General features: G+C 37.9%; 57 protein-coding genes (1 of these 57 running past the window's edge). 30 read left to right on the plus strand and 27 right to left on the minus strand.

Features of this window, described 5'->3' with window-relative positions; genetic code table 11:
* Positions 1–302: 302 nt before the first annotated feature.
* The 9 genes from BLR60_RS21310 to BLR60_RS21350 all read right to left on the minus strand — a co-directional run bounded on the left by BLR60_RS21310 (position 303) and on the right by BLR60_RS21350 (position 8300).
* Entirely contained in the window at positions 303–1172 is an 870-nt protein-coding gene (locus BLR60_RS21310; protein ID WP_090502673.1) for a pirin family protein, read from the minus strand.
* A gap of 74 nt (positions 1173–1246) precedes the next feature.
* Complete coding sequence (locus BLR60_RS21315) at positions 1247–1777, minus strand: YceI family protein (protein ID WP_090502671.1); 531 nt, start codon at positions 1775–1777, stop codon at positions 1247–1249.
* A 197-nt stretch (positions 1778–1974) separates the two neighbouring features.
* Positions 1975–2562, minus strand: coding sequence for a Crp/Fnr family transcriptional regulator (locus BLR60_RS21320; RefSeq protein WP_090502669.1), 588 nt, complete (start codon positions 2560–2562; stop codon positions 1975–1977).
* Between the two features lie 13 nt (positions 2563–2575).
* On the minus strand, positions 2576–2734 hold the full coding sequence (locus BLR60_RS21325) for a FeoB-associated Cys-rich membrane protein (RefSeq protein WP_084153161.1): 159 nt from the start codon (positions 2732–2734) through the stop codon (positions 2576–2578).
* 235 nt (positions 2735–2969) lie between these two features.
* On the minus strand, positions 2970–4157 hold the full coding sequence (locus BLR60_RS21330) for an ATP-grasp domain-containing protein (RefSeq protein WP_090502667.1): 1188 nt from the start codon (positions 4155–4157) through the stop codon (positions 2970–2972).
* 196 nt (positions 4158–4353) lie between these two features.
* A complete protein-coding gene (locus tag BLR60_RS21335) occupies positions 4354–5196 on the minus strand; it encodes a type 1 glutamine amidotransferase (RefSeq protein ID WP_090502665.1) in 843 nt (280 codons plus the stop codon).
* A gap of 8 nt (positions 5197–5204) precedes the next feature.
* A complete protein-coding gene (locus BLR60_RS21340) occupies positions 5205–6305 on the minus strand; it encodes a carboxylate-amine ligase (protein ID WP_090502663.1) in 1101 nt (366 codons plus the stop codon).
* A gap of 29 nt (positions 6306–6334) precedes the next feature.
* A complete protein-coding gene (locus BLR60_RS21345; RefSeq protein WP_090502661.1) occupies positions 6335–7414 on the minus strand; it encodes an ATP-grasp domain-containing protein in 1080 nt (359 codons plus the stop codon).
* A 178-nt stretch (positions 7415–7592) separates the two neighbouring features.
* Positions 7593–8300: an esterase family protein gene (locus BLR60_RS21350; protein WP_090502659.1), complete on the minus strand. Its 708-nt coding sequence runs from the start codon at positions 8298–8300 to the stop codon at positions 7593–7595.
* 181 nt (positions 8301–8481) lie between these two features.
* On the opposite strand from BLR60_RS21350, the gene BLR60_RS21355 reads away from it, so the two are divergent.
* Positions 8482–9294, plus strand: a complete 813-nt coding sequence (locus BLR60_RS21355; RefSeq protein ID WP_090502657.1) for an alpha/beta hydrolase — start codon at positions 8482–8484, stop codon at positions 9292–9294.
* Between the two features lie 101 nt (positions 9295–9395).
* On the opposite strand, the gene BLR60_RS21360 is transcribed toward BLR60_RS21355, so the two are convergent.
* Positions 9396–10073, minus strand: coding sequence for a TIGR02117 family protein (locus BLR60_RS21360; protein WP_090502655.1), 678 nt, complete (start codon positions 10071–10073; stop codon positions 9396–9398).
* Positions 10074–10187: 114 nt separating this feature from the next.
* Here BLR60_RS21360 and BLR60_RS21365 point away from each other — a divergent pair, with 114 nt between their 5' ends.
* The gene (locus tag BLR60_RS21365) at positions 10188–10367 is read left to right on the plus strand and encodes a hypothetical protein (protein ID WP_244155702.1); all 180 of its coding nucleotides are present in this window, start codon (positions 10188–10190) and stop codon (positions 10365–10367) included.
* Between the two features lie 83 nt (positions 10368–10450).
* On the opposite strand, the gene BLR60_RS21370 is transcribed toward BLR60_RS21365, so the two are convergent.
* Positions 10451–10798, minus strand: coding sequence for a hypothetical protein (locus tag BLR60_RS21370; RefSeq protein WP_090502653.1), 348 nt, complete (start codon positions 10796–10798; stop codon positions 10451–10453).
* A gap of 279 nt (positions 10799–11077) precedes the next feature.
* On the opposite strand from BLR60_RS21370, the gene typA reads away from it, so the two are divergent.
* The 5 genes from typA (at position 11078) to BLR60_RS21395 (ending at position 17499) form a co-directional block, all read left to right on the plus strand.
* The gene (gene typA / locus BLR60_RS21375; protein WP_090502651.1) at positions 11078–12883 is read left to right on the plus strand and encodes a translational GTPase TypA; all 1806 of its coding nucleotides are present in this window, start codon (positions 11078–11080) and stop codon (positions 12881–12883) included.
* Positions 12884–13149: 266 nt separating this feature from the next.
* Positions 13150–14076: a lysophospholipid acyltransferase family protein gene (locus BLR60_RS21380; protein ID WP_090502649.1), complete on the plus strand. Its 927-nt coding sequence runs from the start codon at positions 13150–13152 to the stop codon at positions 14074–14076.
* Positions 14077–14166: 90 nt separating this feature from the next.
* Positions 14167–15042, plus strand: coding sequence for a lysophospholipid acyltransferase family protein (locus tag BLR60_RS21385; RefSeq protein WP_090502647.1), 876 nt, complete (start codon positions 14167–14169; stop codon positions 15040–15042).
* A gap of 77 nt (positions 15043–15119) precedes the next feature.
* Entirely contained in the window at positions 15120–16310 is a 1191-nt protein-coding gene (locus BLR60_RS21390) for a serine hydrolase domain-containing protein (RefSeq protein ID WP_090502645.1), read from the plus strand.
* A 145-nt stretch (positions 16311–16455) separates the two neighbouring features.
* Complete coding sequence (locus BLR60_RS21395; RefSeq protein ID WP_090502643.1) at positions 16456–17499, plus strand: hypothetical protein; 1044 nt, start codon at positions 16456–16458, stop codon at positions 17497–17499.
* Positions 17500–17650: 151 nt separating this feature from the next.
* Here the strand turns inward: BLR60_RS21395 and BLR60_RS21400 are convergent, their stop codons facing one another.
* The 4 genes from BLR60_RS21400 to BLR60_RS21415 all read right to left on the minus strand — a co-directional run bounded on the left by BLR60_RS21400 (position 17651) and on the right by BLR60_RS21415 (position 21674).
* Positions 17651–18211 carry a type 1 glutamine amidotransferase domain-containing protein gene (locus BLR60_RS21400; protein WP_090502641.1) on the minus strand — a complete coding sequence of 187 codons (561 nt, stop codon included), beginning with the start codon at positions 18209–18211 and terminating at the stop codon, positions 17651–17653.
* Between the two features lie 225 nt (positions 18212–18436).
* Positions 18437–19183 (minus strand): glycosyltransferase family 2 protein, encoded by a 747-nt coding sequence (locus BLR60_RS21405; RefSeq protein ID WP_090502640.1) that lies wholly within the window; start codon positions 19181–19183, stop codon positions 18437–18439.
* 2 nt (positions 19184–19185) lie between these two features.
* Complete coding sequence (locus tag BLR60_RS21410; protein ID WP_090502638.1) at positions 19186–20331, minus strand: PDDEXK nuclease domain-containing protein; 1146 nt, start codon at positions 20329–20331, stop codon at positions 19186–19188.
* A 62-nt stretch (positions 20332–20393) separates the two neighbouring features.
* Complete coding sequence (locus tag BLR60_RS21415) at positions 20394–21674, minus strand: glycosyltransferase (protein ID WP_090502636.1); 1281 nt, start codon at positions 21672–21674, stop codon at positions 20394–20396.
* Between the two features lie 126 nt (positions 21675–21800).
* Here BLR60_RS21415 and BLR60_RS21420 point away from each other — a divergent pair, with 126 nt between their 5' ends.
* From BLR60_RS21420 to BLR60_RS21430, 3 genes are all read left to right on the plus strand, one after another.
* Positions 21801–24995 carry a S41 family peptidase gene (locus BLR60_RS21420; protein WP_090502634.1) on the plus strand — a complete coding sequence of 1065 codons (3195 nt, stop codon included), beginning with the start codon at positions 21801–21803 and terminating at the stop codon, positions 24993–24995.
* A 180-nt stretch (positions 24996–25175) separates the two neighbouring features.
* The gene (locus tag BLR60_RS21425; RefSeq protein WP_090502632.1) at positions 25176–25925 is read left to right on the plus strand and encodes a class I SAM-dependent methyltransferase; all 750 of its coding nucleotides are present in this window, start codon (positions 25176–25178) and stop codon (positions 25923–25925) included.
* Positions 25926–25931: 6 nt separating this feature from the next.
* Positions 25932–27458: a rhomboid family intramembrane serine protease gene (locus tag BLR60_RS21430; RefSeq protein WP_090502630.1), complete on the plus strand. Its 1527-nt coding sequence runs from the start codon at positions 25932–25934 to the stop codon at positions 27456–27458.
* A gap of 6 nt (positions 27459–27464) precedes the next feature.
* Here the strand turns inward: BLR60_RS21430 and BLR60_RS21435 are convergent, their stop codons facing one another.
* Positions 27465–28916 carry an alpha-L-fucosidase gene (locus BLR60_RS21435; protein ID WP_090502628.1) on the minus strand — a complete coding sequence of 484 codons (1452 nt, stop codon included), beginning with the start codon at positions 28914–28916 and terminating at the stop codon, positions 27465–27467.
* A 165-nt stretch (positions 28917–29081) separates the two neighbouring features.
* Between BLR60_RS21435 and BLR60_RS21440 the strand changes: the two genes are divergently transcribed.
* Complete coding sequence (locus BLR60_RS21440) at positions 29082–29756, plus strand: hypothetical protein (RefSeq protein ID WP_090502626.1); 675 nt, start codon at positions 29082–29084, stop codon at positions 29754–29756.
* 67 nt (positions 29757–29823) lie between these two features.
* Here the strand turns inward: BLR60_RS21440 and BLR60_RS21445 are convergent, their stop codons facing one another.
* The 5 genes from BLR60_RS21445 to BLR60_RS21465 form a co-directional block, all read right to left on the minus strand.
* Positions 29824–30591: a ThuA domain-containing protein gene (locus tag BLR60_RS21445; RefSeq protein WP_090502688.1), complete on the minus strand. Its 768-nt coding sequence runs from the start codon at positions 30589–30591 to the stop codon at positions 29824–29826.
* A gap of 44 nt (positions 30592–30635) precedes the next feature.
* Positions 30636–31070, minus strand: a complete 435-nt coding sequence (locus BLR60_RS21450) for a low molecular weight protein-tyrosine-phosphatase (RefSeq protein WP_090502624.1) — start codon at positions 31068–31070, stop codon at positions 30636–30638.
* A gap of 2 nt (positions 31071–31072) precedes the next feature.
* Complete coding sequence (locus tag BLR60_RS21455; protein WP_090502622.1) at positions 31073–31495, minus strand: hypothetical protein; 423 nt, start codon at positions 31493–31495, stop codon at positions 31073–31075.
* A 120-nt stretch (positions 31496–31615) separates the two neighbouring features.
* The gene (locus BLR60_RS21460) at positions 31616–32422 is read right to left on the minus strand and encodes a S1/P1 nuclease (protein WP_090502620.1); all 807 of its coding nucleotides are present in this window, start codon (positions 32420–32422) and stop codon (positions 31616–31618) included.
* A gap of 2 nt (positions 32423–32424) precedes the next feature.
* Positions 32425–32940 (minus strand): fumarate hydratase, encoded by a 516-nt coding sequence (locus BLR60_RS21465; protein WP_090502618.1) that lies wholly within the window; start codon positions 32938–32940, stop codon positions 32425–32427.
* 242 nt (positions 32941–33182) lie between these two features.
* Here BLR60_RS21465 and BLR60_RS21475 point away from each other — a divergent pair, with 242 nt between their 5' ends.
* Positions 33183–33380, plus strand: coding sequence for a hypothetical protein (locus tag BLR60_RS21475; RefSeq protein ID WP_090502614.1), 198 nt, complete (start codon positions 33183–33185; stop codon positions 33378–33380).
* Between the two features lie 36 nt (positions 33381–33416).
* On the opposite strand, the gene fumC is transcribed toward BLR60_RS21475, so the two are convergent.
* Positions 33417–34814, minus strand: coding sequence for a class II fumarate hydratase (fumC, locus tag BLR60_RS21480; protein WP_057931668.1), 1398 nt, complete (start codon positions 34812–34814; stop codon positions 33417–33419).
* A gap of 198 nt (positions 34815–35012) precedes the next feature.
* Between fumC and rsgA the strand changes: the two genes are divergently transcribed.
* From rsgA to BLR60_RS21545, 13 genes are all read left to right on the plus strand, one after another.
* Entirely contained in the window at positions 35013–35933 is a 921-nt protein-coding gene (rsgA, locus tag BLR60_RS21485) for a ribosome small subunit-dependent GTPase A (RefSeq protein WP_090502612.1), read from the plus strand.
* 101 nt (positions 35934–36034) lie between these two features.
* Positions 36035–36988: a Smr/MutS family protein gene (locus BLR60_RS21490; RefSeq protein WP_090502687.1), complete on the plus strand. Its 954-nt coding sequence runs from the start codon at positions 36035–36037 to the stop codon at positions 36986–36988.
* Positions 36989–37177: 189 nt separating this feature from the next.
* Complete coding sequence (locus BLR60_RS21495) at positions 37178–37477, plus strand: hypothetical protein (RefSeq protein WP_090502610.1); 300 nt, start codon at positions 37178–37180, stop codon at positions 37475–37477.
* A 135-nt stretch (positions 37478–37612) separates the two neighbouring features.
* The gene (locus BLR60_RS25530; protein WP_090502608.1) at positions 37613–41089 is read left to right on the plus strand and encodes a preprotein translocase subunit SecA; all 3477 of its coding nucleotides are present in this window, start codon (positions 37613–37615) and stop codon (positions 41087–41089) included.
* A gap of 226 nt (positions 41090–41315) precedes the next feature.
* A complete protein-coding gene (locus BLR60_RS21505; RefSeq protein ID WP_143009109.1) occupies positions 41316–41693 on the plus strand; it encodes a PEGA domain-containing protein in 378 nt (125 codons plus the stop codon).
* Between the two features lie 112 nt (positions 41694–41805).
* The gene (locus tag BLR60_RS21510) at positions 41806–42018 is read left to right on the plus strand and encodes a hypothetical protein (protein WP_090502604.1); all 213 of its coding nucleotides are present in this window, start codon (positions 41806–41808) and stop codon (positions 42016–42018) included.
* 370 nt (positions 42019–42388) lie between these two features.
* Entirely contained in the window at positions 42389–42832 is a 444-nt protein-coding gene (locus BLR60_RS21515) for an SPOR domain-containing protein (RefSeq protein ID WP_090502602.1), read from the plus strand.
* Positions 42819–44003, plus strand: coding sequence for a M20 metallopeptidase family protein (locus tag BLR60_RS21520; RefSeq protein WP_090502600.1), 1185 nt, complete (start codon positions 42819–42821; stop codon positions 44001–44003). The genes BLR60_RS21515 and BLR60_RS21520 overlap by 14 nt, the downstream gene beginning before the upstream one ends.
* A gap of 118 nt (positions 44004–44121) precedes the next feature.
* Positions 44122–45063, plus strand: a complete 942-nt coding sequence (locus BLR60_RS21525) for a hypothetical protein (RefSeq protein WP_090502598.1) — start codon at positions 44122–44124, stop codon at positions 45061–45063.
* A 221-nt stretch (positions 45064–45284) separates the two neighbouring features.
* The gene (locus BLR60_RS21530) at positions 45285–45947 is read left to right on the plus strand and encodes an SGNH/GDSL hydrolase family protein (RefSeq protein WP_244155700.1); all 663 of its coding nucleotides are present in this window, start codon (positions 45285–45287) and stop codon (positions 45945–45947) included.
* A 159-nt stretch (positions 45948–46106) separates the two neighbouring features.
* Positions 46107–48086 carry a DNA primase gene (gene dnaG / locus BLR60_RS21535; protein WP_090502593.1) on the plus strand — a complete coding sequence of 660 codons (1980 nt, stop codon included), beginning with the start codon at positions 46107–46109 and terminating at the stop codon, positions 48084–48086.
* Positions 48087–48323: 237 nt separating this feature from the next.
* The gene (locus BLR60_RS21540) at positions 48324–48689 is read left to right on the plus strand and encodes a YraN family protein (RefSeq protein WP_090502591.1); all 366 of its coding nucleotides are present in this window, start codon (positions 48324–48326) and stop codon (positions 48687–48689) included.
* Positions 48667–49749, plus strand: a complete 1083-nt coding sequence (locus tag BLR60_RS21545; protein WP_090502589.1) for a glutaminyl-peptide cyclotransferase — start codon at positions 48667–48669, stop codon at positions 49747–49749. Before BLR60_RS21540 ends, BLR60_RS21545 begins: the two co-directional genes overlap by 23 nt.
* Before the next feature lie 216 nt (positions 49750–49965).
* Here BLR60_RS21545 and BLR60_RS21550 read toward each other — a convergent pair whose 3' ends face one another.
* The 3 genes from BLR60_RS21550 to BLR60_RS21560 form a co-directional block, all read right to left on the minus strand.
* On the minus strand, positions 49966–50496 hold the full coding sequence (locus BLR60_RS21550; RefSeq protein ID WP_090502587.1) for a DUF4251 domain-containing protein: 531 nt from the start codon (positions 50494–50496) through the stop codon (positions 49966–49968).
* Positions 50497–50603: 107 nt separating this feature from the next.
* Positions 50604–51224 (minus strand): carboxypeptidase regulatory-like domain-containing protein, encoded by a 621-nt coding sequence (locus tag BLR60_RS21555; RefSeq protein WP_090502586.1) that lies wholly within the window; start codon positions 51222–51224, stop codon positions 50604–50606.
* Positions 51225–51302: 78 nt separating this feature from the next.
* Entirely contained in the window at positions 51303–51644 is a 342-nt protein-coding gene (locus BLR60_RS21560) for a TfoX/Sxy family protein (RefSeq protein WP_090502584.1), read from the minus strand.
* Positions 51645–51730: 86 nt separating this feature from the next.
* Here BLR60_RS21560 and BLR60_RS21565 point away from each other — a divergent pair, with 86 nt between their 5' ends.
* The 5 genes from BLR60_RS21565 (at position 51731) to BLR60_RS21585 (ending at position 56729) form a co-directional block, all read left to right on the plus strand.
* Complete coding sequence (locus tag BLR60_RS21565) at positions 51731–52339, plus strand: ribonuclease HII (RefSeq protein WP_090502583.1); 609 nt, start codon at positions 51731–51733, stop codon at positions 52337–52339.
* Positions 52340–52361: 22 nt separating this feature from the next.
* Complete coding sequence (locus tag BLR60_RS21570; protein ID WP_090502581.1) at positions 52362–53564, plus strand: glycosyltransferase family 4 protein; 1203 nt, start codon at positions 52362–52364, stop codon at positions 53562–53564.
* A 258-nt stretch (positions 53565–53822) separates the two neighbouring features.
* The gene (gene gcvT, locus BLR60_RS21575; protein WP_090502579.1) at positions 53823–54902 is read left to right on the plus strand and encodes a glycine cleavage system aminomethyltransferase GcvT; all 1080 of its coding nucleotides are present in this window, start codon (positions 53823–53825) and stop codon (positions 54900–54902) included.
* A gap of 36 nt (positions 54903–54938) precedes the next feature.
* Positions 54939–56003, plus strand: coding sequence for a PDDEXK nuclease domain-containing protein (locus tag BLR60_RS21580; RefSeq protein WP_090502577.1), 1065 nt, complete (start codon positions 54939–54941; stop codon positions 56001–56003).
* Positions 56004–56012: 9 nt separating this feature from the next.
* A complete protein-coding gene (locus BLR60_RS21585; protein WP_090502575.1) occupies positions 56013–56729 on the plus strand; it encodes a 2-phosphosulfolactate phosphatase in 717 nt (238 codons plus the stop codon).
* Positions 56730–56840: 111 nt separating this feature from the next.
* Here the strand turns inward: BLR60_RS21585 and BLR60_RS21590 are convergent, their stop codons facing one another.
* Positions 56841–57611 carry a patatin-like phospholipase family protein gene (locus BLR60_RS21590; RefSeq protein ID WP_090502573.1) on the minus strand — a complete coding sequence of 257 codons (771 nt, stop codon included), beginning with the start codon at positions 57609–57611 and terminating at the stop codon, positions 56841–56843.
* 59 nt (positions 57612–57670) lie between these two features.
* Position 57671 carries a 1-nt sliver of a gliding motility lipoprotein GldB gene (gene gldB, locus BLR60_RS21595; RefSeq protein ID WP_090502571.1) on the minus strand. Its footprint extends 1034 nt past the window's final position, so a 1-nt sliver of its 1035-nt coding sequence is all that appears in the window; its start codon lies beyond the right edge, outside the window — the gene reads right to left on this strand; its stop codon straddles the right edge of the window (only 1 of its three bases is visible, at position 57671).

Genomic DNA, 57671 nt, shown 5'->3' on the forward strand with positions numbered 1-57671 from the left:
AACGGTAGCGGATTGCATCATTTCATAGGCATAAAAACCTTGACGAACTCTTAATGTGCCGCTACCGTTTTAGGTAATCTGATTTATAATTTAAGATAAAGTAAATGGTTTATTAACCTTAAATAAAATATCAAAACAAATCTAAATGACGACCGACTATTTAAATCTGTCATTGGTAACTTGCTTCAGTATTTATTTAGTTCTGTTTAGCAACTGAATGTCCTGAAATATAAAGCCACAAAAAAAACCGGCAATTTTATAAAAAAAAGTACCGGTTTTAACTCGTTTTAAAACAATAGGGTTTATTCTTCTAAATAACCAAATCTACCTTGATTGTAATCTTCAATGGCCTGATGAATCTCGGCTTCAGTATTCATTAAAAATGGACCATATTGTGCAATCGGTTCATCGATTGGTTCTCCGCTCAACACTAAAATCACACTATTTTCTAAGGCTTCAATTTTAATCGCTGTGCCTTTGTTGCTGAAATAGATAAAATGATCTGCAACTGCGGTTTCTGATTCATTTATATTAATTGAACCTTCAATCACCATCAATCCGGTGTTAAAATGTTCAGGAAAGTTAAAAGTGGCCTGGCCCCCCTTATTAAGCCGGGCATTATAGAGCTCTATCGGGCTAAACGTCTTGGCATTACCTTTTATGCCTTCATAATTGCCTGCTATAATTTCGATTTTTCCTCCGTTTTCAGGGATATCAAAACGGGCCATATCCGCTTGTTGCATAGCTTGATAGGCTGGTTTACCCATTTTATATTTGGCAGGTAAATTAACCCATAACTGTACCATTTGAAAAGGGCCTCCAGCTAAACTGTAGTTCGCTTCATGATACTCTTTATGCAGTATCCCACTTGCTGCCGTCATCCATTGTACATCACCCGGGTAAATCACTCCACTGTTTCCAGAGCTATCGTGATGTGCAACCGCACCATGATAGGCAATTGTTACCGTTTCAAAACCACGATGTGGATGGATGCCAACACCCCGTGGTTCTTTCCTTGCAGAAAATTCAATCTTTGAGCCATAATCCATCAGGAAAAAAGGACTCATATTAATTGGATAACCGCTTGGAAAAAAATTATGTACCCTAAACCCGTCGCCAACCATATGTGGCGCCGGAGCTTTAAGTACTTTTTCTATTTGTTTTGTTTCCATTACCTTCAAAATTTAAGGCATGGTGCATAGCGCAAGGAGCATTAACTGCCCCATGCACTTTGCTCTATGCTAGATTATGCTTGTTTCACAAACTGTAATTCGCCTAAAATGCGGACTTCTTCACTTACCATTACACCGCCAGTTTCTAGTGCCGCATTCCAGTTTAAACCGAAATCAGAACGGTTAATTTTTCCACTTAAGGTAAAACCAGCTTTAGTATTGCCCCATGGATCAGTAGCAATGCCACCAAATTCTGCGGTTAATTTTACTGGTTTAGTTTCGCCCTTAATAGTTAAATCACCTTTAACGATATAATCGCTACCATCTTTTTCTACTGAATTAGATTTAAATTCGATGTGAGCAAATTTTTCAGCATCGAAAAAATCGCCACTTTTTAAATGGTTGTCGCGGTCAGTATTTCCGGTATCGAGAGAAGCGATATCACCTTTGAAAGAAATCTCTGCATTTTCGAACTCATCACCTTCAGACAATAATTCTGCTGAAAAAGATTTTAAACTACCGGTTACAGTAGTAATCATTAAGTGTTTTACTTTAAATTGTAATTCGCTGTGGGTTGGATCTAATGTCCATTTCTGTTGTGCCATATCTTTTGTTTTTTGAGCTTTTTTAAATTAACAACACAAAAGTACAGCGCAGGTTTTTACTACCTATTGATGTATGGTAAGTAATTGGAAATGATTGAATGATAGATGGATTGGATGAGAGAATATTAAAATATTAGCGGTTGAAAAGTTGAAATGTTAGATTGAAGCATTCACTCATTCAAGATTCACTTATTCAATTAAGGTCTGAAGTGTTTGTTCGCCAGTTCTTTCCTTACGCGGCTTAACGATTCGGGCGTAATGCCAAGATAAGAAGCAATCATCCACTGTGGCACGCGAAGGGTGAGGTTAGGGTAAAGTTTAATAAAATCAAGATATCTTTCTTCCGCAGTTGCACTTAATAACATGTTAATTCTTTTCTGCATGAAGCGAATCGAATTGTTGAGCAGTTTAATTTGCATGGGCTGTAAACATGGTACTTTCCTGGCTGCTTCTTCCATAAAATTGTTAGGCATTAATACAGCTTCAGTTGCTTCTATCGCATCGATAAAGAATATTGAAGGCTCATTATTCATGTTATTACGGTCAGAAACCAACCAGTTTTCGGGGGCGAACTGAAGGATGTGTTCTTTGCCTTTTGCATCAATTGAATAGGCACGTAATAAACCTTTGCCTACAAAATACCCATGTTTAAAATTATCACCTGTATATTGAACAATTTCGTTTTTATCGAATTTTTTAATTTTTAAAACAGACGATATACTTTCGAACTGTTCATCAGTTATCTCTATTTTTTCCTGTAAGTATTTTTGAAACTGATGAATCATAAAAGGTGGAGTATTATTTTTTTATGGGCTTAATATCGGAAAAATCTACGCCACATTTACAATTGCCACCACATCCATCTTTTTTTACCTGTAAAGATTTAAAAACCAAACGGCCAACATATACCAGTGCTACCGCAAAAAGTAAAAAGACTAAAATCGTTTGAATATCCATAATACAAATATAAGTGGTTTTAAGAGGAAGGTGTTCAGTTTAATGTAAATATGTTGAGCACAAATCTTGTTTTACCACAGTGAAAAACGGAGCTTTACACAGAGGGCATAGCGCATGTGTTATTGGATCAGTTCATATATAAAAGGACTTTTAGTTTATTATAGAACTACGGAGTGTATGTCCTTGTCCCGCTGTGTCTTATCCTTAATGATCTCTGTAGTTAAGGAAACATAGTTTATTTCTCCATAAAACCTACTGTACCTCCAACCCAATCGAAATCGGCATTGTACCGTACGCCGATCATTTTACCACGGCTTAGCCGGGCAAGATTAATGCACAGTTGGGGTTCACCTCCGTCTGGCCATAAATACATCATCCTGATTTCGGCTTTTACACCACCATCGGGCGACTGTACTGCAGCTTCATAATTTACTTTCCGTTGTAAAATCCAGTTTTCAGGATCCTTTATATCGGTAATATCTTCTTCACTCACATCAATAATAACCCCCATTCCGGCGAAAGAAAATAAGGGTTTAAGCACATAGTTTTCTAAATCGGCGGGAAGTTTTTCTATCTCGTTTAAAAAACGTGTTTCAGGTACAAATTCACTTTTCAGAAAAGGCATGGTAAACTTACTGATCCGATAAAACCAGTTGGGATGTGTGACCCATTCCACGTCCAGTTCTTCACGCGGATCGAAACTGTTTTTAAAGATTTCGGTGTTATTAGCCACCTCATCAAAGATCAGGCGGTTATAAATTCTTTTAAGTTGAACCTTTCTACCATTTTCTTCGTAAAACAATTGGTTGCCTGCTTTTTTAATCTCTTCCAATGCCAAAATTTTAATACCCAGCATTTTTTTGGTTACAAAAAAATCAATGGCCGTTTTCTGATTTGGGGCATCCACATCCATCAAGGCCACTTCTTCAGGTTCATGTTGGCCGATAATAACTTCTTTAAGCAGCTTAATGTACGTTTCTTCGGTAAAGCTGTTCAAGAAATAATTCACCGAATCATCTATATCAAAACTGCTTTTAAAAGTTTTACCCAGATGATGTTGAAAGCCATATAAGGAAGGAAATCCCTGCATTTCGATTAACATCGGGCTAAGTTCTCCGGCTTGATTTCTACATATACCGAAATCGAAAGTTAAAAAGTGTGGCTGCCCGTTCTCATTAGGCACGTTCCAATCTGAAGGAATTGCTTTTTGGGTGAGTGCCTTAAAATTAGGTTGCTTAATCAGGTTTATAATTTCTTCTCCTGCTGCAACTAATTTTTCTTTTAAAGATTTGGGAACAAAAATAGGTGTTTCTGCAACACGAAAAGGGATCTCTGAATAACCGCTTTGCAGTTGATTAAGGAAGTTTTGGTACTTCTCTTCCGTAAATTGTTGGTTATATTTTTGGCGTTGAGCAGGTATCATAGGTTTTTGTATCTTATTTCTGTTGCCGAATACTTCATTACAAAAGAGTAATCGTCATTTCGACCGTAGTACCTGCCCTTACAGGTGGGGAGAAATCTATAGAAGGTATTTATACTTCTCCATTCCGCTGCGCTCCTGTCGAAATGACGGATATATGCGAGAAAGATTGCTTCACGCGTTCGCTCAATCCACTTCTTCAGTTCGCAATGACGACTGTTTTTTGCAAATTCCTAATTGCTTTTTGTAAGAAATTAGGTAAAATAACACTTTGTGTTAATACAATCCTTGCCGGATCATCTAAACTGTTAAGCATATCAAGGTACTTTTGTTCGCCATGCATGTCAACGATTGCTTTTTTCTTTTCTTCTTGAAGCAGGTACATTTTCATGCCAACCGGATCAGCTTCTGGGTGGAATTGCGTACCGATGATTTCGTCAGAAAAGCGGATCGACATCATGCAGCGTTCTAAATCTACATGTTTACGTTCTTTTTCAATGGCTAATAATTTTGCACCTTTTTTTTCAAAAGCAGCAAAATCTGGTTCTATAACCTGCCAGTCTCTGCTATCGACTGAAAAGAAGGGGTTCGTAATGCCATTAAAAATTTCGTCATTTTCTCCATCTTCAGTTAAGGTTATTGGGAAAATGCCAAAGGCATTCGAACGTCTTTCAGTTATATTACCCAGATCATATTTTCTACAAGCCAGTTGAAAGGAATGGCAGATCAGAAAAGCATACTTTTTTCTTTCTTTGTTTTGATGGTTAAAATCTTCTATCTGATCTAAAAGGTTAAAGAAATCATTTTCCCATTGTTCGCCTTTACTTTCAATTGGGCTGCCCGGGCCGCCGCTTGAAATATAAGCATCGTAATCAATGCCTGGTATTTCGCCTTTTTGCCTTAAATCAAAAATATCAAAACTTAAATCGATATGGTTTTCGTTTTTAAAACGGGATAAAATTTCCTGAATTCCCCGCATGCCCTGGTTAGGTGCGCCATTATTCATGTCAATAACAGCTACCTTTAAACTTCTTTTATCCATTTCTAAAATTACTTTGCGCCTATAAGTGTTTGATTAGTAATGTAATCTACCACCGCCTCAAAGTTACCAGTTTGTTGGTAAACGGCCAACTGCCGGTCTGCACCGGTACCATGTTCCAATATTTTATGCACGTAATTGATATCGTCGCGGCAACCCAAATCATCCACTACATCATCAACAAAATCCAATAACTCTAAAACCAGGTTACGGCAGTTTACTTCCATTTCTTTCCCAAAATCAATCAGGTTTCCATCAATTCCGTAACGTGCGGCGCGCCATTTGTTCTCGTTAATCAATGCTCTGGAATAACTGATAAACTCCATGTTCTGTAAACGCAATTTGTACAGTTTGGCACACAAAGATTGGAATAAGGCTGTCAGCGCCATGGTTTCATCAATCAGCATCGGACAATCACAAATGCGGAATTCTACGGTATCAAAAAATGGATGCACGCGGATATCCCACCAGATTTTTTTGGCGTTATCCATGCAATTGGTTTTGATGAGCAGTTTTACATAATTGTCATAATCTTCAATGCTGTTAAAAATATCTGGAATTCCCGTACGAGGAAATTTGTCGAAAATTTTGGTGCGGAAAGATTTGTAACCGGTATTGCGCGATTCCCAGAATGGAGAATTGGTTGATAAGGCAAAAACATGTGGTAAAAAATACCTTACCTGATTGGCGATGTGGATGGCCAGTTCGCGCGATTGAAAACCTACATGTACGTGCAGGCCAAAAATAAGATTAGAACGTGCGGCCTCCTGTAGCTCGTTTACAATTTCGTTATAACGCGGATGTTCGGTAATCAGCTGCTTCTCCCAGTGAGAAAACGGGTGTGTACCTGCAGCACCAATTCTTAAGCCCTGTTCTCCGGCCAGTTGAGAGACCGTATAACGCAATTGAGCAATTTCCTGACGGGCTTCGGTAGTCGTGCGGCAGATACCTGTACCCACCTCTACTACGGCCTGGTGCATTTCTGCCTTAACCTGGTCTTTGTGTATTTTTTGTGCGGCCTCTACAATTTTTTGATCGTGAGAAGTAAGTTCTCTGGTAACGGGATCAATTACCATGTATTCTTCTTCTATGCCCAGCGTAAACTCGTTCATCCTTTTATTGATTTAAAATTAAATCCCCATTATTTTTTTGCTGCAGCTTTTTTAGGTTTTGCAGGTGTTTTTTCTGTTGTTGCCGCTTTAGGTTTGTCGGTCGCATTAATTTTCTTCGGCGCGGCTGTTTTAGTAACTGTTGATCCAGCCTTAACGATTAAAGGTTTGCCCCCAACTGACGATTTAATGTATTCACCCCAGGTTAAATTATCTTGTCCGTCTTTTTGCGCGCGAGCTCTTTCTATGGCATAATTTGCAGTGGTTTCTACTACCCATTCAAAATTCTCCTGACCAACACTTTTAATGTCGGCATCAGGGGCAGGGTTACAGAAATCGATAGCAATAGGAACTCCATTACGCACAGCAAATTCAACCGTATTAAAATCGTATCCTAAATAATTGCATAGTCTTAAAGTGTACTCTTCTACTGTTTTAAGTAATTTTGGATCTGGAGCTTTACCTTCTGTTGCATAGCGTAAATGGTGTGGATTGCGTGGGTCGTACTGCATAATACGTACATGTTTGCCACCTATACAATAACACCTGAAATATTCTTCGAAAATAATTTCTTCCTGCAAAAGCATTACGAGCTGTTGGGTGCCGCTGTGTTTATCAAAAAAATCTTCTTTATCATGAAGTTTATAAACATCTCTCCAGCCCCCACCATCGTAAGGTTTCATATAGGCCGGAAAACCCACATACTCAAAAATAGCATCCCAATTTAATGGCATTTCGAGATTAGAAAATGATTCTGATGTTGTTCCTTTTGGGTGTTCTCTGGAAGGAATCAAGGCTGTTTTGGGAACGGGAACACCAATTTGCTCGGCCAGGGCATTGTTAAAAAACTTCTCGTCGGCACTCCACCAAAATGGATTATTGATTACGGCAGTTCCGGTAATGGCAGCGTTTTTTAAGGAGGCGCGGTAGAAGGGTACATCTTGCGAAATCCGGTCGATGATTACGGAATAACCTAATGGCACATTCTGAAATATTTTATCAATTTTCACAGCTTCGGCAGTAATGCCTTTTTCTGCTTTTTGGTTAATTCTTTCAATTACGGCTTCAGGAAAAGAGCGTTCCTGTCCAAATAAAATCCCTATTTTTTTCATAGTTTAATTGTCTTTCAAAGGTGATGAAGCGATCATGAGCCTTTTTGTTGGTTATGCTTGTTTGCTCATGATGGTTATATTGGTAATTTTGTTTAATTGTTAACTGGTTAATCGGCTAATTGTTTGATGCTTGTAACTAAATCAGCTAAAGACTTTGGACTCGAGACTAAGGACTAATCTATAACTGTGCAATATAATCCGGGAACATTTCTCTCCAGATTGGCCAATCATGATCTGCGTTTTGTCTGATATCCAGCCAGTGGTTGATGCCCTTCTTGTTTAAAATGTTTGATAAATTCTCGTTATCTGTCCTGCACATATCCCGGTCTGTGGTGCCTAGTACAATTTTCATATGATGCAGCTCAGGATTGCTGTTGTTCAACACGAAATCGACCGGGTTATTGAAGTAAACATCGTCGTTGTAAAAACCCTCTAGCTGACCTGAGATATCGAAAGCGCCACTCATACTGAACATATGGCTAACTAACCAGGGATGCCTGAAAGCGAAATTTGCAGCATGATAACCACCAAAACTGCAGCCGGCAGTAATAATTTTACTGTGTCCGGTTTCTTGTCTGGCCAGCGGGACCACCTCTTCTAATAAATACTTATCGTACCAGATGTGGTTTTTAACCCTGTCGGCTGGATGAATGCTTTTGTTGTACCAGCTTTGTTTGTCAACGCTATCTGGGCAATAAATTTTTATTTTTCCTTCATTGATAAATCCCTCAACAGAATCAATCAATTTGAAATCCTTATTCTCAAAATATCGACCCATACTTGTTGGGAACAGTAGGATAGGGATACCACCGTGACCAAAGATGAGCATGTCGATTTCGCCGCTTAAATTCGGGCTGTACCATTTCTTATGTTCTTCTTTAACCATAATACAAATTGAATGATTAAGGTATAAATTAAAATTTATAATAAGAATAGTATAAATGGTAAAAATGAATCAAATGAGGAGGATTTTGTAAAAATTAACCTATGATAATTAATAGTTTATGGAGATTTGTAACTTTGCACCCTAATTCTGAGGCGATAGCCATGTGATAGGGATCTTGATTATGAAGTACACCACAATTTTATCGGTAAAAGTTAATACCAGCAGCTTTACAATATCTTCAAATTATTTAAAGCGTGAGGTAGAGATAGATATTTATACACCTGAAGGCATTTTAGGAAATGAGAAAATAGAACTTCTTTTATTAAATGATGGGCAAGATGTGGCTAAAATGGATTTTAGCCGGATTTTGGAAGATGCCCACCATGCCAAAAGAAACCATAGGTTAATTGTTGTAGCCATTAAGGCTTCGGCAGACCGTTTAATGGAATACGGTGTTGCAGGTGCGCCCGATTTTAAAGGACGTGGGGCAAAAGCTAACCTATACACCGATTTTGTGATCAAAGAGCTTTTGCCTTTTGTTAAAAAGAAAATTGCAATGCCGATTACCGGCAAGGTGGGTTTTGCCGGATTTTCTCTCGGAGGTCTATCTGCTTTTGATATTGCCTGGAATAATCCTGCTACTTTTGATGTAGTTGGTGTTTTTTCAGGTGCATTTTGGTGGAGAAAAACAGATTTGAATGATGGCTATACCGATGCCGACCGCATTATGCATCAGCAATTGGAAAATACTTCTGGCAAGCCGGATATGAAATTCTGGTTGATGACCGGAACGGAAGATGAAAAGGCTGATCGCAATAAAAATTTGATTATCGATTCTATAGATGATACCATTGATGTGGTTAAGATCCTTCTGAATAAAGGTTATAAACGGCCTGATCATGTTTTTTACTATGAAAAAGTTGGTGGCAAACATGACGTGCCAACCTGGGAAGGTGTAATGCCTGCTTTTTTAAATTGGGCATTTGAGGTTTAGTTAGAGCTTCGTCAAATCCCAAGAGGTCGTCATTTCGAGCGGAGTGAAACGGGCATTCCACGCGTTTCAGTCAAGATGACGCGCGTTATAAAAAAAGTTATTTACTTATACTTCAAAAAAATACCGGTATCAAATATTGTCCACAAACAACTACGTTGTCCACAGCTTTTTAAAGCGGCATTAGCCCAGGTATTGCAGGTTTTCAAAATACTATAACTGCCCCTGGCTTCGTAAAAAGCATCGCCAATATCATAATGAATGTTTGATTTAACAGGGATTACATGTCCGCTCTCATCTCTTTGAAAACTGTTTAAAATATAATGCAACAGCTGCTGGTATTGTGTTTTGCTGACCATGACTTTTATACAGTTTGCATCTTCCCTTATATTTTTATAATACGTAGTGTGCATAGCCGATGTGCTCAGACCAGAGATTGCCCGAAGTCCGTTACTCAGTTTAAGGTCTGAAAATTCCGGGGTTTCCAGATAGAATTTTTTATCTCCCCAGCCCACCGCCAGGTATTGATAACTAGTGTCTGCTTCTAAAGTGTTCTGATAACGGATTTCTTTTGTCCAGTTTATTTCTTCGCTAAATGCTGGGACCACAATATCAGTGTGCACGCCATTCGTCATAATATATATGGCAACTTCTTTAGCATTTGTTGGGTTGGCATTGATTGTAATTCGCGAGCAGCAAAATGCAGTAAGGAAGTAAATTCCGATTAATGCAATAAAAACAATTAAAAATCTGCCTGTATACTTTAGAATTTTTTTGTTCATTCCATCTGTATTGTTTCCCTTAATACATCAACTGCAATTATGGTAACCCAATTTACAGAATAATGATGTTAATCGATTTTATTGATATTGATATCAAAAAACATGATTTTTTGCGTGTACAAGTTATCTCTACCTTGTCGTGAACCCATGGTTTTTGCCTGGATGCCTGCTGTGGCTATTTATTTTAATGATCCTGATGGACATGCACTGGAATTTATTGCCATTTTGGAAGGAGAGGCGAGACCAGAATTCGGCGTGATTTCTTATCAGTATTGGTTAAAGGTAAACTTATAATCGGCACTTATGAATGCTATATTAATGCCTTAATGGTTCTAATTAACTGGTGTAATTTTTGTAAAGTTTTAATAATTAATATTTTAAGTAATTTCTTTATCTTCAATCATAATGCTGCCACCTTCACAATGAATCAACACGGTACAATCATCCCGTCTATCTTTTACCAAAACTTTGGTATTGATTTTACAGAGGTTTTCTGCCAGTTCATCCTGAATTTCAGCCCACTCCTGGCTAAGGGTTTCCAGTTCCTGTTCTTTGCGTTCCCTTTCTATACAGGCAATAAGGTGTTCGTCGGCCTGTGGGGCGGTAATGTACTCTTCCTTTGATAAATCTGGTACTTCAGCCGCATCCATAGCCCTTTTTGCTGCTTCTACTTCAAGCGACTTTTCTTCATACTGATCAAATAATTCTTGTATTGATTTTTCCATTTACATAATACCCTCAAACTAATCATTTGTTTTGTTCATTTGAACTTGAAAGATTTTTTTAAACAGGCTTTGGTTTGTAAACCTGATGGAAACGGCAGCCCCGATTTTTTTATGAGGGCTAATTGTACAGCAGGGCCGATTAAACCGAAACGCTACTGCAATTGCTTTTCTAACTAAAAATGAGACCATTGCAACGTTATTAAAGCATTAAATAGTGAGCGATATAGTAGAAAATCCATTTCTAAACACTATCTTTGCGCCAAATTTGAGGCGCATTTTATGCAAAAGATTAGAAATATAGCTATTATAGCACACGTTGACCACGGTAAAACCACGTTGGTTGATAAGATTTTACACTCTTGTTCTATTTTTCGTGACAACGAACAAACAGGAGAGTTGATATTGGATAATAACGATTTAGAGCGTGAGCGTGGTATCACAATCGTATCTAAAAACGTATCAGTTCAATACAAAGATGTAAAAATTAACATTATCGATACACCTGGTCACGCGGATTTTGGCGGTGAAGTAGAGCGTGTTTTGAAAATGGCCGATGGGGTACTTTTACTTTGTGATGCTTTTGAAGGTGCAATGCCTCAAACGCGTTTCGTAACACAAAAAGCTTTGGCACTTGGTTTAAAACCAATTGTGGTAGTGAACAAAGTAGATAAAGAAAACTGTCGCCCTGAAGAGGTTTATGAGCAAATTTTCGAATTGTTCTTTAACCTTGAAGCTACTGAAGAGCAATTGGATTTTCCGGTTATTTACGGTTCATCTAAACAAGGATGGATGAGTACTGACTGGCAGAAACCAACTACTGATATTTTTGCTTTATTGGATGCTGTTGTGGCTAACATTCCACCAGCACCAATTAACGATGGTACTTTGCAGATGCAGATTACCTCTTTAGATTATTCATCTTTCGTAGGTCGTATCGCAATTGGCCGTGTTCACCGTGGTACCATTAAAGAAAACCAACCCGTTACTTTAATTAAACGCGATGGCAAAATTGTTAAAACAAGAGTTAAAGAACTTTATACTTTCGAAGGTTTAGGAAAAATCCGTACTCAAGAAGTAGGTTCTGGTGATATTTGTGCGGTTGTAGGTATTGATGGTTTTGATATTGGTGATACCATCGCTGATTTCGAGGCACCAGAGCAATTACCGGTAATTAGCATTGATGAGCCAACAATGAACATGTTGTTCACCATCAATAACTCGCCATTCTTCGGTAAAGAAGGTAAATTGGTTACTTCTCAACGGATCAAAGACCGTTTGATGAAGGAAATGGAGAAAAACTTAGCATTAAAAGTTGTTGAAACTCAGGGTGCAGATTCATGGTTGGTTTATGGCCGTGGTATTCTTCACTTATCTGTTTTGATCGAAACAATGCGTCGTGAAGGTTATGAATTGCAAGTTGGTCAGCCACAGGTAATTGTTAAGGAAATTGACGGTAAAAAACATGAGCCAATTGAAACTTTAATTGTAGATGTACCTGCTGAAGTTTCTGGTAAAGTAATCGAATTGGTAACCCAGCGTAAAGGTGAGTTATTGATTATGGAACCAAAAGGTGATTTACAACACTTAGAATTCGAAATCCCATCTCGTGGTATTATCGGTTTACGTAATAACGTTTTAACAGCTACTGCTGGTGAGGCAATTATGGCACACCGTTTCAAAGCTTATGAGCCTTGGAAAGGCACTATCCCTGGTCGTTTAAATGGCGTATTAATTTCGATGGATAAAGGTACTACTACTGCATATTCGATCGATAAATTACAGGATAGAGGCCGTTTCTTTGTAGATCCGGGAGTTGATATTTACGAAGGACAAATTTTAGGAGAGCATATCCGTGATAATGATTTAGTAATCAATATCGTAAAAGGTAAAGCTTTAACTAACATGCGTGCATCAGGTACTGATGATAATGCACGTATTGCACCGGCAATTAAATTTTCATTGGAAGAGGCTATGGAATACATCCAGGCTGATGAGTACATCGAAGTTACCCCGGTAAGCATGCGTTTACGTAAAATCTTCTTAACGGAGCAAGAACGTAAAGTTAAAGGAAAGCAATTCGCTTAAACCTTAAATCCCTGAAAAGGGAATAAAATATAGATCAAAAGCCTCGATATAAATCGGGGCTTTTTTGTGTAAAAACGGTTTTGGTGTTAAGCAGTTGGATAGTAAATGGAATTGCAATTAATTATTGCTTTCAATCAATAAGGCTATTTTCTGTCAGCTATTTTTCATAAAACCTGGGGGAATAAAAAGTTAACAATCGGATGGCAATCAGATTTCGGAGTACTTTTAATTTTGTGCTTTATCAAATAAACTAATTGTCCCTAATCGTGATTAATAAAGGATTATCTAAGGGGGGTATATTTTTATTGAATATGCTCTCTCAATTGCCACTATTTGTATTGTACAGGTTGGCAGATGCTTTTTATGTCATAATCTTTTATGTTTTCGGTTACCGAAGAAAAGTGGTTAAAGAAAACTTGCTCAACGCTTTTCCGGAAAAAGCCTCCGGTGAAATTGATACCATAGAAAAACGGTTCTACAAATTTTTGGCTTCACTTTTTATCGAAGTGATCAAAATGAAAAGCATTTCTCAAAAAGAATTAAACAAGCGGGTAAAATTTAAAAATACTGATCTTGTAGAAGCCTATCTAAAAAATAATGAAAGCGTGCTTTTCTGCTCATCACATTATGGTAATTATGAATGGGTGTGTATGGCTATTGGTTTAAACTTTTCGGGCGCACATTTTCCAATTTATAAACCTTTAAGCAGCGAAACTTTCGATAACTGGTTTCTAACGATGAGAAGCAAATTCGGCAATCATATGGTATCGATGCGTCAAACTTTAAGGGCCATACAGGCCAATAAACATCAGCCAACCATGTTTACCTTTGGCAGCGATCAGGCACCTTCAAAAGATGAATCGAATTATTGGACAACTTTTTTAAATCAGGAATCTTCTATACAGTTAGGGGTGGAAAAAATTGCGAGGAAAACCAACCGTCCGGTTTTTTATCTTAAAATCAATTATTTGAAAAGAGGATATTATGAAGTTGACTGTGTTCCGATCTGTTTAAATCCATCCGAAACAGCCGAGTTTGAAATTACCGAAATGCATACCCGTTTTTTAGAGGATATGATTAAAGAAGCACCTGCTTACTGGTTATGGAGCCATAGGAGGTGGAAATATAAACCAGAACCAAAGGTTTCAGCTATTGTTGAAAAAGATTATAATTTGATAGATGAACCGGCTTAACCAGATCATTACAGAATTATTAAATCTAACATTTTCGTGGCATAATTTTATAACCTGCTGTTTAAATTAGCATTTCAACTAATTCCGAATGTGATTATAACGTGGATTTCCCGTTTGGGAATATTTCTTTTAAGCGTATTATCCCTGCTTCCACTATCTATATTGTACATATTGGCTGATGGAACATATCTGTTACTGTATTTTGTATTTCGGTACCGTAGGAAAGTGGTGAGGGAGAATCTGTTAAATGCGCTTCCCGATAGGGCATTACAAGAGATTTTAGTTATCGAAAAGCGATTTTACCGTTATCTGGCCTCGCTGATTTTTGAAGTTGTTAAAATGAGTAGTATTTCCAAACAGGAAATCGAAAGACGTTTTGTTTTTAAAAACAAAGCGCGTGTGCAGGAATACTTAGACCAGGGTCAAAGTATATTATTCTGTTCAGCACATTATGGCAACTGGGAGTGGGGTACTTTGGGTTTAGGACTTAACTTCTCTGCAGATCATTACCCCATTTACAAACCCTTAAGCAATCCAACATTTGATCATTGGTTTAAAAAAGTACGAAGTAAATTTGGTAATAAATTAGTTGCCATGCGGCAAACTATGCGTGCGTTGCAGGTTAGTAAAGGTAAGCCAAGCATGTTTAGTTTCGGTAATGACCAGGCACCCGCTAAAGACGAATCGCATTATTGGACTAATTTTATGCACCAGCCCAGTTCTATACAGTTAGGGATTGAAAAAATAGCCAAGCGTACCAATCGGCCTATATTTTATCTCAAAGTGAAAGTGCTAAGACGCGGTTTTTATGAAGTGGATTGTGTGCCGCTTTGTTTAAAACCGGCTGAAACCGTTACGTATGAAATTACTGAAATGCATACCCGCTTCTTGGAAGAAATTATCAATGCACAGCCTGAATATTGGCTTTGGAGCCATAAACGATGGAAGTATAAACCTCAACATTAACTACTTGTTTGAAAGGGATAAGCGAAAGCAGGTATAATTTCTTAAATATTTTATATTTGCTATTACAACGCCTACCCATGAGAACCTTCAAAAAGATACTATTAATCCTGATTTATTCGTTTTTTTTATCGTTGCTGGCCTTATTCCTTTGGAAACCATATTTGTTGAATGTGTTAAAATACAGAACACCGAATGCCGAAACCTATAAAATTTTTCCACAGGAAGTTTCGAATAAGAGTGATTCGGTTTTTCATTTTATAAGATCAGTAAAACAACGAAACGACTTAGATACCTTACATGTATTAGATGAAAATAACCGATCCATTCCCTTAAAAGACTATTTAAAAAATGGACAAATAAATGTTTTTATCGTGATCAGGAATGATAGTGTTTTATATGAGCGATATAATAAGGGTTATAGTGATAGTACCTTGACCAGTATATTTTCGGGTGCTAAAACCATGATTTCTATTGTAGTTGGTCAGGCGTTGGCAGACCGTAGCATTAAAAGCTTAGATGATAAATTGACAAAGTATATTCCTGAATTAAAATCGAACCCTGCCTTTGCCCAAATTACTTTAAAAAACCTCCTGGATATGAAATCGGGACTTGAGTTTCAGGATGCGTTCGGCGGAGTAATAAAAGCATTTTTTTCTGATGAGGCTAAATATTATTATACCAATGATATGAAAGCGCAACTGATGAAAGTTAAACTGGTAAATAAGCCAGGAACGGTTTGGGTATACAAAAGCATTGATCCGATTTTATTGGGCTGGGTTTTAAAAAAAGCCGCCGGAAAATCTGTAGCTCAGTATTTCGAAGCGAATGTGTGGAAGCAGATAGGTACGGAATATCACGCCACCTGGGGCCTGGACCAAGTTAATGGCCTTACAAACACCGCAAGCCGTTTTCAGGTGACAGCCATTGATTTTGCAAAAATCGGCCGGTTATATTTAAATCAAGGTAAGTACAATGGAAAGCAAGTCGTTCCGGAAAGCTGGGTAAATCAATCCACCCATATCGGCACGGAAAAGCCTGCATCCGCAAAAGGCTGGCAAAAATCGGCACATCATTATCTCTGGTGGATCCCGCAAGAAGGAGATCATGGCGATTATGCGGCAGAAGGTATGCTTGGCCAAAGGTTATATGTTGATCCAAAAACAAATACCATCATTGTGCAGTTTGCCGATCACGGCGCAGGGAATTATCCTTACCGGAAAATCAGCAGGTATCTCGCTGGATTGCCGTTTAGTTATCCGAAGTCTTAACCGCAAAGAACGCTATGTTTACGCCAAGTGCGCTAAGAAATTTCACTTTGCATTCCTTTGCGTAAAACTTTGTGGCCTTTGCGGTAAAAAAAGATAGGAGCATGTTCTTTGTGGTTAAGTTTTTAAAACTGTACATTGCCTCTGCATGGAAAACAACGACGTAAAAATTTCGAAAAAGAAGCCGATTTTTCCGGTTACGCCTGCTTTGCAGAAATATTTGCGTACTTACCAGCGTGAAGCGAAATTGCCCATTGGTTATAACGATCTGATGCAGTTTAACGAGGCTTTTCCTTTAATGGATAAGTTTGGTAAAGATTCGCTTTGGGAGGGGCCAATATATGCCCAGGATTTAATAGAAAGATTGCATGATGGTTTAAAGGAAATTTATGCCAATCTTAAAGCCTCAGGTAACCTGCGTATCGTTGAGCATAAGTATATCGATAAAATAGAGTATTGTACCTTCGGCAATACCCATCCTTTCCGTATCCGAATTGTGAACCGTTTAAATGATGTATATGATTACTTCTATATTAAAAAGGCTGATGCTTCGCGTATTTATGGCCTCGAAATGGAGGAAATACTTTCTCCAAATCAGGTAAATTACCTGGTAGATGGCAATACCTTGGTAGAAGAACACATTGCCGGGATTCCGGGTGATGTTTTTACAAAAGGACAGTTGTATACACCCGAATTTAATCCTACCCGTATAGCAAAAGAGTTTGTAAAGTTTAATGAGCGTTGTTTGATTATGCTTTTGGGCGATATGCGTGCGTACAATTTTGTGGTTCAGATTACACCCGATTTTGATGATATTCAGTTTCGCATCCGGGCGATAGATTTTGATCAACAGTTTTATGAAGGCAATTTAAAGGTCTACCTACCTCAGTTTTTTAAAGAGAATTTGCCTTATGTAAAAATGAGTATGGAGCAATTGACAGAGAAAACTGTATTGCAATATCAGCAGGAAGAGCGCTCGTCTATTGTACACCGGGTGAGGAGTGAGCGTCATCGATTAACTGATCTCCGCGACGTTTCGAACAAAGAAGAACTCACCACGCCAGAAAATATCGCTTTGCTTAAACAGGGCATGAGTGATTATTTTAAAGATTCAAATTATCTGCGGTGCAAAACCATGACCGATATTATTGAACTGAATATTAAAAATATTATCAGGCAGGTTAAGCTTTAAGGGGTGTTGGATGTTATCATCCTACAATGAGAATAAATAAATTATCTGTCAGATGGTAACATCTGACGGCTTAAAAGAACAGGTTAAAATAAAAACGGCCGACAATTTGCCGACCGTTTTTGAGTGAATCTAGAAAGAGCGTCCAAAGTTTTTAGGCGTGTTGCCCTTCATGCACCCCTTCAGCAAATTCCTCTACAATTTTATCGTTAAAAGCTGGTAAATCTTCAGGAGTACGGCTCGTAACCAAACCTTGGTCTACTACCACTTCTTCATCAGACCAGATGGCTCCAGCATTAATTAAATCTTTTGAAATATTTTTTACTGAAGTTAATTTTCTGCCTTGTACTACATCTGCATTAATCAAAGTTTGCGGACCATGGCAAATGGCTGCAACTGGTTTCCCATCGGCAAAGAAAGATTTTACAAAAGCTAATGCATCCTCATTCACACGTAACTGATCCGGATTAATTACACCGCCTGGTAAAAGTAATCCGTTGTAATCCTCAGCATTTGCTTCTGAAATGGTTTTATCTACATCAACTTCTATCGACCAATGGTCTTGGTTCCAAGCTTTTATTTTTCCGCCTTTTGAGGAGATGATGTGAACGGTTGCGCCCTCTTCTTTTAACCTTTTAACTGGTTCGGTTAATTCTACTTCTTCAAATCCGCTTTCTGAAAGTACAGCAATGGTGCGGTTACTTAATTGTCCCATAATCTTTTAATTTTTAATAGGTGATATATTAAAAGACAGTTGGGAAAAATTATTGTTTTTAGAAATTTAAGATTAGGGAATGCCGTAACCTAGTCCACTCGTTATGCTGAACTTGTTTCAGCATCTTTTTTTAGTAATAATTATTGATTTTTAAAATGTATATATAATTAGTAATCAATTAGATGTGTTCAAAATAAGTTCAGCATGACGATCTCAAAAGAAGGGTTAGTCATTGGTTCTGCGGTGTTTAATAAAGTATAAGGCTAAATTGCCAGCGATAACAATATGATTGAAAATATTGGGGATCAAACCATAATATTTGGTGAAGATTTCAAATCTTTCTTTTAAGCTTTCGCGGTGTTTTTTCTTGCTCATGCCACCAACGAGGTATTTGGCTACATAACGGTGTACGTTTACGATATTTGAGGCTTTTTTTGCGGCTTTGATAATCCAGTCGATATCGGCACTGTACTTATATGTTAAATCGTAAGGGGTGATGATGCTACGGCGGATATAAATGGCCTGATGGCTAATGTTCATGCCATATTTAAAACTTGTCCAGTCGAACTCATCTGGCGCTTCGTGCCTTCTGCGGCCTAAATTTTCCCAGTTATCATTATACATTTCGGTTTCGCCGTAATAAATATCGGCACCTGGAGCAGTTGCAAATACATCTTCTACCGTATGGTTGTCATAAATCTCATCCCCAGAGTTCATAAATAAAATATAATCGCCTGTTGCCAATGCCAAACCTTTATTCATAGCATCATAAATACCTTTGTCGGGTTCTGATACAATTTTCGAAATTTGATTTTTATATTGTTCCACTATTTGCAGCGTCCCATCAGATGAGGCGCCATCAATTACGATATATTCAACGTTTTGATGAGTCTGATTTAAAACAGATTTTATCGTACGTTCAATATCGCGAACGTTATTGTACACAATGGTGATAACAGTTAATTTGGGCATGGTTAGTCCATTAATTTTTTAAAGGTTTCGGCATCGGGGATTAAACCTTTAAATGCTTTTGGTAATGTTGTGCTGGTTTTGTAGGTAGAAACACCCATCGCTTTATTGAAATCACGAAATGAAAACTCTACAATTTTGTTTTTCTTTTCTTTGCAAAGTATTATTCCTATTGAAGGTTGTTCGTGTGGCTGTTTAACATATTCATCAAGAGCGGATAGATAGAAATTCATTTTGCCCAGATACTCGGGTTTGAATTTTCCTGTTTTTAGTTCGAAAACCACCAAACATTGTAAACGGCGGTTAAAAAATAAAAGATCTATAAAGTATTCTTCATCTTCAACAATCAATCGGTACTGGTTACTAATAAAGGCAAAATCAGTCCCTAATGACATTAAAAACTTCTTAATGTTGTTTACGATTCCACTTTCTAAAACCCGTTCATCTTGCTCATCAGCGTCTTCCAGATTAATAAAATCCAGCAGGTATTCATCTTTAAAAGACTGCAACGCTTTGTCCCTTAATTCTTCATTAGAAATTGTTTTCGAAAAATTATTTTGTAAACTGCCAGAGTTGCTATACAACTTATTTTTGAGGTGATGTTTTAAAGTTGTTAAACTCCAAAATTCTGTAGCTGTTTTCTGAATATAATATATCTTTTCAGCTAGCGTTTCCGTAGCGAGAATGAGTTCAATATGATGCGAAAAACTTAACTTGAAAAAATAACGTCCTATTTGGTCCAACACTGTTGGACTAAATTCAATGTCCTCTACGTCAATAAGTTGTATTTGGTCCAACACTGTTGGACTAATTGTGATTTCGTCAGTATAGATGACAGATAGCTGCTCTGTTACTGACGGTTTAATATAAATATGTTCTTCCCAGGATTCAAAAAAAAATCTCATCCTTTTAATTCCTGTTGCTGAAAAGCCTCTTAAACCAGGTAATTCTGCCTGCAAATCCGAAGAAAGATTATCAATAACTTTTGCACCCCATTTTTCCTTTTTTATCTTTTCGGAAATGAATTTACCTACCGTAAAATATAGCAACAAAAGCTCTTTGTTTACAAAAGTAGCTGCTTTATACCTGCTTGATAAAATAGCCGATTTTAATGCTTTAATACTTTCGGTATAGTTTGCAATGTTTTCCATTTAACAGTTTCAGTCGGTATAAATTTAATAAAGATTGACCAAATTTTAATTAAAATATAGCATTATTTCGGCTGTAAATCAATTAAGGTTTCGTAAAGATGGATGTGTTCTGCAGCAATAACTTCTTCCGAAAAATCGGTTAAAATACTTAATCTTGCTGCTTTTTGGATTTCTTCTTTATTAGGGCGGTGATATAACCATTCAATACCGTTTGCTAAATCTTTCGCATTTTGATATTCGGCCAGGTAGCCGTTTTGCATATGCTTAACCATATCCGGGATCCCGCCAGTGGTAAAAGCAATAACAGGTGTGGCACATGATAAACTTTCCATCACCGTATTGGGCAGGTTGTCCTCTAACGAAGGCGTAATAAATGCATCAGCGGCAGAATAACACTTTGCTAAATGATCATCTTTATTAATGGTGCCCAGGAATGTGGTTTTGAAAGGAAATTCTGGCATTTCTGCATTCTCTTTATTGCCAAAAATAACCAATTCAATGTTATCATTTTGAATTCCACTCCTGCGCGAAAGGATTTCCAAAGCTTCAATTAAATAGGGGGTTCCTTTATGTTTGTCGTTTTTTGAGGGCATAAACCCGCTCATCAATACAAATTTATCTGGATGAATTTTCAGGACTTTCTTAGCTTCCGATTTAACATAAGGCTTAAAAATCTTTGTTTCGATCGTATTCGGAATAATGGTAGTTTTCCTTGTGCCCAACAAACTGCTAAATTTTATCGAAGCAGCCATCCATCGGCTTGGTGCTACAATATGGAAATTCAATTCCGTATAAGCTTTTTGTTTGCGCACCCAGGTTTTGTGCGAAATATCGTTTTTATCACTAATTTTCAGGATGGGGCAATTGCCACATTGCTGGTGAAAATGTTCACAGCCATAACGTACATGGCAGCCACCGGTAAAAGCATTGCTATCATGAAAAGTCCATACAATTGGTTTTTCCAGCTCATCTAGCTGCGCCAGGAACTTAGGATTGAGAAAACCATGGTTTACCCAATGTAAATGAATAATATCTGCATTTTTAACGTCAGGATGGTTGATAACCGACCGGCCGAACCATTGCAAACTGAAAGGTGTTTTTACTGATTTGCTTAACCACTTGGCGAAATATCTCTCTGACAAGATGTTATAGATGGCTTTAGCCTTCTGTAAAGGTGACTTGCTGAAAGTGTCTATTTCAGGGTTTTGACCAAATTTATAATAAACCAATACTTTTGAATCGATTCCACTAGCCTTTAAAGCATCGCTTAAGCGCAAACAGGCTCTCCCTGCTCCGCCATTCCCGTCATAGGTATTTAGATGTACTACTTTCAAATCAATCAAAAATACATTTTATTGTTTACGAATATAAAATCTGTTGCGTAATTTCATCCATAAATTTTATCGTTCTTAAGGTTAAGCTGTTTTTGTGAGAAAAAACTGCCTTTCCGGAGCCAAACTAACTTAATTATGATCAAGTCTTTAATAAAATCACTTGTGGCACTGGCTTTTTTATGGCCGGTACATTCATTTGCCCAAAATCAAACTTATTTTGCTGCATATCCAGCTTTAACGCCTGATGCACAAACAATAGTATTTAGCTACGATGGCGATATTTGGAAAGTTCCGGTAAAAGGTGGCGTAGCATCGCGCATTACGGCTATGCAAGGTGAAGAAATTAACCCTAAAATATCGCCTGACGGGAAGTGGATGGCTTTTTCATCTAACCAGTTTGGTAATTATGATATTTATGTAATGCCTTTAGCTGGTGGTGATATTAAACAGTTAACATTTAACGATGCCAGTGATGAAGTAGATAACTGGAGCTGGGATTCTAAAACTATTTATTTTACCTCGGGCCGTTATAATTCTTTTTCGAGTTATAAAGTAAATGTAAACGGAGGTACAGCGGTGCGTTTATTTAATAATTATTTTAATACCACGCACCATATTGCAGAATCGCCAACCGGAGAATTGTTTTTTAACGATACCTGGGAAAGTATGCGCTTTGCCAACCGTAAACATTATAAAGGGGCCTATAACCCTGATATCCAATCATACAATCCAAAAACAAAAAGCTATAAACGTTATACCGATTATATCGGGAAAGATTTCTGGACGAGTGTTGATCAAAAAGGCAATATCTTTTTTGTATCTGATGAAAGCAACGATGAATACAACCTTTATACTTTTATCAATGGTAAAAAAACTGGTTTAACCAATTTCGATACTTCTATTAAACGTCCGTTCGTTTCGGCCGATGGAACTACGGTTGTATTTGAGAAAGATTATCAATTGTACACTTATGACGTAGCTTCGAAGAAAACGGAGAAAATCAATATTAGTACCTCGCGCAATCAGGTATTAAGCAAAGAACAGGAGTATGATGTGCGTGGAAATATTTCTGCATTTGATGTTTCAACAGATGGGAAAAAAATGGCCTTTAGTTCGCGTGGTGAGGTGTTTGTGAGCGATGCAGATGGAAAGTTTATCCGGCAAATTACGAACAGTGGCGATCGTGCCCTGGAATGTAAATGGCTGGCTGATAATAAAACTATTCTGTTCAGTCAAACCACTAACGGTTACCAAAACTGGTTTACGATTACAGGTGATGGAAAGGGTACCGTAAAACAGCTTACAAAAGATAAAGCAAACGTCCGCGATATCACTTTGAACAAAAGTAAAACCATGGCCGTGTATTTAAGCGGCAGAAATGAGCTTAAACTGATGGACCTAAAAACTTTTGATGCCAAAACTTTGGTAACTGACGAATTTTGGGCGATACAGAACGCAACACCAAGTTTTTCGCCAAATGACGAATATGTACTGTTTACCGTTTATCGGAATTTTGAACAAGATATTATGGTGCATCACATCAAAAACAATAAAACCATTAACTTAACCAACACGGGCGTTAGCGAAACCAGTCCGGCGTGGTCTCCAGATGGCAAGTATATTTTTTTCACCAGTGCCCGTACCAAGCCGTCTTATCCGACAGGGATGCAAAATGCACACATTTACCGCATGGCTTTAAATAACTACGATGAGCCTTATCGTGCTGATAAATTCGATGATCTGTTTAAAGAAAGCAAGCCGGCACCAACGGATGTTAGGCCTGTACCCGAAAATAAAAATGATAAAAAGGCCAAAACCGATACAGCTAAGAAGAAAACTGAAGTTAAACCTACACCTAAGCCTGCCAGTGTCATTACTATTAATACTGAAGACCTACTGGATAGAATAGAATTGGTTGGTCCTTCGTTTGGCGGCCAGTACGGAACAGATGTTTATGCCAAGGGCGATAAAACTTATGTTTTTTATTCATCTAATCACGAAGGCGGTGCTCCGAGCCTGTATCGTACTACTATCGAACCCTTTGAAGCCAATAAAACGGAAAAAGTTGCCGATGGTGGCGATTACTCCATTATTTCGGCAGGGGATAAATTTTTCGTTTTATCGAAAGGTGCAATCAATAAGTATAGCTTAGAAGGTAATAAACTCGATCGGGTAGATCATGGTTATAAATTTACCAGAAACCTAAATGCCGAGTTTAACCAGATGTTTTATGAAACCTGGGTAGGTTTAGATGAAAATTTTTACGATGAAAAATTTCATGGCGTAGATTGGGATAAAATGAGAACACGTTATGCCGCATATTTGCCTTATGTAAATAACCGTAGTGACCTAAGGATTTTATTAAATGATATGTTGGGCGAATTGAATTCCTCTCATATGGGCTTTAATAGTGCAGGGGCAGAGGAACGCAAAAATCTGAATTACATTACCAATGAAACAGGAATCATCTTCGATAATGAAAATCCTTTAAAGGTAGAACGTATTGCCGCTAAAAGTAATGCTGCCCGTACTGGAAACAATATTTTAGCCGGCGATATCTTAACAGAAGTAAACGGGGTTAAAGTAGATGAGAAAATAGACCGCGATTATTATTTCAGTAAGCCATCATTAGATCGGGAAATGACATTAACCTTTAAACGCAATGGCAAGGATGTTTATGTTAATATACATCCCGAAAGTTCAGGTACATTGCGCGGGAATCTTTATGATGAATGGATTAGCCAAAACCACAAAAATGTAGACAAGTGGAGCAACAACCGCATTGCCTATTCTTACATGAAAAATATGGGTGGCAGCGAGTTGGAAACTTTTCTTTTGGACATGGTTGCACAAGAAGAAAACAAGGAGGCCATTATTCTGGATCTACGTTATAATACCGGTGGGAACGTACATGATGATGTGCTGAAATTCCTTTCACAGCGTCCTTACCTGAAATGGAAATACCGCGGAGGTAAAATGGCTCCACAAAGTAATTTTGGTCCGGCGGCGAAGCCTATCGTATTGCTCATTAACGAGCAATCTTTAAGTGATGCTGAAATGACAGCTGCAGGTTTTAAGCAATTAAAACTGGGTAAGATTATAGGCACAGAAACCTACCGTTGGATTATTTTTACGTCGGCTAAAAGTTTGGTAGATGGTTCTTCTTACCGTTTACCATCGTGGGGTTGTTATACTATGGATGGTAAGAACATTGAAAAGGAAGGTGTTAAACCAGATATCTTCGTTAAAAATACTTTTGAAGACCGCCTGGCAAATAAAGATCCTCAACTCGAAAAAGCAGTAGCGGAGATTTTGAAAGACCTAAAATAGGGTTAGTCTTAAAAGATTGTTTTATTGTCGGATTGTTATATTGCTGGCAACCGACAATAAAATATTTAAGCTGGGTTGAATTAGCAATAAAGCAATCTAACAATCCAGCAATATAAGCCATTCAATTTTTAAACAATTACCCATTTTTTCCGTTTCTTTGAACCTGGAATTATTTAAAACATGGCAAATTTATTAACCGACAGGGCTTTTTGGGTAAATTATTGGGAAAGTAAAAAAGGACTGGCCGTTCAGTTACCTGCTAACTATTTATTTCACAAACAACTAGCCGATGTTATTCATAAAGATAAAGTCAAAACCGCTATCGAATTAGGTGGTTTCCCCGGTTACTATGCAGTATTCCTCAAAAAATATTTTCAGCTTGATGTTACACTTTTAGACTATTTTGTACACCCACCTGTTGTGCATGAACTTTTGGCGAAAAACAGTTTAACCGAAAAGGATATCCACATCATCGAAACCGATCTTTTCAATTATACGCCCGAAAAGCAATACGATCTTGTATTAAGCTGCGGTTTAATTGAACATTTTAACGATACAGCCGATATTATCAACCGACACATTGCTTTTGTAAAACCAGGTGGTACTTTATTTATTACGCTGCCAAATTTTAAGGCAGTTAATGGTTGGTTCCAAAAGAATTTCGATAGAGAAAATTACGATAAACACAATATTGATAGCATGGATCCAGCCATGTTAAAATTAATTTGCGAACAAGCTGGACTTAAAGAAGTAAAATCAGGTTATTTTGGTCGGTTTAGCGTTTGGCTCGAGAACGAAGATCAAAAATCAGCAGGCGTTCGTCTGTTTAAAAAAGCGGTTTGGCTGACTGGAAAAGTATTTACAAAGATTATCCCATTCGAAAGCAAAAATCTATCACCTTATATTATCTTAGTAGCGAAAAAAATCTAACGCGCTATGTTAATCAGTTGGGGTTACTCGCCTAAAATAGAAAAGTATATTCCTTTGGCCGAATTTCCGGCAGATAAATATTTAATTGTTGCCAAACAGGCCATCGAAAATCTTGGTTGGGCCTTAAGTCACGTTTCCGAAACCGGGTTGATCGCTTATACCCCAATATCCTTCCAGTCGTATAGTGAAGAGATATCAATCCGTATCCACGGAAATTTTGCGGTGGTAAAAAGTGAATGTGTTGGGATCCAGATGCTCTTTAACGATTATGGTAAGAATGAGCTCAATCTGGAGAAGTTTTTTCACGAATTTGAATATGTAGAATTCCACCTGAAAGATGTTTGGGAAGAGAATCTGTTTAAATTCCGTCGGCTTATCGAAACACAGGACGATCATTATTTTGAAAAAGCACCTTTGGCTACAAAGAATAAAATCAAAAACGTATTATTCTTGTTTTTTCCGCAAAAGGGATATACGGCAACGCCAATTCTTGTCCTACTTAATACGCTATATTTCATCGCAATTATCATTTTATCGATTGTGTTCATTGCCTATCTTTCGTCAAAAACCGGGAATGCTTCTCAAGAAGATTACCTTTCAGAAATAAAATTATTTTCGTTAAACTTTGGGGTTAATCAACGCAATCTGGTTCTCGGAGGGCAATATTGGCGCTTAATTACCTATCAATTTATACATGGATCGGTTTCACACCTGTTTTTTAATATGTATGCACTAGTTTACCTCGGCTTGATGATCGAAAATAAACTGGGCTGGAAAAAATTCCTTTTTATTTATTTAATGAGCGGTATTTGTGGTGGTCTGGTAAGTTTGATTTTTCATCAGGAAGGCGTAATGATGGGCGCCTCGGGTGCAATTATGGGCTTATATGGTGCTTTTATTGCTTTACTGATTAATAAATCTTTCGAGCGCAAAGCAACACGGGCTTTGCTGGTGAGTACGCTTATCGTATCATTATTGGTGCTTATAAACGGGGCATTTGGCAAAAGGGTAGATAACGCGGCGCATGTTGGTGGTTTTGTTTCAGGATTTATCTTTGCCTATTTGCTTAACTATAGATGGGATAAAACTTTCGAAATTAAAAACTGGGCGAGATATGCAGTATCAGTACTTTTATTTTTAATTTTTTTTAGTGGAGTACTTCATTTTAGTCCGAAATACGCGACAGAGGAATATCGAAAACTAAGATATACTTTTAATACTAATCTGGAGTCACTCAACAGCATTATGAATTTAAAAATTTCTTTGCCTAAAGATGTTAAACTCGCTTCCATTAAAGAAGATGGTATTAGGCCTATGGAAAGAAACCTGGGAATCATCAAGCAAATGCAGGCCCTAACTTTGAGGCCTGAAGATGCTAAAGAACGCGCTGAAAAAGTGAAACTGAGTAAAGCATCCCATAGGGCTGTAATGCTGATGTATAGGGATATTAACGCCGATAGCACTTATCGCTACAGCAAACAGACTTCTAATGCATTGGCACAGGTTTTCGAAATTCTTTACAAACCAGATTAAGTTTGCTTATCCAGCTTTTTTGTACAGCCCAATTTCACTAAGTGTAATACAAACAGGTGATCTGGTGATGTTTATTTTTATTTTGTTGGTTGTTACAGGGGTATCTAATTTAATCAAACGTTTTGCGCCAATGCTTGTGCCATCATAAACCTTTTTCCAGGCATTATTTTCAAATATTTCAATGGTGTAGGCTTCTATTCGCTGACCTAAAGGAATGTACTCCTGTAAGCTGATAATGTCGAAGGTTTTAGCAGTTTTCAAGTCAAGTTCTAAACTTGCCTGGTGCATATCGTCTTGTGTAGCCCAATAACTCTCTCTCTTGCCATCAAGAAGCATAGCAACGTCATACTTCTTACCTCTGCTATTGCTTGCTTTAACCGATGCATTTTTGGCCAGGTTATGCTCGAAAGTATGTTTAACCATGTCGCCAAAAGTTTTCAGTGCGGTAACATCGTCATCATGAAGTTGACCACGGGTATCGGGTGCTAAACCCAGGTCTAAACCTGCACCACGGCCAACGCTTTTTAAATACAGATCAAACAATTCTTCCGGACCTTTTGGCTTGTCGTTAGGGTGATAGAACCATCCTTTTCTAAGCGGAACATCGCATTCTGCCGGCATCCAGAATTTCCCATTTCTAATGCCTTCTGGGCTTTGCGGGTAGTTTGCCTGTCCCGGTACTGCTACACTTTTGCCATCAGGAGCCATCGGGGTAAAAGTTGCCCAAGAGGTTTGTGCAGCATGTCCGTCTTCATTACCTACCCAGCGGATATCTAAACCAATGTCGCTAAAAATATTTGCCATTGGTTGCATTTTGCGCGTGATGGCCCAGGTATTCTTCCAATCGTAATAAGTGGTGTTATCTATAGAGCGTTTTTCTTTTGCGCCACCATAATAACCATCGCCACCGTTAGCGCCGTCATGCCAGCTCATAAAAAGTTCACCAAAATTACTGTAAAGTTCTTTTAATTGTGCCTGATAAATGGCCAGATATTTATCGGTACCATAAAGTGGATTATTTCTGTCCCATGGCGAGCAATAAACCCCAAACTTTAATCCGTTTTTACGCACGGCCTGTTCTACTTCTTTAACTAAATTTCCTTTTCCTCCTCTAAACGGGCTTTTACTGATATTATATGTTGTAGTGTTAGTTGGCCACAAAGCAAAACCATCATGGTGTTTGGCAACCAAAACAATCCCTTTCAAGCCACCTGCTTTAGCCGCTTTAATAATCTGGTCGGCATTAAAGTCCGTTGGGTTAAATATCTTTGGATCAGCATCACCAAAGCCCCACTCTTTATTTTCAAAGGTAGTTGGTGTAAAGTGCATGATGCCATAAACTTCAACATCATGCCAGGCCAGCTGCCGTTTTGATGGTAATGCACCATAAGGTTGAGGAGGGGTTTGGGCAAAAATAGCTGTAGAAAGAAGTAAAAAAAGGATCAATACGGATTTCATATACTTATAGCTTAGATTCAACTAAAGTACAAATAATTAACATTGCTGATGGTAAGTGTTAACCAATATTTAACCTGTTAAAACATGTGAAAGCGAAATTATTTTACATCTTGAGTGTTACATCAATCAGTCAAAACATTTAATTACAGTAGACGTTAATTAAACATGAGTGCTTTTAACCAAAATCCTCCTGACGGCGGTACCGTATATGCAGAAACTAATCTAAACCAGTTATTTCCGGAGCCTTTTAACACCCTAACAAGTTGTTTCTTTCTGGCTATAGCGGTATACTGGACATTTAAACTGTGGGGTAACTTTAAACAGCATACCTTCTTAAGTATTGCATTGGTTCTGCTTTATATTGGTGGGATAGGTGGCACTACTTACCACGGGCTTAGGCGCTGGCCAATCTTTATTATGATGGATTGGATGCCAATTATGCTTTTGTGCCTTTCGGCTGGTGTCTACTTTCTTTCCAAGCTCACCAGATGGTACTTTGCCGTTTTAATTGTAGCGGTATACGCCTTTTTTCAGTTTTACGTAAGAAGGCTTTTCAGCAATGGCGATTTTCAGATTTTTATCAATATCAATTATGCTTTTATGGCTGCGCTGGTTTTATTTCCGGTATTCGGCTATTTGATCAAAACAGACTGGAAAAATGGCAAATGGGTTGGCTTTGCCCTGATTGCCTTCGTATTTGCCTTAACTTTCCGTATCGCAGATAAGTGGGATATATTGAGTATCGGAACACACTTCTTGTGGCATACCTTCGGTGCTATAGCCTCATTTTGTATGCTGAATTATATTTATTTGGTTAACCTGAAAAAAAATAACACTTAAATATTGTGCTATTCAGCTAATGGATAAGTTGAGCTTGCCGGTTAATTTCAACAAGCCCAACTATTATTTAGAACTTTGAATGGGCTTTACTGTAGTCCAGTTTCTTTTGCCCACCTATGGCGTATTCAATACCTCCCCATAAATGTTTTTGAAATTTATCGTCAGCCCAGCCTTCTTTGGTATGTCCCATACAGGTATAAAAAGCTCTTCCGCCATCAAAATCGTGGTACCAGGCAAAAGGATGGAAATCGCCATTTTTACCACCAGTATATGATTTCTCGTCTAAATTAATCAGCACTTTAATGTCTGGGTTAATATTCTTAAAGTTATACAGTTCATCTTTTCTCATCCATACTGAATCGGTAAGGAATTTTGTAGCAGGGTGTTTTTTATCTTTAACGATAAACCTAGCCTCCTGAACAGCTGGATGACTTATAAAATAAGCACCGGCCAATTTGCCATACCAAGGCCAGTCGTACTCTGTATCTGTTGCTGCATGGATACCCACGTAACCTCCGCCAGCCTGGATGTATCTCTCGAAAGCCACCTGTTGTTTATCGTCCAATACATCGCCTGTAGTATTCAGGAAAATAACAGTAGCATATTTTTTTAGGTTGTCTTCAGTAAAAACATCAGCATTTTCTGTTGTATCCACTTCAAAATGATGTTCAGTGCCTAATTTCTGGATCACTTCTTTTCCAGTTTCGATGGAGTTGTGCCTAAAACCCTTTGTTTTGGAGAAGACTAAAATTTTTGCCGGTTTCTTTGCCGTGGTATAGCTTTGCAATAAAATTACTGCGGCAACTAATAAACATAAGGACAGGTATTTTTTCATTTTTTCTTTGACTTGGTTAGTATGATAGGTTATAAGCTTTAAATTTAAGAAAGTTGTTTGATAATTTCCATACATCTTTCCTCAACCTGCTTACAAACTGGGCTAAACAGGCTATTATCCCAATATGGGTCTGTAACTTCGCCGTTATCAAGAAAAAGTTTAACCTTTTTACGATCCTCAGCTGTTTTGGCCAGGTTTTTAACGTCAGCCCAATTGTTCTTGTCCATAACCAAAATCAGGTCATAATAGTCAAACATCGAAGCGTTAAACTGCTGCGCCCGTTGTTTGCTGATATCGTAACCCAATGCTTTGGCTGCAGCAACACTCCTGTGGTCCGGTGCCTGACCAATATGCCAGTTGCCCGTTCCCGCCGAAGCAATTTCCCAGTTTAAGTTTTGTTCATCTGCCAGATGGCGCATAATGCCTTCAGCCAGAGGTGACCGGCAGATATTACCCAGGCAGACCATTAAAATTTTCAATATTATTTGGATTTATATACAAAAACAAAGGTATAAATAATTCCTCCTTGTGGTGGGGTAGAAGTGGTCTGGGTAAGTTTATCTCCACTTAATATTAATGGCGATTGTGGCGCATAAGATAAAAAAATCTGATCACCATCTCTTCTCCAGGTTTTAATACTTGTATCAGGTTTCAAATCGCAAAGCGCTCCGTTGGATCCTGAAGTGTATGTGCCATCTTTAGAAAAAGAGATCATGGAATTACTTACACAACTGCTTGGTCCCATCAGTTCTATATAGTCGGTACTTGTTTTTTTGCCAATAGTCATTGCTGGGCTAACCGTAACCGATTCGATGCGCCAGTCTTTTTTTGTTAATGTTTTGTCGAGGTCTTTTTTGCAGCCTAAAGCTAAACAAACAGTTAAAATAAGAATTAACTTTTTCATGGTTTATAATTGGTTTTGGTTTATATCTATTAAACGAGTTTTATAGTTGATGTGCTAGACTGACCAAAAAAATACCCCAAGCTTGAAAGCATTGGGGCATCTGATATTTAACAAAAAGGCTTATCCGTAGATATCGTTTAACATTTTAGCTAAACGCACACCACCTTTTAATAACTGCTCGTTAAGGGTGTCAACCCAGTCAAAATTATAGCGGTAGCTCAATTTGGTATCTGGTTTAGTAGTTTCGTAAATTTTATTGCAGATGCCGTACGATTCATAAACGCAATCTCTTAGGCTCGTATTTTGCCAATTATATAACTGCATAGCGGAAGGGTGGTTAATGGCCTTCGCGTATTCTGTATAACTCAACTGTTGATACTCGATCAACTGTTCATCCCAAACCCTGTGGATATTCGATTTCTCATTGAACCATAATACCGAAACGCGGTTACCACCCAGGTCTTCCTTACGCGCAACATGCATAGGCTGGCATAAATCTCCGGCCAGGTGGACCAACATGCGTAAAGCCAGTTTCTTTTCTGAAGCCGTGCTGCTTGTTTTCTTTAAAATAGCAATCAGCTCAGGAATTTTGTTGTAAAGATTTGGTTTTTTATCAGTTTCCAAAAATTGATATACACCATTTTTATCTAATCCTGCCGGAAGATTAACAAAATGCCAGTTGTACATATAGTTGTAAGTGGAATCCGATTTAATAAAATCGCCCCAATTGGCCGACATGGCCAAAGTTTCGTAGCCTAAAATACTTTGAATGGCCTTGCGTGTCTTCGCTTTTAAATAACTATCGGCAATTTCGCCAACAACACGATGGCCGATGGTACCCCATGCGTTTGCATGAATAGGGAAATAGGCTAAAAAAGCCACTGTTAAAGCGATGGTTAATCTCTGTTTAATTGATGTTAAAATCATTTTTATAATTCTTTTGGTACGCAGGTTATTTTTTCTTTAAGTGTTAGTTTAATTTCGCGCTGATCGTTTAAACTTTCTAAAATCAAGGTGTCTGCAGATTTTTTATTGATCAGGAAGTTTTTTTCATATCGGCCGATGCGGTAACAACCCGATATTTTTTGTTTATAATTGGCGTGTGTAAAGGTTGCACCTATAAATAACGTATCACCTTTTACTGCATATACGCCCTTGGCATATTCTTTCCAAATACCATTGTTATAACAAGAGTCCTCGTAAAAATTTACTTTGCTATGGGTAACCATATCGATATAAACCGAATCGCAGGTAAACTTAAAATGGTGTTGTGTATAATTGCTCAATTTATGACTAAAAGCAACAGAATCTTCATTCCAAACCCCTTGCATAAAATCTTCACCTTTACCCTGTACATTAGGCCTCGGACTACAGGCCAGCTGTAATATGGATAATGTTAAAAGGAAAATAGGAAAAAGCTTTAATCCTAACTGCGGTTTATTCATGGTTGTAATCTGTGCTTTTTGGGAACTGATCGGAGATGACCTTATTCTTTTTAACGGTATTAATAACCAAAATTAAAAATCCTGCAGCGAAACAAATCCCAGCTACAAAGCCAATAATGCTACTGAAAGAATAGTACTTTGAAACTTCTATAGCAGTTAAATGTTGCGCGGACATTAATAATGGCAGAAACCTAAAAAATAGGTTAACAAGCAGGCTAATGCCCGAGCCAATAGTCATTAAAATGGCTTCAACAGAAGATTTTTTTATTAAAAAAAAGCAGCAGGTTCCAAATATAACACAAGGTGGAATGATGGATATCAAGCTTAAAAGATTAGAAAGTATTGAATTCATATTACCTGTGTTTTTAATTAGCCGTATTGTAAAGTCGGAGCGTCATGCTGAACTTGTTTCAGCAGCTTATGTACTGAAAAGATCCTGAAACAAGTTCAGGATGACGATCGAATATGTAATTAACTTATTTCAAGCTGCCCACCATGTCTTCAGGGCGTACCCACTCATCAAACTGCTCATTAGTTAATAAGCCCAACTCTACAGCAGCAGCTTTTAAGGTTTTATTTTCTTTATGGGCTTTCTTTGCAATTTTAGCTGCATTTTCATAACCTACATGTGGATTCAAGGCCGTAACCAACATTAAAGAATTTTGAAGGTGTTTTTCAATTTCAGGTAGGTTAGCCGTGATTCCTTCGGCACATTTATCTGTAAAAGAAACACAGGCATCGCCAATTAAACGTGCTGATTGTAATACATTGGCGGCAATTAATGGTTTAAATACGTTAAGCTCGAAATGGCCGCTCATACCACCTACTGAAACGGCAACATCGTTACCGATTACCTGTGCACAAACCATGGTTAAAGCCTCTGGTTGCGTAGGATTAACTTTTCCTGGCATAATAGACGATCCTGGTTCATTATCTGGAATAACAATTTCGCCGATACCGCAACGAGGTCCGGAACTTAACATTCGCACATCGTTGGCTACCTTCATCAAAGCAACTGCAGTACGTTTTAAAGCACCGGAAAGTTCTACCATGGCATCGTGTGCAGCAAGTGCCTCAAATTTATTTGGAGCGGTAACAAAAGGCAAACCAGTTAAATCTGCAATTTTTTTAGCCACTAATACATCGTATCCCTTTGGCGTATTTAAGCCTGTGCCCACAGCAGTACCACCTAAAGCCAGTTCTGCAACCATAACCAAAGCATTTTTAATTGCCCGGATGCTGTTATCAATCTGTTGTACGTAACCAGAAAATTCCTGCCCTAAAGTTAATGGGGTTGCATCCATAAAGTGCGTACGGCCTGTTTTAACAATCGTACTAAATTCTTCTACTTTTTGTGCTAAGGTATTCCTTAGCTTTTCTAAACCAGGAATGGTATTTTCTACGGTAAGTTTATAGGCTGCAATGTGCATTGCAGTTGGATAGGTATCGTTTGATGATTGTGATTTATTTACATCATCATTTGGGTGAAGTACTTTTTTATCGTCAGCTAATGAACCACCATTAATAACATGAGCACGGTTTGCAATTACCTCGTTACCATTCATGTTACTTTGTGTTCCAGAACCTGTTTGCCAGATTACCAAAGGAAATTGATCATCCAGTTGTCCTGCAATAATTTCATCGCAAGCTTTAGCAATTAAATCTGCTTTTTCTGCCGATAATACACCAAGTTCGGTATTGGCAAGCGCAGCCGCTTTTTTCAGGTATCCAAAAGCGTGGATAATTTCTTTTGGCATCGAACCCTCCGGGCCGATTTTAAAGTTATTGCGTGAGCGTTCGGTTTGTGCACCCCAGTATTTGTCGGCTGGTACCTGCACCTCGCCCATGGTATCGTGTTCTATTCTGAAACTCATTATATTTTTGATTTTTGTTGTCGCAAATTTAGGTTTTTTGCCTTTTAAAGCGTTGTATTTATGTAAGATATTTAATGGATAAGAAAATATATAGCGGAAATGTCTGTATTCCTTTTTGTTCTCCATCATTAATGTACAAACTTTATCCAGGCCAACCACTTCTGCCAATGAAATCATATTCATACCTTTACCGCAAATATGCAGGGATTAGTTATTAAATCTACAGGGAGCTGGTATAGTGTTTTGGCCGATAATGGTGAACGCTATGATTGCCGGATTGTGGGCAAATTCAGGATTAAAGGACTTAAAACCACCAACCCGATTGCAGTTGGCGACAAGGTGAAATTTGACCTGGAAAAGGATAGTAATCAGGGTTTGATCAACGAAATGTTACCCCGTAAAAATTACATAATCCGCAAATCGATCAACCTGAGTAAACAGGCGCAAATTTTGGCTGCTAATTTAGATATGGCCATGCTGGTGGTTACACTCGCTTCCCCTCGTACCTCTTTAGGTTTTATAGATCGCTTTTTGGTTACTGCAGAAGCCTATGATGTACCAGCTGTGTTGGCGTTTAATAAACTCGATCTATTTAGCAAAGAAGGTTTGGAAATTCTGCAGGAATTTAAAGATATCTATGAAAATATCGGCTACCCCTGTTATGAAGTTTCCGCTTTAAAAGGCATTAATATTCCGGTAATTCAGGAATTGATTACTGATAAAATTACCTTGATATCGGGTCACTCAGGAGTAGGGAAATCTAGTTTGATCAATGCATTAATGCCTGACCGGGATTTGAGGACAGGCGAGGTTTCTGACTGGAGCGATAAAGGACAACATACCACTACGTTTGCCGAAATGTTCGAACTGCCGCAGGGAGGTTTTATTGTAGATTCTCCGGGAATCAGGGAACTTGGTGTAATCGACATTGAAAAAGAAGAATTGGGACATTTTTTTAGAGAAATCTTTAAAACTTCTCACAATTGCCGCTTTAACAATTGCAGGCATATTAATGAACCAGGCTGTGCGGTTATTGAAGCCGTAAATGAAGGTGAAATTGCAGTTTCGAGATATGAAAGTTACCTGAGCATTTACCACGGGAATGATACGCGACATTAGCCCCCAGCCCTTGAAGGGGAGTTGAATGAGAGGCTAAAATTGGAAATAAGATAATTTTAATAAATAATATGGAGATGTCCCCTTTAGGGGATTTAGGGGTTATGAAATTTAAACTGGGAGATTTTGTGCGTTTTGTTGATGAAAAACGTGAAGGTTATGTAACTAAAATTATTGATGCGCAAACTTTAGGTGTTACCGATGAAGATGGTTTCGAGATACCTGTTTCGGTGAGTAATTTAACCTCTGTGCATGGTCATGGTGTAGTTGCTGAAGAATTGGATGCGCCTAAACCCATTCAGGTGAATATTCCAAGCGTTAACAAAATCGAAAATGGTATTTATATAGCCGTTGCTACCGATGATAAGGCAGGTAATGTGGTGCATTTCCATCTCCAAAACCATTCTCCAAATATTTTATTGGTAAGCCTAACCACTGCGCGTAAAGGAAAATATGCGGGTGCTTTTCATGGAATAATTGAATCTTACGGTTCTATTTTGGTTTATTCAGCTTCCTTGGCTGATCTTGACCTTTGGCCGGAATTTAATTTTCAGGTTTTGGTATTTAGCAAAGCTGATGTAAAACCTATTGATCCATTGGTGATCCATAAAAAGTTCAGGGCAAAAGATTTTAGTATCGAACAAAAAGAATTGCCTCAATTGAGAAATAAAGGTTGGTTGATCCGATTAGATGATCTTGTGCCGGTAACCATTGATGCGCAGAAATTAAAGGAAAGTTTCTTTAAGTCGTCAGAGGAAAAGAGAACAGTTGAAGCCCCCCAAAAAGAAATTGATCTGCACATCGAAAAACTAAGAGATGATCATCATTTTTTAGAAGCCGATGAAATGCTGCAGATACAGATTAATCATTTTCAAACGGCTATGGATGCTGCGGTTGTACATCATTTTGATAAAATTGTCTTCATTCACGGTTCGGGAAATGGTACTTTAAGAGATAAAATCCATAAACTGATCAGCAAAAACCCCCACGTAAAAACATATATGGATGCCAGAAAAGAAAAGTTTGGTTATGGGGCTACGGAAGTCGTTTTTAAATGATGGAAGAGGGAAGATATAGGATGGAGGAGAATCTTTTGCATGCGATCCCTCATACTGAACTTGTTTCAGAATCTAACCCGGTGAATTAAAGATTCTCCCTGCATTCAGAAGACAGAAAGATTGAGGTACGCTTTTTGCAGCTATGTAATTTCTTTTTATAAAAGATTAAAACTAGCTTTGCCGCAATTAATGAAACACCTCGTTACCATATCACTTGTCTTTTTTAGCTTAACACATTTGGCAAAAGCCGAACGTGTTGAGGGACTAAAGATATTAAACGAGTACTGTAGCGAGCATAACATTTGTGTAAATGCGTGCGGCAAGACCTCTGTTCAGCTAAACGAAGACCGTAATCCTTATTTATTATCATACACCAAATTAGCCCTAATTGGAACGCAAGCTCCAATAAAAGTTGCTAAATACGTAAATGCAGACCAGGTAATTGCTGATTTAACCATCAGAAAAAAACCAAAGAACAATAGTCCCTAGTTCTCTTTCTCTTTAAAAATCTTTTAAGATTTAAGCCCCAATACACCAACAACTGTCAAACTGACTTAGCGCTGACAATGGCTTGGTTGTTGTAACACACCCATTTTTTAATAATAAAATACAATTTAAAATATAATGTTAGGATTTTTAGCGAAGATTTTCGGAAGTAAATCAGAAAGAGATATAAAGGCTATTCAGCCATTGGTTGTCAAAATTAACGAGCAATACAGTAAGCTGTCTGTATTAAGCAACGACGAATTACGTGGTAAAACCATAGAATTTAAAAGCAGGATTTCTGATTTCTTAACAGAGATTGATGGAAAAATTGCAGCTTTAAAAGCTGAAGCAGAGAGCGAAGAATTAGATCTTCACGAAAAAACAGCCATTTACGATCAGGTTGATATCTTAGGTAAAGATCGTGATACCGAACTGGAAAAAGTACTTTTGGAAATCCTTCCAGAAGCTTTTGCTGTAATTAAAGAAACTTCACGCCGTTTAAGCGAAAACGATTATCTAGAAGTTACCGCAACCCAGTTTGATAGAGATTATGCTGCAAGAAAAAACAATGTTAAAATTGTTGGTGATAAAGCACAATGGGCTAATAAATGGGATGCTGCCGGAACAGAGGTGGCCTGGAACATGGTACATTATGATGTACAGTTGATTGGTGGTATTGTATTGCATAGCGGTAAAATTGCCGAAATGGCTACTGGTGAAGGTAAAACCCTGGTAAGTACCTTGCCGGCTTATTTGAATGCACTTGCTGGTCAAGGTGTACACATTGTAACGGTGAATGATTACCTGGCTCGTCGTGATAGTGAGTGGAACGGCCCCTTATTCGAATTCCATGGTTTAAGCGTTGATTGTATTGATAAACATGAGCCAAATTCTGAAGAAAGAAGAAAAGCTTATGCCGCAGATATTACTTACGGAACCAATAATGAGTTCGGTTTCGATTACCTGCGTGACAATATGTCGCAAACACCAGATCAATTGGTACAGCGCAAACTGCATTTTGCAATGGTGGATGAGGTCGATTCGGTTTTAATTGATGATGCCCGTACCCCTTTAATTATTTCTGGTCCGATTCCACGTGGCGATGAGCATGAGTTTTATGAGTTAAAACCACGTATTGAGCGCTTGGTTAATGAACAAAAAGCTTATGTAACACAAGCATTAAACGAGGCTAAAAAATTAATTAATGCAGGCAACAGCGGAACCGAAGAAGGAGAAGGTGGTTTAGCCTTATTGCGTGCATACCGTGGTTTGCCAAAAAACAAAGCTTTAATTAAATTTTTAAGTGAAACCGGTATTCGTGGTTTGTTGTTAAAAACTGAAAACCACTACATGGCAGATCAATCTAAGAATATGCCAAAGGTAGATTCTGAATTGTATTTCTATATCGATGAGAAGAATAATCAGGTTGAATTAACTGAAAAAGGTATTGAACTGATTACCCAATCGGGTGAAGATCCTCATTTCTTCGTACTGCCAGATGTAGGTACTGAGATTGCAGAGCTTGAAAAATCTGATCTTCCTTTAGAAGAAAAGGTTGTGCAGAAAGATGCTTTAATGCGCGATTACTCTGTTAAAGCAGAACGCATTCACTCGGTTAACCAATTATTAAAAGCATATACCTTATTTGAAATTGATGTGGAATACATCATCGATGAAGGAAAAATCAAAATTGTTGATGAGCAAACAGGTCGTATTATGGATGGCCGCCGTTACTCTGATGGTTTACACCAGGCAATTGAGGCTAAGGAAAATGTAAAGGTTGAAGATGCGACCCAAACTTATGCAACCGTAACCTTACAGAACTATTTCCGTATGTACCACAAACTTTGCGGTATGACGGGTACTGCAACTACAGAAGCTGGCGAGTTTTGGTCGATCTATAAATTGGATGTCGTAGAAATTCCAACCAATAGAAATATTTCGAGGATTGATGAGCAGGATTACGTTTACCGTACCGTTCGTGAGAAATATAATGCTGTCGCTGCAGAAATACAATACCTGGTTTTCCCTTATTCTCATTACGAGACAGAATATGAAACAGATAAAGAAGGTAATGTAAAACAGAAAGACGGTAAACCGGTTGTTAAATACGATCAAACAGGTAGAGCTGTACCTAAATTGGATGCTAAAGGGGCGTTAATTCCTGCAGTTAATCCAGAAACAGGACAGTTGGAGCCAAAAGCTGGCCGTCCGGTACTGGTGGGTACCACATCTGTAGAGATTTCTGAGTTATTAAGCCGTATGCTTAAACTCCGCGGTATCAAACATAATGTATTGAACGCTAAAATGCACCAGAGAGAGGCCGATATCGTTGCCGAAGCTGGTCAGGCAGGAACAGTAACCATTGCAACCAATATGGCCGGTCGTGGTACCGATATTAAACTGGGTGCAGGTGTTAAAGAAGCTGGTGGTTTAGCTATTGTAGGTACCGAGCGTCACGAATCACGTCGTGTAGATAGACAGTTACGTGGTCGTGCAGGTCGCCAGGGTGATCCGGGCTCTTCACAGTTCTTCGTTTCATTGGAAGATAATTTAATGCGTTTATTTGGTTCAGAGCGTATTTCTAGTATCATGGTGCGTATGGGTATCGAAGACGGTGAGGTGATCCAGCACTCTATGATCACCAAATCTATCGAGCGTGCACAGAAAAAAGTAGAAGAAAACAACTTTGGTATCCGTAAACGTTTATTGGAGTACGATGATGTGATGAACTCGCAACGTACCGTAATTTATGCTAAACGTAAAAATGCTTTATTTGGCGAACGTTTAGATGTGGATATGAACAATATGGTTTTCGATGTTGCTGAAGATATCGTGAGCGAATATAAACAAGAAGCAAATTACGACGGATTTAAACTGGAAGTAATTAAAAACTTCTCTTTAGATACGGAGATCACCGAAAAAGAATTCTCTTCAACCAGTATTCCTCAGTTAACAGAAAAGTTATTTGAAGAAGCAGAGGCATTTTATGCACGTAAATCAGAAGCCATTATTCAGCAATCACTGCCCGTATTAACCCAGGTGTACGAAGAGCGCGGAGAGCATATCGAACAGATTGTGGTTCCGTTTACTGATGGCATCCGCGGTATTCAGGTAGCTGTTGATTTAAAGAAAGCTATTGATAATAAAGGAAAAGAGGTGGTTCGTTCATTCGAAAAAACCATCGTTCTAGCTTTAATTGATGATAGCTGGAAAGAGCATTTACGCGAAATGGACGATTTGAAGCAATCGGTACAAAATGCGGTTTACGAGCAAAAAGATCCGTTGGTAATTTATAAAATGGAAGCTTTCAACTTATTTAAAAACATGCTTAACGCAGTGAATAAAGAAGTAGTGAGTTTCTTATATAAAGGTGGTATCCCGGTACAACAAGAACCAGATCAGGTAAGAGAAGCACCGGCTCCGGTTAAACAGCCAAAGCTGCAAACTACTAAACAAGAGTTTGGTAGGGAAGAGCCAGGAATTGAGTTTGGCGATACACGTGAAGCTGTTCCGCTACAACCTATCCGCAAGGAAGCAACGGTTGGTAGAAACGAACCTTGCCCATGCGGTAGCGGTAAAAAATACAAAAACTGTCACGGAGCTAATTTATAATCAAGATCTACAGTGTTTTACTAAGCCTCAACAAATGTTGAGGCTTTTTTTGTAACTAAATTTTTAATTCTCAAATTAACAGTTATATTTATGGACGGTCAATTTGAAATTGGTAGGCAATTTTTTACTGATCAATAAACTTAAAAATGGAGTCCGGCAACCATTAAAAACGGGGCGTAACCGAAAGGCCATAAGAGTAGGAAACACACACACACAAAACACACAAATGAAAAGAGTTTTAAACATTGCCGCTGTTTCAGCGACACTGCTGCTATCTAGCTGCGCCACTATTTTTACGGGTACAAAACAAACCGTTCAAATCAATTCCAATCCTCCAGCCGCTACCATCGAAGTAGACGGCATTAAAGCAGGCGTTACACCAATGGCTGTATCCTTAAAAAAAGGATTTACCGGACAAACCATCAGTTTAAAATTGGATGGTTACGAAACCAAAACATTCCAACCGGAAACCACATTTAATGCAGTATCTGTGGTAAATTTTCTATTTCTACCAGGTTTTATTATTGATGCTGCTACAGGTGCAATGATGAAATACGACCCAAAAGTTTACGAATTTACGTTAGAACCTAAGAAAGCGAATTAATCAATTGCCTAATGGTCATAATTCTTAAGGCCAGATTTCCGTAAGGAATCTGGCTTTTTACATGCTGACGTCTTTACGTCTTGACATCAATATATATATAGTATTTTTGAGTATGAGAACTATAACATTGGATATTTTAAATGACAAAGCATTAGATCTTTTAAGAGATTTGGAGTTACTTAAAGTCATTCGTTTGAGAAAAGATTCTAGTGCTCAGGATATCTCCATTAACGATCTGATTTCAAAATATAAGGGCTCAATGCAAAAACAACCAATCTCGGATGTAGATGATCAGTTAAATAGTATTAGAAACGAATGGGAATAAATACCTCCAATTTTTTATAAACCGGTCGTCATCTCGACTGAAGTGTAACGAAATGGAGAGATCTATTTCGAGACAGATTTCTCGGCTAAATTGCACTCCGCTCGAAATGACGTTACGAGGAGACTCTAGCTAAAAATGAATAATTGTAGCCTGTCACCCCAAATTCTTTTTACAGAACTGAACCCCTGTAATAACTATTTTATTAAAAAAGCATAAATTTTTGAGTTTCGGAATTTTTAAGATTTTCTCCCAAATCATAACCATTTGCTTAACCCATAAAGAATGCCGATTTTTGCAACGATTTCGGCATTCTTGTTGTTAAGAAGATGGAGAAGATACATCCGCTTATCAAATGCCAATTATTTTGCCCATGAAAACAACATTAACTTTTATATCCTGCCTGCTTCTTACTATAACTGCTTTTGCACAGAAAGGCGAAGTAACTGTTATAAAAGACCCTTTAATAGATAGTTTAATTGCCAAGCGGCTGGAGGTTTACAAATCTTCAGGTGAGGTAAAACCAGGCAAGCCGATTGTTTCATCCTACGGTTACCGCGTACAGATTTTTTATGGCTCAGACCGGCGCGAGGTTTTTAACCAACAGGCACGTTTTAAAGGAATGTATCCTCAGTTAAATACTTACCTTACTTATAAAGAGCCCAACTATTATGTTCGTGTGGGCGATTTTAGGAGCCGATTAGAGGCTCAGCGCCTGATTAACGAACTCCGACCAACCTTCCCTACACTTTTTATTTTTAGGGAAAAAATAAATGCACCAACTTTAGATACCACAACAACCAATGATCAAAAATAAAGTACAGGAACTGGCCGCTCACATTTTTAAAGATGTAGTAGGTTATCGTCAACATATTCATGCCAATCCCGAATTGTCTTTCAAAGAATTCGAAACTTCACTGTTTATCAAGGATAAATTAAAAAAATGGGGGATTGAATATACCGACTGTGCCAATACGGGTGTGGTGGGTTTAATTAAGGGCAACAAGCCGTCCGATAAAGTTATTGCTCTACGTGCTGATATGGATGCATTACCCATTCATGAAGCTAACGACAAGCCCTATCGTTCCAAAAATCATGGTGTAATGCATGCCTGCGGACATGATGTGCATACCTCTTCACTTTTAGGAACAGCTTATATCCTAAATCAAATGAAAGATGATTTCGGTGGAACCATTAAACTGATTTTTCAGCCTGCTGAAGAACTTTTACCAGGTGGAGCAAGTATTATGATTAAAGAAGGTGTACTTGAAAATCCAAAACCGCATCATATTGTTGGCCAGCATGTAATGCCCTTAATTGATGCCGGTAAAGTAGGTTTCCGTTCGGGTATTTACATGGCCTCTACAGACGAACTTTATGTTACCGTAACCGGAAAAGGCGGTCATGGTGCACAACCTCATCAAAATATTGATCCTGTTGTAATTGCTTCACATATCATTATTGCATTGCAGCAGATTGTAAGTCGCAATGCAGATCCGCGTATTCCATCGGTTCTGTCTTTTGGTAAAGTAACGGCCAACGGTGCAACCAATATTATCCCTAACGAGGTAAAAATTGAAGGTACATTTAGAACCTTAGATGAAAACTGGCGAGACGAAGCACACAAACGCATGAAAAAAATGGCAGAAGGTATTGCCGAAAGTATGGGCGGAAGCTGCGATTTTGATATCCACCGAGGATATCCATTTTTAATCAACGAAGAAAAACTAACCGCAAATGCAAGAGGCTTTGCAGAAGATTTTTTAGGTAAAGAAAACGTGGTTGATTTAGATATTTGGATGGCTGCCGAAGATTTTTCTTTCTACTCGCAGGTAACAGATGCCTGTTTTTATCGTTTAGGTACTGGTAACGTAGCAAAAGATACGCAATACTCGGTGCATACGCCAAGATTTGATGTCGATGAAGATGCTTTGAAAATATCAACCGGATTAATGGCTTATATTGCTTTAAAACAATTAGGTAATTAAGAGGGAAGATGTAAATAGGTAAGATGGGTGACGGAGACGTTACAATTTCATCATCTATCTTCTATCATCCGTTTTACGTTCTCCAACTTAAATCATCCATTACACATATCCATCTTAAATGAAAAAAATATTTCTGCTTTTATTATTAATTCCATTCTTTCGTCAAGGTTTTACGCAAGAAATCAACCGCTTTAATCCGGATACCATTAAAACGATTGTACTCGATTCTGCTGTAAATATTAAGGCCGAAAAGTTGAATGTAGAAACGTTTATCAGAAAGGTGATGTATGATACTTCCTTTTATCAGTCGTTTAGAGATATGAAACGTTATACTTTCATTGCCGAAAACAGGATTTACAGCTACGATAAAAAGAATAAGGTGGATGGAAAAATTTATCGCAAAATTCGCCATAACAATAGTGGTCCATATAAAATGGAGTATCTGGTAAAACAAGATACCGGAAAAATTTATAAAAGAAACGGAAAATACCAGTTGTATACTGTAGAAATGTTCGATTATATTTTTATGAACGCTTATAATACTGATTTTGTACCTAATGCACCCAAACCTGATGGGAAAGGCGGAACAAATGAAAGTTATAAGGATAAGCTTAAAACGTTAATCTTTAATCCTGGCCGTCCGGTAAAAGTGCCTTTTATTGGAAATAAAACTGAAATATTCTCGGCCAATATGCGCCAGTATTATGATTATGGCTTTACCAGCGGTACTTATCTTGATTCTATCCCCGTGTACCGTTTTAAGGTTTCCGTTAAGCCTGATTTAAGCAGCTGGACAAAAGATGGTATCATGATCAAAGAACTGGTTACGATTTTTGACAAGCGGAATTTCAATATCCTTGGCCGTTATGTCGACATGAAATACAGCAATATGTTGTTTGATTTTGATGTGCAGATGAATATAGAAATGGGTTATTTCGGAGACGATAAATTACCGACCAAAATTACTTATCAGGGTAACTGGGATTATCCTTTCAAGAAGGAGGAAAGAGCAAGTTTTCTAATCGTACATAAAGATTATAAATTGGAAAAAGCTAAGTAATCACTTAAGATAAGCTATTTAAGATATCGAACTCAGGATCTTTCCAATTGTAGGATTTAGGAAACAGGTTCCACCACTTGTTTAAAATCGAGCGTTACTCCGACGGGAGCGCAGTCCCGAATATTCCAGAGAGAAATCTTTGAACTATGTTTATAAAAAATCCTTAGATTTATTTTCTTTGATCAAAATAACACAGCTTAAAATAACCTAACCAATTATACATGATGAAAACAGTTATAAAAACGAGTATTTTACTAAGCTTTTGCTTAATTGCATTAACCTCAATGACATTTAAACCCAAACGGATTATCTTTTTTGGTGATTCCATTACCCAACAGGGTGTTTCAAAAAACGGATATGTAACCCTGATCAAAAAATCGCTCGATTCTACTAAATACGATATCATTGGCGCAGGTATTGGTGGTAATAAGGTTTATGATCTTTACCTGCGTTTAGAAGATGATGTATTAAACAAGAAGCCAGATTTAGTGGTGATTTATGTGGGCATTAATGATGTGTGGCATAAACAATCATCTCATACCGGAACCGATTATGATAAATATTTAAAGTTTTATCAGGCTTTAATTAATAAAATTCAGGGTGTGGGCAGTAAAGTAGTATTGGTTACCCCATCGGTTGTTGGCGAGAAAAAAGATGGTACCAATGAGTTAGATGCCGATCTGAATAAATATGCAGAGGGAATTAGAGCGCTGGCGGCAAAAAACAATCTTCCTGTATGCGATTTAAGGAAGATTTTTTCGGAATATGAAGCAAAAAATAATCCGGAGGATAAGGAAAAAGGTATTTTAACCGTTGATCGGGTACACTTAAACGAAACGGGAAATAAATTGGTGGCTGATCAGCTATTGCCTTTGGTTAAATAATAGGTTTTAAACCGCAAAGTTCGCTAAGTATTCCGCAAAGCACACAAAGAAATTTTCTCTGTTATCTTTGTGGTTAAACAAGCCGATTCTTCATTGCGAACCGAATAAATATATTTTACATTAAAAGAAAGGTAAAAGCCCCTTAAGGGGTTTGGGGTTATGATAAACCGCGAAACGATAGATAAGATAATGGATACCGCCCGTATTGAGGAGGTAGTTGGGGATTTTGTGCACTTAAAAAAACGCGGAACCAGTTTAATTGGTAATTGCCCTTTCCATGGCGAAAAAACGCCTTCCTTCCACGTATCCGTAACCAAAGGGATTTACAAATGTTTTGGCTGCGGTAAAGGAGGCGATTCAGTGCGCTTTATTATGGATCATGAAAAATATTCATATCCGGAAGCACTTAAGTTTTTAGCCAATAAATACAACATAGAAGTAGAGGAGGCCGAACTTTCGCCCGAGGCTGCCGAAGCACAGAGTGCCAAAGAAAGCCTTTACATCGTATCGCAATATGCTGCTACCTTCTTCGTTAAACAGCTTTGGGAAACAGACGAGGGTAGGGGTATAGGTCTGAGTTATTTTAAAGAACGCGGTTTTAGAGAAGATATTCTAAAAAAATTCGAGGTTGGTTATTCTCCCGATGTTTGGGATGCGATGACACAAAGCGCAACTAATGCGGGGCATAAATTAGAATTTTTAGAAGCCACCGGCTTATCAATCAAAAATGATAATGGGAAAATTTACGACCGTTTTCGCGGACGTGTGATGTTTCCCATTCACAATTTTACCGGTCGGATTATTGGTTTTGGAGGCAGGACCTTAAAAACAGATAAAAATGTACCTAAATATGTAAATTCTCCTGAAAGCGAAATTTACCACAAGTCGAACGTGCTTTATGGCTTGTTTCATGCCAAAAAAGCCATCCGCGATTTAGATAACTGCTATCTGGCCGAAGGTTATGCTGATGTACTTTCCGTCCATCAGGCTGGCATAGAAAACGTAGTGGCTTCTTCAGGTACTTCGTTAACGGTAGAGCAAATTAAACTAATCGGACGGTTTACCCAGAATATTACCATTCTTTTTGATGGCGATGCTGCTGGTATTAAAGCTTCTCTCCGTGGTTTGGATATGATTTTGGAAGAAGGTCTGAACGTGAAAATTGTTTCCTTCCCCGATGGTCACGACCCTGATTCTTATATGCATCATGTGGGAGCTGGCGCATTTAAAACCTACCTGGAGCAGAATAGAAAAGATTTTATTCTTTACAAAGCAAATGTACTGCTTAAGGATGCCGGTAATGATCCGATCAAACGTGCAGGTATTATCCGGGATATTGTAGAGAGTATTGCTAAAATTCCTGATCCGATTAAAGCTTCGGTTTTTATCCGGGAGTGTAGCAGCCTGCTCGAAATTGAAGAGCATATTCTACTGAGCGAACTCAATAAAATGCGTTCGGCAAAGCTCAAAAAGAGTTTTGATAATAACCAGCGGGCAACCCCTTCCTCAAATCCGAAACCATACAATTCAGGCCCGCCAGAACCGCTTGGTCCACCAGATGATTTATGGGATGATAGTGCCGGCCCAATGGGTTACGAACAGCCTGTAGAGGAAAATGAGCATCAGGAAAAGGAAATTGTACGTTTATTATTGGCCTATGGACACGAATTTGTTAACTGGGATAAAATTGATGATATGTACATTGGCCCATTTATCATGCAGAATCTGAGTGATGTAGAATTTGATGACCCGCTTTGTAAGAGAATTATTGATTATTATAAATCTGAAATTGACAACGGCAGATTACCAACTTCGAACCACTTTGTTAAACATGAAGACCGGGACATTGCCGATCTTGCCATTACGCTTTCTACCTCTGAATACGCGCTAAGTGAAAACTGGTTGAATAAACATCTTATCTATGTTAAAGATGAATCAATGAATTTAAAGGCAACCATTTTAGGCGGCATTTTTCACCTTAAAAAACGTAAAGTTGAAAAAATATTGATGAACCTGTTAAAAGAGATAAAGGAAGAAAAGAACGAAGATAACCAAATGATCTTAATGCAACGTTATGGCGTGATTAAAGGTGTAGAAAGGGAAATTTCGAAATTTTTGGGTTCTGTTATTGTTAAATAAATTAAACTTCACTCGAAGAAATTAACAATATTCGTCGCCCTGATCCGATAGCTATCGGATTTATTTCAGGGTCTTTATAGCGGGAAAGATGCTGACCACGTAGTAGCTACAAGACAATTGAAATCACTAGCTACTTGTAAAATAAATCCGATAGCTATCGGATCAGCATGACGATTTGCTTAAAAAGGACTATAAATTCAATAATTAAAACACTCACTCATTCAATAATCACAAAGGATGGCGTTTCACAACGATTTAGGCAGAGCAGGTGAACGGATTGCGAAGCAATACCTGGAGGATAAGGGATATGAGGTTTTAGATGAAAACTGGACTCACGGTAAGGCTGAGGTAGATTTAATTGTATATAAAAATGGTATTATGGTTTTTGTTGAAGTTAAGTCCCGCAGTTCGGTTGCTTTTGGCGAGCCAGAAGAATTTGTGCAAAAATCAAAACAAATTCAGATGGAATTGGCAGCTAATGCCTATATTGAAATCATGAATCATCAAAATGATATCCGTTTTGATATTATTGCGATTACCTTTACCAAAAATAAAACTTATAATTTAAACCATATAGAAGATGCGTTTTGGCCTGAAGATTAAACATATTAAAAAATTCATATTTATCGGAACAGCACTTACATTTGTAACTGCATGTAAAGAAATTACTACCACAACCTATCGTAACTTTGTTTCTCCCTTAACTGGTCTTAATGTACCATCAGGAAATGAATTTGATGTGAAAGTGCAGTTCGGCGACGATCAAAAGGTAGATTCAGTAGTATATTTAATCGACACGATCAAAGTTGCTTCAAAAACCGATACTTTGGCGCTTAAACTTAAAACCGAAGGTCTAAAGCTTGGTAATCACCTGTTAACTGCAAAAGTATTTGGTGAAGGAAAATCAGAAGATATCACTTCAAATATTAATGTATTGGCAGCTCAGGCGCCTACAGAATATACCTATAAGGTAATTAAGAGCTTGCCTCATGATACTGCTTCGTATGTAGAGGGTTTAGAATATCATGACGGCTTCTTTTACGAAAGTGCCGGTGATTATGGTCATTCGAGCCTACGAAAGGTAGACCCGGCAACAGGAAAAATTCTTCAAAAAGCAGATTTAGATAAGCAATATTTTGGCGAAGGCATGACCGTAATCGGAAATAAAATTATTCAATTAACGTATCGCGAAAAAGTAGGTTTTGTTTACGATAAAGCTACTTTCAAAAAAATATCAGAATTTTCTTATACCACTGGAAGAGAAGGCTGGGGTTTGGCTTTTGATGGAGAAAAAGTGTTGAATACCGATGGTTCAAACACGATCTTTTTTCTGAATAAGGATACTTATCAAAAAATTGGTTCGATCGATGTTTTTGATAATAAGGGGCCGATCCAAAATCTGAATGAACTTGAAGTGATTGATGGTAAAATTTATGCAAACGTCTATACTACGAATGAGATCATGATCATTAATCCACAAACGGGAGCTGTTGAAAGTAAGATCGATTTGTCAGGACTGTTGCCAGCAGATTATTTCAAAACTGAAGATGAAAAAGCCAATAATGTATTAAACGGAATTGCGTACGATAAGGCTGGTAAAAGGCTTTTTGTAGCCGGCAAGAAATGGCCGCATATATTTCAGATCGAGTTGGTGAAGAAATAACTATTTCAATCATATCTCACTTGAGCTTATCGAAATACCTTAAATAAGTCGTTCGACAGGCTACAATTGACAGAATCCAGTAGTGCGGTCTTCATCCGATAGCTATCGGATCTCGCGCATGCGGGAATCTTAATGCAAGCGCTTTAAGATTCCCAATCAAGTGGGGAATGACGATTCTCAAGGAATATTACCTAATAGAATTTATCCGATAGACTCTTAATCCTTTTTCTTAGGCTCTTCTAAATATCCATTAAAAATAATGGGCTGTTTATTTATACTGCTGGCCGTTAACGAAGCATAACCGTTGGTTGAAATGTTTATCGTGAACCGATAATTTTCTCTTATCACATCTTTTGTTTCAATTTGGATGGTGTACATTCCTTTTTTATTCTTCGATTCCTTGTAGGCGAACTTTTTCGAAGTAAATTTAATTCCCCCTTGTGTCGGATCCATCGGAGCAGAAAAAGATCTTCCAAAATAAGGTAGATAAGCCACAATACTGTCTTTGGTAACCTTTACATCATATTGCGAGCCGGTTAGGTTTATCGAAGAGCCTGCCTGACTGCCTGGCATCGCTGCCAGTATTCTGTTAATATCATTGTTGGCCATTGGAGTAGCTGTATTGGCCACAAAAGTATAGTTTTTGTCCGCTACAATTTTTATGGTGGTTTCCTTATCGGTTTGGGCAGAAGATTGAAATCCGATTGAAAGGAATGTAAGGCTCAATATTAAATTTAAGTATTTCATAATGTGTGTTTTAAATGTGTAACAATTTAAAGATGCACAGATTTGAAAGATTCCATAATAGTGCCAAAAATGAAACGTAACGTAAATAAAACGTTTTTTGTTTTTAATTAAGGGTTTATCTTTTCCGAATAACCCGATTTGTATAATGGATTATTTTTCTCCGTTTCGGAAGCGCCCATGGCTGTGAATTTATACTTGCCTGCAGATAGGTTATTCAGTTCTATTTCACCATTTTCATTTGTAATTAAGGTGATTAAATTTCCGCCAGGATTTTTACCACCTTTAATAACTATTCCTCCAATTGGTGATCCTGCTACCCGTGATTTGGGATTGGTGGAAGGGACCAAAATGATAAATTTATAATTCCCGGAGCCGGCATTGTTAAATTCTATCTCGCCATTTTGGTTGGTTACCAGCGTAACCATATTGCCTCCAGGATTCTTGTCCGCTTTTACTACAATTCCGCCAATAGGTTGTCCGGACACAAAACTCACCTCTCCAGTAGTTACATCTAGTTTGCCTTTGATGGATTTCATGATACAGGGGAAATGTGATTCCGGATAATTTAGTTTGCAATAATCACAGTAATGCCCTTCAGGTGCCTGCTTCCTTAATTGTTGCGTATTTGTTTCTTTGGTTGCCGGTTGTATAGCAGTTCCTTTAACTTGAGCCAGAATAGTTAATGAAATAAATAGTGGAAAGATTGCTAAAGCAGCTCCTTTTTTCATAAAATTTGGTTAGAAAAGTAAAATTAATCAAAAAATATGGTTCTGACCAGTATTGGCCTGTTTTGACATTGGTGTCAGTTATTTCTTTTTTGATGCTTTTGCAAAGGGGTTAAAGTCGAGGGCAAGTTTAACCCAGAAATCAAGTTCATCATTTCTGACTAAAACATCTTCTGATACCGAAATATAACCCTTCATCGGTCTGCCACCCATGATCATTTGGTGCCATCCATCTTTATGAGATAAGTTTTCTAAAGTATTTGGATCAAGTCTTACCATCATACTTTCTCTGGAAATACCAATACACATTTTACCGTTCACCATAAACACCAATCCTGAGAACATTAATTTTTCATCCACGTCAGGTAAATGCATTAATCGTTCGGCCACACGGAGGGCCAGGGTTTCGTTATATGTTCTCATAGGTTATACTACGGCATTGGATAAACAGAAACAATTTAATCTTTAACTTTCCATTCGCAAAAAAATAAATTAATTAAATTTGCAACATGTTGTTAAACTGCTATCAGGAAGAATTATTAGAAGCCGGGTGTGATGAAGCGGGAAGAGGTTGTCTTGCCGGGCCTGTTTTTGCAGCGGCAGTAATATTGCCCAAAGGTTTTGTACTCGAGGGCTTAAACGATTCCAAACAACTCTCTCATGAGCAAAGAGCGTTGTTAAGACCAATTATTGAACAAGAGGCTCTTGCCTGGGCGGTAGCCTCTTGCGATCACGAAGAAATCGATCGCATTAATATTTTAAATGCCTCATTTTTGGCTATGCACAGAGCCATTGAAAAATTACAAACACAGCCGCAATACCTGGTTATTGATGGAAACCGTTTTAAAACCTATCCTCAGATTCCACATAGTTGTATTGTAAAAGGCGACGGTAAATACCTCAACATTGCAGCAGCTTCCATATTAGCGAAAACGCATCGTGATGAATATATGACCAACCTACATATAGGTTATCCTCATTACAATTGGCAGCAGAATAAAGGATACCCAACCATTGCACACCGTAAAGCTGTACTCGAAATAGGCTTATCGCCTTTTCACCGCAAAACTTTTAATGTGAGCGCACCTCAATTAGAACTGTTTTCAAAAAACGCCTAAAATTTCGTATTTTCACCACGTTGTGAAAATTTTGTTGATTACTAAGCGGGTTCCCTTTCCGCCAAATAGTGGTTATCCGATTGTGGTATATAACACCATAAAAGGTTTGCTGCAACTTGGTGCAGATATTACATTGTTTAGCCTTAACCCAACAAAAGGCCGTATCGATATAGAAGATATTTATGACCCTATTTTTGAACAGATTAAATACCATACCTATGATTTAGATACTGATGTAAATGTGTGGTCGGCTTTTTTTAATATTTTCACTAATGAATCGTACAATGTTTCCCGGTACTACAGCGAAGATGCTGCGCGGCAGCTGGAAAATCTCTTACGGGAAAATGTATTCGATATTATCCAGTTCGAAGGTCTTTTTGTGGTGCCCTATTTAGATGTGGTTAAAGCAAATAGTAATGCAAAGCTGATTTACCGGGCACATAATATCGAATTTACATTGTGGGAACGTCTTTCGCTTTCAGAAAAGTTTCTCATTCGGCGCAAATACTTGGCTTTTTTGGCACAACGGCTTAAAGCTTACGAAACGGATCAGATTAACCGCTTTCACCACATTTTTGCCATTTCCGAACCCGATCGTCAAAGTATATTAAGGTTTGGTTGCGAAATTCCGATGTCGGTTTTTCCCGTTGCCATCGATTTGGAAAAATATAAGGTAGACAAGACCAAAACCAGTTTTCCTACGCTTTTTCATTTGGGTGCAATGGATTGGCGACCCAATCAGGAAGGTTTAGAGTGGTTTTTAGATGATATCTGGCCGGACATTGAAAAGTTAAATAAAGATCTCCGGTTTTATATTGCGGGGAAAAATATGCAGAAACATTTTTTCGAATATGATTCAGAGAACCTGATCGTAGAAGGAGAGGTGTTTGATGCCGTAGAGTTTATGAATTCTAAAGCAATTATGATTGTGCCCTTAATTTCTGGTACCGGAATGCGGGTGAAGATTATTGAAGGCATGGCGATGAAAAAATGTATCATTGCTACAACCACTGCAGCTGAGGGAATTAATTACAGGCATGGACATGATATCTTAATTGCTGATTCTGCAGATGAATTTTACCGGTCAATCTTACAATGTGTCATCAATCCTAAACGTTGGGCAGAAATAGGAGAGAACGCCAGGAAAACAGTCGAAAATGATCATGGCGTGCATTTAATCTCTAGTAAAATGCTGAAGATTTATGAGGAATTGGTGAGTGCATAGGTAGATTTATTGAGTTGACAACTTTTAATAAGCATCAAGAATGAAAGTTGCCAAATCTGGGAATCTTTTTAATAGATGCTGAAACGAGTTCAGCCTTACGGATGAATAGAAAAATCACCTTGAAACGCCCTTAAAATTAACCTCAAAATTTTGTCTTTTTCTTAGTAGTTTTGCCCACGGAGCATAAGAATGAAATCACCATAATCGTGGTTTAAATTATAATCACTTCATTATTCATAAAAAAAATAAAATTTACGGATGAAAAACACCGCATTAACAGAAAAACACATCGCTTTAGGCGCTAAAATGGTTCCATTTGCAGGTTACAATATGCCTGTTACTTACGAAGGTATTAATGCCGAACATGCAACAGTTCGTAATGGAGTAGGTGTTTTTGATGTGAGTCACATGGGTGAATTTATTCTTAAAGGCGAAAATGCATTAGACCTGATTCAAAGCGTGACCAGTAACGATGCTGCCAAGTTGTATGATGGAAAAGTGCAGTACTCTTGTTTGCCAAATAAAGATGGTGGTATTGTTGATGATCTTCTGGTTTATAAGATAGACGATAAAACCTATATGTTGGTGGTAAATGCATCAAATATCGAAAAAGATTGGAGCTGGATACAGCAATTTAATACAGAGGGTGTAGAAATGCACAATATTTCCGATCAAACTTCTCTTTTAGCCATTCAAGGACCAAAGGCGGCGGATGCTTTACAAAGCCTAACCGAGGTTGATCTGGCTTCGATGGAGTATTATACTTTTGTGAAAGGCACTTTTGCTGGTATTGATAATGTGGTGATTTCTGCAACTGGCTATACCGGTGCAGGTGGCTTTGAGATTTATTTCGAAAACCAATATGCTGATCAGATCTGGGATGCCATTTTTGAAGCTGGTGCGCCATATAACATTAAGCCAATTGGTTTAGGTGCACGCGATACTTTACGTTTAGAAATGGGTTTCTGTTTATACGGAAATGATATTGATGATACGACTTCGCCAATTGAGGCCGGTTTAGGTTGGATTACTAAATTTTCCAAATCTTTTACTAATTCAGAAGCTTTGTTAGCACAAAAAGAAGCGGGTATTCAAAAGAAACTAGTGGGCTTTGAAATGATCGATCGTGGCATTCCGCGCCATGATTATGAAATTGCTGATGCCGACGGAAATATTATCGGTAAAGTAACTTCTGGTACGCAGGCCCCTTCTTTGCAAAAAGCAATCGGGATGGGCTACGTTGCAAAAGATTTCGCTAAAGAAGGAACCGAAGTTTTTATTTTAATCCGTAATACGCCAATTAAAGCTAAAGTGGTTAAGTTTCCTTTTTATAAGTAAGAACTATAAGTTAAAGCAGCAATATTTTTTGAAGTAATGGAACTGGAAGAAAATAAATATAATGAGCTGCTTTACCAAATTGGATCAACTTTAAAAACGGCGAGGCAGAATGCGATAAAAGCAATTAATTTTGAACTAATTATTGCCAATTGGAAAATTGGAAGATATATTGTTGATTTTGAACAACACGGCAAACAGAGAGCCGAGTACGGTAAAGAATTGTTGGTAACGCTTTCTGCAGATTTGAAGTTGAAATTTGGCAAAGGATTTAGCCGGTCAAGTTTGCAGCTTATGCGGTTGTTCTATATAAACTATCCCAAATTTCAACCCTTAGCAGATGAAGATTTAATTCGCCAGACACCGTCTGGCGAATTCTCAAAACGCCAAACACCGTCTGGCGTTTTACTAAGCTGGAGTCATTATGCAGAACTTCTAACGGTTTCTGATGAACTCGCCAGAAATTTCTATGAAACCCAGGCCATAAAAGAAAATTGGAGTTTTAGGGAGATGAAACGCCAGATTGATTCAGCTTTATTTCAAAGGCTTGCGCTCAGTAAAGATAAAAGCGGTGTACTTACTTTGGCTAAAAAAGGACATATACTCAATAGTACTGACGATTTGGTACGAGACCCCTATGTGTTCGAATTCTTAAACATCCCGGTGGGAGGTATCATTAAAGAATCTGGACTAGAAAAAAAACTTATTGATAATTTACAGAAATTTTTGCTGGAGCTTGGTAAAGGTTTTTCATTTGTTGCCAGGCAGTTTAAAATAACAGTAGATAACGAGCACATGTTTGTTGATATTGTATTTTATCACAGAATATTAAAATGTTTCGTACTTATCGACCTGAAGACAAAAAAGGTTAAGCATCAGGATATTGGGCAAATGAATTTTTACCTTAACTATTTTAAGGAAGAAGAAAATGTTGAAGGTGATAATGACCCGATCGGGATTATTATTGCTGCAGATAAAAATGAATTTTTGGTTAAATATGCTACAGGAGGACTTTCTAATAAAATATTCGTCTCCAAATATCAACTCTATTTACCTGATCAAAAACTTCTGGAAGAAAAGGTAAAAGAAATAATTAATAAATAATCTCGTCAAATGTCAAAAAAAATAGAAGTTTGTTTAACGCCAGCCTTGATCGATTTATACGATATTGAGCAGAGCATTGTGGTAGTGATCGATATTTTAAGGGCTACTTCTTCTATTACCTATGGGATAGATAATGGTGCTGAAGCAATTATTCCGGTAGCCCAGGTTGAAGATTGTTTAAACTATCGCGACAGCGGATTTTTATTGGCCGCAGAACGAAATGGAGAAGTTGTAGCAGGTTATGATTTCGGTAATTCGCCATTCTCTTATACGCGAGAAAAAGTAAATGGAAAAACGGTTGTTCTAACCACTACAAACGGTACTAAGGCTTTGCATTTGGCACAGAAAAGGGCCTATCAGGTAGTGATAGGATCATTCTTGAACTTAGATTCTCTTTGTCATTATTTGAAAAGCCAGGATAGAAATGTGCTTTTACTTTGTGCAGGCTGGAAAGATCAATTCAATTTAGAAGATACGCTTTTTGCAGGTGCGGTGGTCGGCAATCTTCGCCAGAATTTTGAACATTTTGATGATTCTAGTGTGGCTGCCGAAGATTTATATGGCTTGGCTAAAGGAGATCTGAGGAAATACCTTTACAAATCATCGCATAGCCATCGCCTGGCTCAGTTAAATATAGAAGATGATGTTGTTTTTTGTTTACAGCTAAATCTGTGCAAAACAATTCCGGTATTGGAAGGCGAACGTTTGGTGGCCTTAAAAAATTAAATTCTCTGTAGTATAGTTATTGTTCGCGATAAAATCGCAATTCTCCTCATTCCCGTTACAAACGGGGGACGATAGACTTTTTAGAAAAAAAATATTAGGAAAATCAATTTCTTATTTTGTAATTAATTCAGAAATGGTTGGACTGTTTTTAATGGTAATTAGGGCTTCTTCGTGTGCCAGCCAGTAAATGTCTTCTGCCCGTTTCATGTCGAATGTACTAATGGCCCCTAAACCTTTAGGTTCGATCAATACATTGCAAAATCTCGCTTTTCTCTCCATATCATGATTGATAGACATGATACCTGCACGGCCCATTAGATTGGTGATACCTGTTATTTTATCAACTGGTTTAAGGTGGTTACAGGATGAGCCTATAATAAAATCGCAGTCGTCCATTAAAGGTTCAACCGGAAAATTATTTAAAATGCCGCCATCCACATACATCTGACCATCGATCATAATGGGTTTAAAAATGCCAGGGATACAACTTGAGGCATGAATAGCCCTGATTAGTGGTCCTTTTGTAAAGTAAACCAACCGGCCTTCGCTAAAATTTACAGCAGCAATGGTTAAAGGTATTTTTAGCTTATCAATTGAATCTTCAGGGAAATATTCTTTTAAAATTAAAGCAGTATTTTCAATATTAATTAAGCCCAGCGAACCCACTGCCGGACGTACAAAACGCCAAAGTTTTGTTTTAAGGAAAATACTTAACCCTTCTTCCGGATCTATACCTGCCGCAAAAAAGGCTCCGGCAATGGCTCCTGCACTTGTTCCGCTAATATGACTAAAGGTAATGCCTAAATTACTAAAGGCCTTTAAAACGCCTAAATGCGCTATCCCCCTAATACCTCCGCCTGATAATACAATGCCAACTTTCATTTTTTATGGGTTAATTGTTCGAACTGTTTAATCGGTTAACTGATATTGCTAACTGAAAAC

The organism is Pedobacter terrae, from assembly GCF_900100705.1.
GTDB classification, from domain to species: Bacteria; Bacteroidota; Bacteroidia; order Sphingobacteriales; family Sphingobacteriaceae; genus Pedobacter; species Pedobacter terrae.

Coding starts and splice junctions, on each gene's coding strand:
- BLR60_RS21325 (WP_084153161.1), bottom strand. CDS start 2,734: ATGGATATTCAAACGATTTTAGTCTTTTTACTTTTTGCGGTAGCACTG.
- BLR60_RS21580 (WP_090502577.1), top strand. CDS start 54,939: ATGGAACTGGAAGAAAATAAATATAATGAGCTGCTTTACCAAATTGGA.
- BLR60_RS21345 (WP_090502661.1), bottom strand. CDS start 7,414: ATGAAAAAAATAGGGATTTTATTTGGACAGGAACGCTCTTTTCCTGAA.
- BLR60_RS21435 (WP_090502628.1), bottom strand. CDS start 28,916: ATGAAATCCGTATTGATCCTTTTTTTACTTCTTTCTACAGCTATTTTT.
- BLR60_RS21315 (WP_090502671.1), bottom strand. CDS start 1,777: ATGGCACAACAGAAATGGACATTAGATCCAACCCACAGCGAATTACAA.
- rsgA (WP_090502612.1), top strand. CDS start 35,013: ATGCAGGGATTAGTTATTAAATCTACAGGGAGCTGGTATAGTGTTTTG.
- typA (WP_090502651.1), top strand. CDS start 11,078: ATGCAAAAGATTAGAAATATAGCTATTATAGCACACGTTGACCACGGT.
- BLR60_RS21460 (WP_090502620.1), bottom strand. CDS start 32,422: ATGATTTTAACATCAATTAAACAGAGATTAACCATCGCTTTAACAGTG.
- BLR60_RS21545 (WP_090502589.1), top strand. CDS start 48,667: ATGCGTTTTGGCCTGAAGATTAAACATATTAAAAAATTCATATTTATC.
- BLR60_RS21565 (WP_090502583.1), top strand. CDS start 51,731: ATGTTGTTAAACTGCTATCAGGAAGAATTATTAGAAGCCGGGTGTGAT.
- BLR60_RS21360 (WP_090502655.1), bottom strand. CDS start 10,073: ATGAACAAAAAAATTCTAAAGTATACAGGCAGATTTTTAATTGTTTTT.
- BLR60_RS21335 (WP_090502665.1), bottom strand. CDS start 5,196: ATGGATAAAAGAAGTTTAAAGGTAGCTGTTATTGACATGAATAATGGC.
- gcvT (WP_090502579.1), top strand. CDS start 53,823: ATGAAAAACACCGCATTAACAGAAAAACACATCGCTTTAGGCGCTAAA.
- BLR60_RS21330 (WP_090502667.1), bottom strand. CDS start 4,157: ATGATACCTGCTCAACGCCAAAAATATAACCAACAATTTACGGAAGAG.
- BLR60_RS21515 (WP_090502602.1), top strand. CDS start 42,389: ATGAAAACAACATTAACTTTTATATCCTGCCTGCTTCTTACTATAACT.
- BLR60_RS21530 (WP_244155700.1), top strand. CDS start 45,285: ATGATGAAAACAGTTATAAAAACGAGTATTTTACTAAGCTTTTGCTTA.
- BLR60_RS21395 (WP_090502643.1), top strand. CDS start 16,456: ATGGAAAACAACGACGTAAAAATTTCGAAAAAGAAGCCGATTTTTCCG.
- BLR60_RS21445 (WP_090502688.1), bottom strand. CDS start 30,591: ATGAAAAAATACCTGTCCTTATGTTTATTAGTTGCCGCAGTAATTTTA.
- BLR60_RS21465 (WP_090502618.1), bottom strand. CDS start 32,940: ATGAATAAACCGCAGTTAGGATTAAAGCTTTTTCCTATTTTCCTTTTA.
- BLR60_RS21420 (WP_090502634.1), top strand. CDS start 21,801: ATGATCAAGTCTTTAATAAAATCACTTGTGGCACTGGCTTTTTTATGG.
- BLR60_RS21310 (WP_090502673.1), bottom strand. CDS start 1,172: ATGGAAACAAAACAAATAGAAAAAGTACTTAAAGCTCCGGCGCCACAT.
- BLR60_RS21555 (WP_090502586.1), bottom strand. CDS start 51,224: ATGAAAAAAGGAGCTGCTTTAGCAATCTTTCCACTATTTATTTCATTA.
- BLR60_RS21455 (WP_090502622.1), bottom strand. CDS start 31,495: ATGAAAAAGTTAATTCTTATTTTAACTGTTTGTTTAGCTTTAGGCTGC.
- BLR60_RS21495 (WP_090502610.1), top strand. CDS start 37,178: ATGAAACACCTCGTTACCATATCACTTGTCTTTTTTAGCTTAACACAT.
- BLR60_RS21430 (WP_090502630.1), top strand. CDS start 25,932: ATGTTAATCAGTTGGGGTTACTCGCCTAAAATAGAAAAGTATATTCCT.
- BLR60_RS21590 (WP_090502573.1), bottom strand. CDS start 57,611: ATGAAAGTTGGCATTGTATTATCAGGCGGAGGTATTAGGGGGATAGCG.
- BLR60_RS21440 (WP_090502626.1), top strand. CDS start 29,082: ATGAGTGCTTTTAACCAAAATCCTCCTGACGGCGGTACCGTATATGCA.
- fumC (WP_057931668.1), bottom strand. CDS start 34,814: ATGAGTTTCAGAATAGAACACGATACCATGGGCGAGGTGCAGGTACCA.
- BLR60_RS21560 (WP_090502584.1), bottom strand. CDS start 51,644: ATGAGAACATATAACGAAACCCTGGCCCTCCGTGTGGCCGAACGATTA.
- dnaG (WP_090502593.1), top strand. CDS start 46,107: ATGATAAACCGCGAAACGATAGATAAGATAATGGATACCGCCCGTATT.
- BLR60_RS21475 (WP_090502614.1), top strand. CDS start 33,183: ATGGCTTCAACAGAAGATTTTTTTATTAAAAAAAAGCAGCAGGTTCCA.
- BLR60_RS21525 (WP_090502598.1), top strand. CDS start 44,122: ATGAAAAAAATATTTCTGCTTTTATTATTAATTCCATTCTTTCGTCAA.
- BLR60_RS21490 (WP_090502687.1), top strand. CDS start 36,035: ATGAAATTTAAACTGGGAGATTTTGTGCGTTTTGTTGATGAAAAACGT.
- BLR60_RS21585 (WP_090502575.1), top strand. CDS start 56,013: ATGTCAAAAAAAATAGAAGTTTGTTTAACGCCAGCCTTGATCGATTTA.
- BLR60_RS21550 (WP_090502587.1), bottom strand. CDS start 50,496: ATGAAATACTTAAATTTAATATTGAGCCTTACATTCCTTTCAATCGGA.
- BLR60_RS21410 (WP_090502638.1), bottom strand. CDS start 20,331: ATGGAAAACATTGCAAACTATACCGAAAGTATTAAAGCATTAAAATCG.
- BLR60_RS21510 (WP_090502604.1), top strand. CDS start 41,806: ATGAGAACTATAACATTGGATATTTTAAATGACAAAGCATTAGATCTT.
- BLR60_RS21400 (WP_090502641.1), bottom strand. CDS start 18,211: ATGGGACAATTAAGTAACCGCACCATTGCTGTACTTTCAGAAAGCGGA.
- BLR60_RS21370 (WP_090502653.1), bottom strand. CDS start 10,798: ATGGAAAAATCAATACAAGAATTATTTGATCAGTATGAAGAAAAGTCG.
- BLR60_RS21390 (WP_090502645.1), top strand. CDS start 15,120: ATGAGAACCTTCAAAAAGATACTATTAATCCTGATTTATTCGTTTTTT.
- BLR60_RS21540 (WP_090502591.1), top strand. CDS start 48,324: ATGGCGTTTCACAACGATTTAGGCAGAGCAGGTGAACGGATTGCGAAG.
- BLR60_RS21350 (WP_090502659.1), bottom strand. CDS start 8,300: ATGGTTAAAGAAGAACATAAGAAATGGTACAGCCCGAATTTAAGCGGC.
- BLR60_RS21340 (WP_090502663.1), bottom strand. CDS start 6,305: ATGAACGAGTTTACGCTGGGCATAGAAGAAGAATACATGGTAATTGAT.
- BLR60_RS21425 (WP_090502632.1), top strand. CDS start 25,176: ATGGCAAATTTATTAACCGACAGGGCTTTTTGGGTAAATTATTGGGAA.
- BLR60_RS21355 (WP_090502657.1), top strand. CDS start 8,482: ATGAAGTACACCACAATTTTATCGGTAAAAGTTAATACCAGCAGCTTT.
- BLR60_RS21520 (WP_090502600.1), top strand. CDS start 42,819: ATGATCAAAAATAAAGTACAGGAACTGGCCGCTCACATTTTTAAAGAT.
- BLR60_RS21320 (WP_090502669.1), bottom strand. CDS start 2,562: ATGATTCATCAGTTTCAAAAATACTTACAGGAAAAAATAGAGATAACT.
- BLR60_RS21505 (WP_143009109.1), top strand. CDS start 41,316: ATGAAAAGAGTTTTAAACATTGCCGCTGTTTCAGCGACACTGCTGCTA.
- BLR60_RS25530 (WP_090502608.1), top strand. CDS start 37,613: ATGTTAGGATTTTTAGCGAAGATTTTCGGAAGTAAATCAGAAAGAGAT.
- BLR60_RS21405 (WP_090502640.1), bottom strand. CDS start 19,183: ATGCCCAAATTAACTGTTATCACCATTGTGTACAATAACGTTCGCGAT.